58 protein-coding genes and 3 tRNA genes (1 of these 61 only partly in view) are annotated in these 52,449 nt (G+C 66.7%); 32 read left to right on the top strand and 29 right to left on the bottom strand.

All coding sequences use genetic code 11. The features are described from left to right. The 9 genes from thrS to ACTJJM_RS12375 form a co-directional block, all read left to right on the top strand. Positions 1-1,460: the 3' portion of a threonine--tRNA ligase gene (thrS, locus tag ACTJJM_RS12415; RefSeq protein WP_010486466.1), read on the top strand. The gene continues 442 nt to the left of window position 1, outside the view; 1,460 of the gene's 1,902 nt are visible here — the last part of the coding sequence; its start codon lies beyond the left edge, outside the window; its stop codon occupies positions 1,458-1,460. A gap of 48 nt (positions 1,461-1,508) precedes the next feature. Further along, positions 1,509-2,051, top strand: a complete 543-nt coding sequence (gene infC / locus ACTJJM_RS12410) for a translation initiation factor IF-3 (RefSeq protein ID WP_005410437.1) — start codon at positions 1,509-1,511, stop codon at positions 2,049-2,051. A 265-nt stretch (positions 2,052-2,316) separates the two neighbouring features. Continuing rightward, positions 2,317-2,514, top strand: a complete 198-nt coding sequence (gene rpmI / locus ACTJJM_RS12405) for a 50S ribosomal protein L35 (RefSeq protein WP_005410436.1) — start codon at positions 2,317-2,319, stop codon at positions 2,512-2,514. Between the two features lie 11 nt (positions 2,515-2,525). Further along, the gene (rplT, locus tag ACTJJM_RS12400) at positions 2,526-2,885 is read left to right on the top strand and encodes a 50S ribosomal protein L20 (RefSeq protein ID WP_005410435.1); all 360 of its coding nucleotides are present in this window, start codon (positions 2,526-2,528) and stop codon (positions 2,883-2,885) included. A 193-nt stretch (positions 2,886-3,078) separates the two neighbouring features. Beyond that, a complete protein-coding gene (locus ACTJJM_RS12395) occupies positions 3,079-4,074 on the top strand; it encodes a phenylalanine--tRNA ligase subunit alpha (protein ID WP_005417865.1) in 996 nt (331 codons plus the stop codon). A 121-nt stretch (positions 4,075-4,195) separates the two neighbouring features. Beyond that, complete coding sequence (pheT, locus tag ACTJJM_RS12390; protein ID WP_440865660.1) at positions 4,196-6,577, top strand: phenylalanine--tRNA ligase subunit beta; 2,382 nt, start codon at positions 4,196-4,198, stop codon at positions 6,575-6,577. 27 nt (positions 6,578-6,604) lie between these two features. Then, positions 6,605-6,904 (top strand): integration host factor subunit alpha, encoded by a 300-nt coding sequence (locus tag ACTJJM_RS12385; protein ID WP_005410432.1) that lies wholly within the window; start codon positions 6,605-6,607, stop codon positions 6,902-6,904. Beyond that, a complete protein-coding gene (locus ACTJJM_RS12380) occupies positions 6,885-7,241 on the top strand; it encodes a MerR family transcriptional regulator (RefSeq protein WP_005410431.1) in 357 nt (118 codons plus the stop codon). Before ACTJJM_RS12385 ends, ACTJJM_RS12380 begins: the two co-directional genes overlap by 20 nt. Positions 7,242-7,309: 68 nt before the next feature. Next, positions 7,310-7,386 (top strand) — tRNA-Pro (locus tag ACTJJM_RS12375). A 68-nt stretch (positions 7,387-7,454) separates the two neighbouring features. On the opposite strand, the gene ACTJJM_RS12370 is transcribed toward ACTJJM_RS12375, so the two are convergent. The 3 genes from ACTJJM_RS12370 to ACTJJM_RS12360 form a co-directional block, all read right to left on the bottom strand. After that, the gene (locus ACTJJM_RS12370; protein ID WP_019336887.1) at positions 7,455-7,895 is read right to left on the bottom strand and encodes a GNAT family N-acetyltransferase; all 441 of its coding nucleotides are present in this window, start codon (positions 7,893-7,895) and stop codon (positions 7,455-7,457) included. Further along, positions 7,892-8,245 carry a DUF6713 family protein gene (locus tag ACTJJM_RS12365; protein WP_010486477.1) on the bottom strand — a complete coding sequence of 118 codons (354 nt, stop codon included), beginning with the start codon at positions 8,243-8,245 and terminating at the stop codon, positions 7,892-7,894. Before ACTJJM_RS12365 ends, ACTJJM_RS12370 begins: the two co-directional genes overlap by 4 nt. Before the next feature lie 86 nt (positions 8,246-8,331). Next, the gene (locus ACTJJM_RS12360; protein ID WP_440865657.1) at positions 8,332-8,841 is read right to left on the bottom strand and encodes a DUF3011 domain-containing protein; all 510 of its coding nucleotides are present in this window, start codon (positions 8,839-8,841) and stop codon (positions 8,332-8,334) included. 242 nt (positions 8,842-9,083) lie between these two features. Here ACTJJM_RS12360 and ACTJJM_RS12355 point away from each other — a divergent pair, with 242 nt between their 5' ends. After that, positions 9,084-9,479 (top strand): hypothetical protein, encoded by a 396-nt coding sequence (locus ACTJJM_RS12355; RefSeq protein ID WP_012511691.1) that lies wholly within the window; start codon positions 9,084-9,086, stop codon positions 9,477-9,479. Between the two features lie 24 nt (positions 9,480-9,503). On the opposite strand, the gene ACTJJM_RS12350 is transcribed toward ACTJJM_RS12355, so the two are convergent. After that, positions 9,504-10,196, bottom strand: a complete 693-nt coding sequence (locus tag ACTJJM_RS12350) for an aspartate/glutamate racemase family protein (RefSeq protein ID WP_440865655.1) — start codon at positions 10,194-10,196, stop codon at positions 9,504-9,506. A gap of 85 nt (positions 10,197-10,281) precedes the next feature. Between ACTJJM_RS12350 and ACTJJM_RS12345 the strand changes: the two genes are divergently transcribed. From ACTJJM_RS12345 to ACTJJM_RS12325, 5 genes are all read left to right on the top strand, one after another. After that, positions 10,282-10,593, top strand: coding sequence for an ArsR/SmtB family transcription factor (locus ACTJJM_RS12345; RefSeq protein WP_010486485.1), 312 nt, complete (start codon positions 10,282-10,284; stop codon positions 10,591-10,593). Beyond that, entirely contained in the window at positions 10,593-10,943 is a 351-nt protein-coding gene (locus tag ACTJJM_RS12340) for a polyketide cyclase (protein ID WP_440865653.1), read from the top strand. Before ACTJJM_RS12345 ends, ACTJJM_RS12340 begins: the two co-directional genes overlap by 1 nt. A 37-nt stretch (positions 10,944-10,980) precedes the next feature. After that, the gene (locus ACTJJM_RS12335; protein WP_126560782.1) at positions 10,981-11,589 is read left to right on the top strand and encodes an ATP-dependent Clp protease proteolytic subunit; all 609 of its coding nucleotides are present in this window, start codon (positions 10,981-10,983) and stop codon (positions 11,587-11,589) included. Between the two features lie 98 nt (positions 11,590-11,687). Next, positions 11,688-12,329, top strand: a complete 642-nt coding sequence (locus tag ACTJJM_RS12330; protein ID WP_019336882.1) for a LysE family translocator — start codon at positions 11,688-11,690, stop codon at positions 12,327-12,329. Positions 12,330-12,423: 94 nt separating this feature from the next. After that, on the top strand, positions 12,424-12,597 hold the full coding sequence (locus ACTJJM_RS12325) for a DUF1328 domain-containing protein (protein WP_006380555.1): 174 nt from the start codon (positions 12,424-12,426) through the stop codon (positions 12,595-12,597). Between the two features lie 22 nt (positions 12,598-12,619). On the opposite strand, the gene ACTJJM_RS12320 is transcribed toward ACTJJM_RS12325, so the two are convergent. The 4 genes from ACTJJM_RS12320 to ACTJJM_RS12305 form a co-directional block, all read right to left on the bottom strand. Continuing rightward, positions 12,620-12,952, bottom strand: coding sequence for an SMR family transporter (locus tag ACTJJM_RS12320; protein ID WP_043401898.1), 333 nt, complete (start codon positions 12,950-12,952; stop codon positions 12,620-12,622). A gap of 13 nt (positions 12,953-12,965) precedes the next feature. Continuing rightward, positions 12,966-13,538, bottom strand: a complete 573-nt coding sequence (locus ACTJJM_RS12315) for a TetR/AcrR family transcriptional regulator (protein WP_019336880.1) — start codon at positions 13,536-13,538, stop codon at positions 12,966-12,968. 88 nt (positions 13,539-13,626) lie between these two features. Then, complete coding sequence (locus ACTJJM_RS12310; RefSeq protein ID WP_005410421.1) at positions 13,627-13,860, bottom strand: DUF1653 domain-containing protein; 234 nt, start codon at positions 13,858-13,860, stop codon at positions 13,627-13,629. Positions 13,861-13,872: 12 nt separating this feature from the next. Next, positions 13,873-14,145: a hypothetical protein gene (locus ACTJJM_RS12305; protein ID WP_019336879.1), complete on the bottom strand. Its 273-nt coding sequence runs from the start codon at positions 14,143-14,145 to the stop codon at positions 13,873-13,875. Between the two features lie 402 nt (positions 14,146-14,547). On the opposite strand from ACTJJM_RS12305, the gene ACTJJM_RS12300 reads away from it, so the two are divergent. The 3 genes from ACTJJM_RS12300 (at position 14,548) to ACTJJM_RS12290 (ending at position 15,820) form a co-directional block, all read left to right on the top strand. Then, complete coding sequence (locus ACTJJM_RS12300; RefSeq protein ID WP_010486505.1) at positions 14,548-14,754, top strand: hypothetical protein; 207 nt, start codon at positions 14,548-14,550, stop codon at positions 14,752-14,754. 131 nt (positions 14,755-14,885) lie between these two features. After that, complete coding sequence (locus tag ACTJJM_RS12295; RefSeq protein ID WP_010486507.1) at positions 14,886-15,449, top strand: DUF3011 domain-containing protein; 564 nt, start codon at positions 14,886-14,888, stop codon at positions 15,447-15,449. A 167-nt stretch (positions 15,450-15,616) separates the two neighbouring features. Further along, positions 15,617-15,820, top strand: a complete 204-nt coding sequence (locus tag ACTJJM_RS12290; RefSeq protein WP_005417823.1) for a hypothetical protein — start codon at positions 15,617-15,619, stop codon at positions 15,818-15,820. A 100-nt stretch (positions 15,821-15,920) separates the two neighbouring features. Here ACTJJM_RS12290 and dxs read toward each other — a convergent pair whose 3' ends face one another. From dxs to ACTJJM_RS12255, 7 genes are all read right to left on the bottom strand, one after another. Then, a complete protein-coding gene (dxs, locus tag ACTJJM_RS12285) occupies positions 15,921-17,828 on the bottom strand; it encodes a 1-deoxy-D-xylulose-5-phosphate synthase (RefSeq protein WP_010486509.1) in 1,908 nt (635 codons plus the stop codon). A 105-nt stretch (positions 17,829-17,933) separates the two neighbouring features. Further along, positions 17,934-18,599 carry an HNH endonuclease gene (locus ACTJJM_RS12280; protein WP_019336875.1) on the bottom strand — a complete coding sequence of 222 codons (666 nt, stop codon included), beginning with the start codon at positions 18,597-18,599 and terminating at the stop codon, positions 17,934-17,936. Positions 18,600-18,929: 330 nt separating this feature from the next. Then, positions 18,930-20,720, bottom strand: a complete 1,791-nt coding sequence (locus ACTJJM_RS12275; RefSeq protein ID WP_440865649.1) for an acyl-CoA dehydrogenase C-terminal domain-containing protein — start codon at positions 20,718-20,720, stop codon at positions 18,930-18,932. 65 nt (positions 20,721-20,785) lie between these two features. Beyond that, the gene (locus ACTJJM_RS12270; protein ID WP_010486516.1) at positions 20,786-21,262 is read right to left on the bottom strand and encodes an LEA type 2 family protein; all 477 of its coding nucleotides are present in this window, start codon (positions 21,260-21,262) and stop codon (positions 20,786-20,788) included. A gap of 162 nt (positions 21,263-21,424) precedes the next feature. Continuing rightward, positions 21,425-21,976: a lipocalin family protein gene (locus ACTJJM_RS12265; protein ID WP_440865647.1), complete on the bottom strand. Its 552-nt coding sequence runs from the start codon at positions 21,974-21,976 to the stop codon at positions 21,425-21,427. 160 nt (positions 21,977-22,136) lie between these two features. Beyond that, positions 22,137-22,212: transfer RNA gene (locus ACTJJM_RS12260), tRNA-Phe, on the bottom strand. 87 nt (positions 22,213-22,299) lie between these two features. Then, positions 22,300-22,548, bottom strand: a complete 249-nt coding sequence (locus tag ACTJJM_RS12255; RefSeq protein ID WP_440865645.1) for a hypothetical protein — start codon at positions 22,546-22,548, stop codon at positions 22,300-22,302. On the opposite strand from ACTJJM_RS12255, the gene ACTJJM_RS12250 reads away from it, so the two are divergent. Beyond that, on the top strand, positions 22,547-23,572 hold the full coding sequence (locus ACTJJM_RS12250) for an NADP-dependent oxidoreductase (RefSeq protein WP_043400849.1): 1,026 nt from the start codon (positions 22,547-22,549) through the stop codon (positions 23,570-23,572). The two genes, ACTJJM_RS12255 and ACTJJM_RS12250, sit on opposite strands and share 2 nt — an antisense overlap. 73 nt (positions 23,573-23,645) lie before the next feature. Here the strand turns inward: ACTJJM_RS12250 and ACTJJM_RS12245 are convergent, their stop codons facing one another. Further along, positions 23,646-24,488 carry a bifunctional transcriptional activator/DNA repair enzyme AdaA gene (locus tag ACTJJM_RS12245; RefSeq protein ID WP_134958398.1) on the bottom strand — a complete coding sequence of 281 codons (843 nt, stop codon included), beginning with the start codon at positions 24,486-24,488 and terminating at the stop codon, positions 23,646-23,648. Positions 24,489-24,620: 132 nt separating this feature from the next. Here ACTJJM_RS12245 and ACTJJM_RS12240 point away from each other — a divergent pair, with 132 nt between their 5' ends. Then, on the top strand, positions 24,621-25,382 hold the full coding sequence (locus ACTJJM_RS12240; protein WP_043400854.1) for an SDR family oxidoreductase: 762 nt from the start codon (positions 24,621-24,623) through the stop codon (positions 25,380-25,382). 6 nt (positions 25,383-25,388) lie between these two features. Here ACTJJM_RS12240 and ACTJJM_RS12235 read toward each other — a convergent pair whose 3' ends face one another. Then, positions 25,389-25,874, bottom strand: coding sequence for a hypothetical protein (locus tag ACTJJM_RS12235; RefSeq protein WP_049455706.1), 486 nt, complete (start codon positions 25,872-25,874; stop codon positions 25,389-25,391). Between the two features lie 160 nt (positions 25,875-26,034). On the opposite strand from ACTJJM_RS12235, the gene ACTJJM_RS12230 reads away from it, so the two are divergent. Next, entirely contained in the window at positions 26,035-26,205 is a 171-nt protein-coding gene (locus tag ACTJJM_RS12230; RefSeq protein ID WP_171955226.1) for a hypothetical protein, read from the top strand. A 63-nt stretch (positions 26,206-26,268) separates the two neighbouring features. Here ACTJJM_RS12230 and ACTJJM_RS12225 read toward each other — a convergent pair. From ACTJJM_RS12225 to ACTJJM_RS12210, 4 genes are all read right to left on the bottom strand, one after another. Beyond that, positions 26,269-26,344 (bottom strand) — tRNA-Ala (locus tag ACTJJM_RS12225). A gap of 99 nt (positions 26,345-26,443) precedes the next feature. Beyond that, positions 26,444-27,370 (bottom strand): alpha/beta hydrolase, encoded by a 927-nt coding sequence (locus ACTJJM_RS12220; RefSeq protein WP_440865641.1) that lies wholly within the window; start codon positions 27,368-27,370, stop codon positions 26,444-26,446. Further along, positions 27,360-28,253: an alpha/beta fold hydrolase gene (locus ACTJJM_RS12215; protein ID WP_010486561.1), complete on the bottom strand. Its 894-nt coding sequence runs from the start codon at positions 28,251-28,253 to the stop codon at positions 27,360-27,362. The genes ACTJJM_RS12220 and ACTJJM_RS12215 overlap by 11 nt, the downstream gene beginning before the upstream one ends. A 21-nt stretch (positions 28,254-28,274) precedes the next feature. Continuing rightward, the gene (locus ACTJJM_RS12210) at positions 28,275-29,330 is read right to left on the bottom strand and encodes a sugar phosphate isomerase/epimerase family protein (protein ID WP_049409138.1); all 1,056 of its coding nucleotides are present in this window, start codon (positions 29,328-29,330) and stop codon (positions 28,275-28,277) included. 101 nt (positions 29,331-29,431) lie between these two features. On the opposite strand from ACTJJM_RS12210, the gene ACTJJM_RS12205 reads away from it, so the two are divergent. Both ACTJJM_RS12205 and ACTJJM_RS12200 read left to right on the top strand, forming a co-directional pair. Continuing rightward, positions 29,432-30,013, top strand: a complete 582-nt coding sequence (locus ACTJJM_RS12205; RefSeq protein ID WP_010486565.1) for a TetR/AcrR family transcriptional regulator — start codon at positions 29,432-29,434, stop codon at positions 30,011-30,013. A 180-nt stretch (positions 30,014-30,193) separates the two neighbouring features. After that, a complete protein-coding gene (locus tag ACTJJM_RS12200) occupies positions 30,194-32,524 on the top strand; it encodes a TonB-dependent receptor (RefSeq protein ID WP_440865638.1) in 2,331 nt (776 codons plus the stop codon). Between the two features lie 75 nt (positions 32,525-32,599). On the opposite strand, the gene ACTJJM_RS12195 is transcribed toward ACTJJM_RS12200, so the two are convergent. Further along, positions 32,600-33,673 carry a hypothetical protein gene (locus ACTJJM_RS12195; RefSeq protein ID WP_053443323.1) on the bottom strand — a complete coding sequence of 358 codons (1,074 nt, stop codon included), beginning with the start codon at positions 33,671-33,673 and terminating at the stop codon, positions 32,600-32,602. Positions 33,674-33,763: 90 nt separating this feature from the next. Further along, positions 33,764-34,843, bottom strand: a complete 1,080-nt coding sequence (gene rnd / locus ACTJJM_RS12190; RefSeq protein WP_191863328.1) for a ribonuclease D — start codon at positions 34,841-34,843, stop codon at positions 33,764-33,766. A gap of 84 nt (positions 34,844-34,927) precedes the next feature. Here rnd and ACTJJM_RS12185 point away from each other — a divergent pair, with 84 nt between their 5' ends. Both ACTJJM_RS12185 and ACTJJM_RS12180 read left to right on the top strand, forming a co-directional pair. Then, a complete protein-coding gene (locus tag ACTJJM_RS12185) occupies positions 34,928-36,814 on the top strand; it encodes a formylglycine-generating enzyme family protein (RefSeq protein ID WP_171955222.1) in 1,887 nt (628 codons plus the stop codon). Between the two features lie 89 nt (positions 36,815-36,903). Then, positions 36,904-37,800, top strand: a complete 897-nt coding sequence (locus ACTJJM_RS12180) for a M48 family metallopeptidase (RefSeq protein WP_019336850.1) — start codon at positions 36,904-36,906, stop codon at positions 37,798-37,800. A 540-nt stretch (positions 37,801-38,340) separates the two neighbouring features. On the opposite strand, the gene xseA is transcribed toward ACTJJM_RS12180, so the two are convergent. Beyond that, the gene (xseA, locus tag ACTJJM_RS12175; protein ID WP_313412180.1) at positions 38,341-39,672 is read right to left on the bottom strand and encodes an exodeoxyribonuclease VII large subunit; all 1,332 of its coding nucleotides are present in this window, start codon (positions 39,670-39,672) and stop codon (positions 38,341-38,343) included. A gap of 44 nt (positions 39,673-39,716) precedes the next feature. Then, entirely contained in the window at positions 39,717-40,787 is a 1,071-nt protein-coding gene (queG, locus tag ACTJJM_RS12170; RefSeq protein ID WP_227200080.1) for a tRNA epoxyqueuosine(34) reductase QueG, read from the bottom strand. 23 nt (positions 40,788-40,810) lie between these two features. On the opposite strand from queG, the gene ACTJJM_RS12165 reads away from it, so the two are divergent. The 6 genes from ACTJJM_RS12165 (at position 40,811) to ACTJJM_RS12140 (ending at position 48,432) form a co-directional block, all read left to right on the top strand. Further along, on the top strand, positions 40,811-42,295 hold the full coding sequence (locus ACTJJM_RS12165) for an NAD(P)H-hydrate dehydratase (RefSeq protein WP_171955220.1): 1,485 nt from the start codon (positions 40,811-40,813) through the stop codon (positions 42,293-42,295). Next, a complete protein-coding gene (gene tsaE, locus ACTJJM_RS12160; protein WP_057503870.1) occupies positions 42,292-42,774 on the top strand; it encodes a tRNA (adenosine(37)-N6)-threonylcarbamoyltransferase complex ATPase subunit type 1 TsaE in 483 nt (160 codons plus the stop codon). The genes ACTJJM_RS12165 and tsaE overlap by 4 nt, the downstream gene beginning before the upstream one ends. 82 nt (positions 42,775-42,856) lie before the next feature. Then, a complete protein-coding gene (locus ACTJJM_RS12155; protein ID WP_241877452.1) occupies positions 42,857-44,425 on the top strand; it encodes an N-acetylmuramoyl-L-alanine amidase in 1,569 nt (522 codons plus the stop codon). 203 nt (positions 44,426-44,628) lie between these two features. After that, the gene (gene mutL / locus ACTJJM_RS12150; RefSeq protein WP_440865632.1) at positions 44,629-46,536 is read left to right on the top strand and encodes a DNA mismatch repair endonuclease MutL; all 1,908 of its coding nucleotides are present in this window, start codon (positions 44,629-44,631) and stop codon (positions 46,534-46,536) included. A gap of 11 nt (positions 46,537-46,547) precedes the next feature. Further along, complete coding sequence (locus tag ACTJJM_RS12145; RefSeq protein ID WP_043400900.1) at positions 46,548-47,477, top strand: DUF1684 domain-containing protein; 930 nt, start codon at positions 46,548-46,550, stop codon at positions 47,475-47,477. Between the two features lies 1 nt (position 47,478). Then, the gene (locus ACTJJM_RS12140) at positions 47,479-48,432 is read left to right on the top strand and encodes a TraB/GumN family protein (protein ID WP_019336844.1); all 954 of its coding nucleotides are present in this window, start codon (positions 47,479-47,481) and stop codon (positions 48,430-48,432) included. Between the two features lie 73 nt (positions 48,433-48,505). On the opposite strand, the gene phaR is transcribed toward ACTJJM_RS12140, so the two are convergent. From phaR to gluQRS, 3 genes are all read right to left on the bottom strand, one after another. Then, positions 48,506-49,045, bottom strand: a complete 540-nt coding sequence (gene phaR / locus ACTJJM_RS12135; RefSeq protein ID WP_010486594.1) for a polyhydroxyalkanoate synthesis repressor PhaR — start codon at positions 49,043-49,045, stop codon at positions 48,506-48,508. 183 nt (positions 49,046-49,228) lie between these two features. After that, entirely contained in the window at positions 49,229-49,969 is a 741-nt protein-coding gene (gene phbB, locus ACTJJM_RS12130; protein ID WP_010486596.1) for an acetoacetyl-CoA reductase, read from the bottom strand. 17 nt (positions 49,970-49,986) lie between these two features. Next, positions 49,987-50,907, bottom strand: coding sequence for a tRNA glutamyl-Q(34) synthetase GluQRS (gene gluQRS / locus ACTJJM_RS12125; protein ID WP_071306038.1), 921 nt, complete (start codon positions 50,905-50,907; stop codon positions 49,987-49,989). Positions 50,908-51,000: 93 nt separating this feature from the next. On the opposite strand from gluQRS, the gene htpX reads away from it, so the two are divergent. Beyond that, positions 51,001-51,867 carry a protease HtpX gene (htpX, locus tag ACTJJM_RS12120; RefSeq protein ID WP_043400907.1) on the top strand — a complete coding sequence of 289 codons (867 nt, stop codon included), beginning with the start codon at positions 51,001-51,003 and terminating at the stop codon, positions 51,865-51,867. 349 nt (positions 51,868-52,216) lie between these two features. Here the strand turns inward: htpX and ACTJJM_RS12115 are convergent. After that, on the bottom strand, positions 52,217-52,449 hold a 233-nt coding region (locus ACTJJM_RS12115; RefSeq protein WP_440865628.1), incomplete at its 5' end, for a hypothetical protein.

Below are 52,449 nucleotides of genomic sequence, written 5' to 3'. Positions count from 1 at the left end.
TCAAGGCCCGTGGTGAGGACTACAAGCTGCGCCTGATCGAGGACATGTCCGACGACATCCAGGCGATGGGCATGTACTACCATCAGGAATACGTGGACATGTGCCGTGGCCCGCACGTGCCGAACACGCGCTTCCTGAAGGCCTTCAAGCTGACCCGCATCTCCGGCGCCTACTGGCGTGGCGACGCGCAGAACGAACAGCTGCAGCGCATCTACGGCACCGCCTGGGCGGACAAGAAGCAGCTTGAGGCGTACATCAAGCGCATCGAGGAAGCCGAGATGCGCGACCACCGCCGCATCGGCAAGCAGCAGGACCTGTTCCACCTGCAGGAAGAAGCACCGGGCCTGGTGTTCTGGCACCCGAAGGGCTGGGCGCTGTGGCAGGTGGTCGAGCAGTACATGCGCAAGGTCTACCGCAACAGCGGCTACGGCGAAGTGCGCTGCCCGCAGATTCTGGACGTGAGCCTGTGGAAGAAGTCCGGCCACTGGGACAACTACCAGGACAACATGTTCTTCACCGAATCGGAGAAGCGCACCTACGCGGTCAAGCCGATGAACTGCCCGGGCCACATCCAGGTGTTCAACCAGGGCCTGCACAGTTACCGCGACCTGCCGATCCGCTACGGTGAGTTCGGTTCCTGCCACCGCAACGAGCCGTCCGGCGCGCTGCACGGCATCCTGCGCGTGCGTGGCTTCACCCAGGACGACGGCCACGTGTTCTGCACGGAAAACCAGATCGAGTCGGAAGTGACGGCCTTCCATCAGCAGGCGCTGGCGGTCTACCAGCACTTCGGCTTCGACGACATCCAGATCAAGATCGCCCTGCGTCCGGAATCGCGCCTGGGTGACGATGCGACCTGGGACAAAGCGGAGGGCGCGCTGCGCTCGGCGCTGACCGCCTGTGGCGTGGAATGGCAGGAGCTGCCGGGCGAGGGTGCCTTCTATGGCCCGAAGATCGAGTACCACCTGAAGGACGCCATCGGCCGTACCTGGCAGCTGGGCACCATGCAGGTCGACTTCATGATGCCGGGCCGCCTGGGCGCCGAGTACGTGGACGAGAACAGCCAGAAGAAGCACCCGGTCATGCTGCACCGGGCCATCGTCGGCTCGATGGAGCGCTTCCTGGGCATCCTGATCGAGCACCATGCCGGCCAGTTCCCGGCCTGGCTGGCCCCGACCCAGGTGGTGGTGGCCAACATCACCGACGCCCAGGCCGACTACGTCTCGGGCGTGACCAAAACCCTTGCGGAGCAAGGCTTCCGCGTCAGCTCGGATTTGCGTAACGAGAAGATCGGCTATAAAATCCGCGAGCATACGTTGCAGCGCGTGCCCTACCTGCTGGTCATTGGTGACCGCGAGAAGGAAAATGGGGCTGTGGCGGTGCGTACGCGTTCTGGCGAAGATCTGGGCAGCATGAGCCTGCAGGCCTTCATCGAGCGGCTCCACGCCGAGGGCGCGTAAGCAAAGGTCCGGTCCGGGCGCACAGGCACCCGGACCGGTTCGATACCCTTGGGAGAACGTAATATCAGCACCCCTGACAACAAACAGAACCGCAAGAATCAGGAAATCCGTGTGCCGCGCGTCCGCGTGATCGGCAGTGACGGAGAAATGATCGGCGTGTTGTCGCGCGACGAAGCGCTGTCCATGGCCGAAGATGAAGGCCTGGACCTGGTCGAAATCCAGCCGCAGGCCGATCCGCCGGTCTGCAAGATCATGGACTTCGGCAAGTTCAAGTTCGAAGCGCAGAAGAAGGCCAGCGAGGCCAAGAAGAAGACCAAGCAGGTCGAGATCAAGGAAGTGAAGTTCCGTCCGGTCACGGACGAGGGCGACTACCAGATCAAGCTGCGCAAGATGCGCGGGTTCCTTGAGGATGGTGACAAGATCAAGGTCAACATCCGCTTCCGTGGCCGTGAAATGAGCCACCAGGAACTGGGCCGCGAAATGGCCAACCGGATCGAGACCGATCTGGGCGAGGACATCGTCATTGAATCCCGTCCGCGCCTGGAAGGGCGTCAGATGGTCATGATGATCGCGCCGAAGAAGAAGACCTGAGGCCTGACGGGCCGCCCTCCGGGGCGCCTGGCTGAACGGTTCAGGGTGAAGGGGCGCCATCGGCGCCCCTTCGCTTTTGCGGCATGCCGGTGAATTGCCGTGAAAGGGTTGCAGGGGCTGGTGGCAGGGCGGTTTTGCCTGTATCATGCCCGGCTCGACCCACCCAGGACGGGTCGTACGCCGATCATGGCAGGACGGAAAGAGCGGCCCAGGCCGCCGCCAGATCAGTCAGAAACCAGGGTCATATCCCATCAAGGACATTGCAATGCCCAAGATCAAGACCAACCGGGCAGCGGCCAAGCGTTTCCGCAAGACCGCCTCGGGCAAGTACAAGTGCGGCCACGCCAACCGTAGCCACATCCTCACGAAGAAAGCGACCAAGCGTAAGCGTAATCTGCGTCAGACGGGCCATGTCCGTGCAGAAGACGCAGGCCGTCTGGACCGCATGCTCCCTTACCTCTGAGGAACTGAAAAATGGCACGAGTTAAGCGTGGCGTACAGGCGCGTCGCCGCCACAAGAAGATTCTGGATCTCGCCAAGGGCTATTACAACGCCCGTCGCAAGGTCTTCCGCGTCGCCAAGCAGGCGGTCATCAAGGCTCAGCAGTACGCCTACATCGGCCGTAAGCAGAAGAAGCGCAACTTCCGTTCGCTGTGGATCACCCGTATCAATGCGGCTGCCCGCATCAACGGCCTGAGCTACAGCCGCTTCATGAACGGTCTGCTGAAGGCCGGCATCACCCTGGATCGCAAGGTCCTGGCTGACATCGCCGTGCACGACGCAGCCGGTTTTGCTGCGCTGGCCGAAAAGGCCAAGGGCGCGCTGGCGGCATAAGTCCTTCCCGATGCCGTAACCGTTCACTCGGAACGGTGTCAGGTCAAGGCAATGCATGGGGAAGGGCGCAAGTCCTTCCCCATTCTTTTTTGGGTCCCGGCGAGGCCACGATGGCAGCGCGGGGACGGCGGTGGCGACAGGGGTCGGCCCTTCGCGCATCGCGATGGCAGATCGACTGGAGTTCCGGCCCCCCATGAGCGACATCCAATCCCTCACCACCCAGGCGCTGGCCGATGTGGCCGCCGCACAGAGCCCCGACGTGCTGGAACAGCTGCGCGTGGCCCTGCTTGGCAAGAGTGGCAGCATCACCTCGCAGCTCAAGCAGCTCGGTGCCCTGCCGGCCGACGAGCGCAAGGCCGCCGGTGAAGCGATCAACCAGGCCCGTGACGCGCTGACCCGCGCGCTGGGTGAGCGCAAGGCGCTGCTGGAAGACGCGGCACTGGATGCGCGCCTGGCCGCCGAAGCCATCGACATCACCCTGCCGGGTCGCAACGGCGACCGTGCCGGCCTGCACCCGATCACCCGCACCCTGGAGCGCATCACCGGCATCTTCGGCCGGCTGGGCTACGAGCTGTCGGAAGGGCCGGAGATCGAGGATGACTGGCACAACTTCGAGGCGCTGAACTTCCCGCCGCACCACCCGGCGCGCGCCATGCACGACACCTTCTACTTCGGCGACGGACGCCTGCTGCGCACGCATACCTCCGGTGTGCAGGTGCGCTACATGGGCGACCACGCGCCGCCGCTGCGCATGATCGCCGCCGGCAAGGTGTACCGCAGCGACAGCGACCAGACCCACTCGCCGATGTTCCACCAGGTCGAAGGCCTGCTGGTGGACGAGCATTCGACCTTCGCCGACCTGAAGGGCACGCTGGCCGAGTTCGTGCGCGCGTTCTTCGAGCGCGACTTCGAGATGCGTTTCCGTCCCAGCTACTTCCCGTTCGTTGAACCGGGTGCGGAAGTGGACATCGCCTGGCAGCAGCCCGATGGCAGCACCCGCTGGCTGGAAGTGCTCGGCTGCGGCATGGTCCATCCGAACGTGCTGCGCAATGTCGGCATCGATCCGGAGCGCTACACCGGCTTTGCCTTCGGCATGGGCGTGGAGCGTTTCGCGATGCTGCGCTACGGCGTCAACGACCTGCGCGCGTTCTTCGAGAACGACGTGCGGTTCCTGAAGCAGTTCGCGTAAGCCGCAACCGTGTAGAGCCGAGCCATGCTCGGCTGCTTTTCTGGATGGACGCCTCCTTGCGCATGCGCTGGGCGACCACAAAAACCGCAACGGGAGGCACACCTCCCACCAGGGTGACACCATGAAATTCTCCGAAAACTGGCTGCGCAGCCACGTCCCGACCTCCGCCTCGCGCGATGAGCTCAGCGCGGTGCTGACCGCCATCGGCCTGGAAGTGGAAGAGGTGACCGCGCTTGGCGAAGGCCTCGAGCACGTGGTCGTGGCGCGCATCGTCGAAGCGGTGCGCCATCCCGAAGCCGATCGCCTGCAGGTGTGCAAGGTCGATGCCGGGCAGGGCGAGCTGCTGCAGATCGTGTGCGGCGCACCGAACGCGCGCCCGGGCCTGGTCGCGCCGCTGGCGATGGTCGGCGCGCAGATCGGCGAGCTGAAGATCAAGCTGGCCAAGCTGCGCGGCGTCGAGTCCAACGGCATGCTGTGCTCGGCCAAGGAGCTGGGCCTGGACAACGATGCCTCCGGCCTGCTGGAACTGCCGGACGACGCACCGGTCGGCCAGTCCCTGGTCGAGTATCTGGGGCTGCCGGACGCCAGCATCGAGATCAAGCTGACCCCGAACCGTGCCGACTGCTTCAGCCTGCGCGGCATCGCTTACGACGTCGCCGCCGCCACCCGCAGTGAAGTGCTGGACTTCGCGGCCGACGCCATTGCGCCGGTCGGCAGCCGCGAACTGTCGATCCAGCTCGACGCCGGCGCCGAAGCACCGCGTTACCTGGGCCGCGTCATCGAAGGCGTCAACGCCGCTGCCAAGACCCCGCTGTGGATGGCTGAGCGCCTGCGCCGCAGCGGTGTGCGTCCGGTCTCGCTGCTGGTCGACATCACCCAGTACGTGATGCTGGAGCTGGGCCAGCCGATGCATGCCTACGACCTCGGTACCCTGCAGGGCAGCATCGCCGTGCGCCGTTCGCGCGCGGGCGAGAGCCTGAAGCTGCTGGACGGCCGCGATGCCGCACTGGACGACAGCTTCCTGGTGGTTACCGATGCTGACCGTGCGGTCGGTCTGGCCGGCCTGATGGGCGGCTTCGATACCCGCGTCACCGACGCGACCACCGCCGTGTTCCTGGAAGCTGCGCACTTCGCGCCGGCCGCGATCATGGGCCGTGGCCGCAAGCTCGGCCTGCACACTGATGCCGGCCACCGCTTCGAGCGTGGCGTCGACCCGGCATTGCCGCGCACCGCCATCGAATACGCCACCCGCCTGGTGCTGGACCTCGCCGGCGGTACCCCGGCGCCGGTCACCGAGGCCGTGCGTGCCGATGACCTGCCGCAGCCGGCGACGATCGTACTGCGCCGTGCTCGCATCAGCCGCGTGCTGGGCATCACCATCGACGACGCCGAAGTCGAGCGCATCCTGCGCGCGCTGGGCATGGACGTGGCTGCGACGGCCGAGGGCTGGCAGGTCGTCGCGCCGAGCCGTCGCTTCGACATCGCCATCGAAGAAGACCTGATCGAAGAACTGGCCCGCATCCACGGTTACGAGCAGATCCCGACCACGCTGCCGGGCGGTGCCTCGCGCGTGGCGATGCCGAGCGAGACCCAGCTGGACGCGCTGAGCGTTCGTCGCCAGCTGATCGCCCGCGACCAGCAGGAAACCGTCAACTTTGCCTTCGTCGACGACGCGCTGCTGACCCAGTGGCAGCTGCGCGATGGCCTGGTACCGCTGGCCAACCCACTGTCGGCCGAACTGGCGGTGATGCGCCCGTCGCTGCTGCCGGGCCTGGTCGCCACGCTGGGCCGCAATGCCGCGCGCCAGTTGGGTCGCGTGCGCCTGTTCGAGCTCGGCCGGGTGTTCACCCAGCAGGCCGGAGATGGCCAGCCGGCGCCGCTGGAAACCCCGCGCGTGGCCGCTGCGGTCTGCGGTGATGCGCAGGCGGTGCAGTGGGGCCTGCCGACCCGCAAGGTCGACTTCCACGATCTGAAGGGCGACCTGGAATCGCTGGCCGCTGCCAGTGGCGCGCAGCTGGAGTTCCGCCCGTCGGCCCGTCCTTACGGCCACCCGGCGCGCTCGGCCGAGGTGTTCCGCGATGGCGTGGCGATGGGCTGGATCGGCCAGGTCCATCCGCGCCTGGTCAAGGCGATGGCCATCGAATCCGACGTCTACGCCTTCGAACTGGATCTGGAACCGCTGACCGCCCGCCGCCTGCCCCGTGCCGGCGAGCTGTCGCGCTTCCCAGCGGTGCGTCGCGACCTGGCGTTCCTGGTGCCTGAACAGGTGGCCTGGGCCGATCTGGCGGCGACCGTCCGCCAGGCCGCCGGCCCGCTGCTGCGCGACCTGAACCTGTTCGACCGCTACGTCGGCCAGGGCGTCGAGCCGGGATTCAAGAGTCTCGCTATGGGCTTGATTTTGCAGGACAAGTCGCGCACTCTGACGGACCGCGACGTGGATGCGGTGGTGGCCGAGGCGGTCACTGCCATCGAGCGTGAACATCACGCCCGGATCCGCGGCTGAGCGGGCAGCACTCGGGGGTAGCAGGCAATGGCATTGACCAAGGCGGAGATGGCGGAAAAGCTGTTCGACGAAGTCGGTCTGAACAAGCGGGAAGCCAAGGAATTCGTCGACGCGTTTTTCGATGTGCTGCGTGAAGCATTGGAACAGGGACGTCAGGTGAAGCTGTCGGGCTTCGGTAATTTCGATCTGCGGCGCAAGAACCAGCGCCCGGGTCGCAACCCCAAGACCGGCGAGGAAATTCCGATTTCCGCCCGTACGGTGGTCACCTTCCGTCCGGGCCAGAAGCTCAAGGAGAGGGTGGAAGCTTATGCTGGATCCGGGCAGTAACCGCGAACTACCGCCGATCCCGGCCAAGCGCTACTTCACCATCGGTGAAGTCAGCGAGCTGTGCGACGTCAAGCCGCACGTCCTGCGCTACTGGGAAACCGAGTTTCCCAGCCTTGAGCCGGCCAAGCGCCGAGGCAACCGCCGCTACTACCAGCGCCATGACGTGCTGATGGTGCGGCAGATCCGCAGCCTGCTGTACGAACAGGGCTACACCATCGGTGGTGCACGCCTGCGTCTGGACGGCCCCGATGCCCGCGAGGAATCGGCGCTGAGCAACCAGATCATCAAGCAGGTACGCATGGAACTGGAAGAAGTGCTGCAGTTGTTGCGCCGCTGATCCCATTTCCATCGTAATCCGCTATACTTCACGGCCCGCCGCACTGGCGGGCACATCGCAGCATCAGTCGGGGCGTAGCGCAGCCTGGTAGCGCATCTGCCTGGGGGGCAGAGGGTCGTCGGTTCGAATCCGGCCGTCCCGACCACTGTGATGAATCAAGAAGCCTGCGCAGCAATGCGTGGGCTTTTTTGTGCGCGCTGCTGATGCCGATGATCAGTCTTCAGCGAAGCGGTAGATCAGCTCCGGGTCGCCGTCATCCAATCCGTGCACGATGCCGCTGTCGATGAAGCCCGACGCAACGAGCAGGCGCTGCATGCCGATGTTGGAGGCATTGGTCGAGGTGAACAGCTTGCCGCGACCGCGCCGTGCGATCGCGTGTCGCAGCAGTGCGGTACCAATGCCGTGGCCGCGGCGTTCGCGCGCCACCATCAGCATCTCGACGAAGGCCTCGCCGAAGAAGTGGTGATGCATGACCAGGTAGCCGACGACCCTGCCGTCCTGCTCGGCGACATACACGCCGCCGTGTGCCAGCCAGTTGCCAATCTGCATGATCCGCTCTGGATCAATGGCTGCCACGCTGTCGAGCGCGATCAAGGCATCCGCGTCCTGGGGGCTGCCGTTACGCAGGCGCGGAGAACGGGACGTCCGGCTCATCGCGGGCGGAGCTGCAGCAACAGACCGCCACCCGATACAAAACAGGCGAGCAGGACGATGATCGACAGCGGCAGGTGGAATTCATTGCGACCGAGCAGGGCAAACGCCAGGTGGATCAGCGCCGTGCCAATGCCGAGCGCGCCACAAACCAGTGCATAGCCGCGCGCCGTGGATGTACCCAGCAGGGCATGGCGATAACCCCAAAGCACGGCGCCGACTGCGAACAGGTTGAACAGCAGGAAGCCCTGGATGCCGCCGGGCACATGGAACATGGTCCATTCCTGCCAGAACGCAGCGTCGATCTGATGCAGGATCAACGCCAGCAGCGTCGCCAGATACCATCGTTCCATGTCGTGCTCCCTACCATGCAGGCCATAGTCTATCGACTCCGCCTTGCACGCACGCCTACTCGTTGCAGCCAGCGCGTGGCAGGCAGTCAATACACCCGGAACTCGGCACGGCAGCCGTCGCTGACCCACACGCCGCGACGGTCCCAGCCCCAGTTGCGGTCCTCGATGCAGGTCGTCACCGATTTCTGCTTGACCAGCCGTACCTCGTGACGAACGCGAATCCGGCACTCCTTGTCCTTGTTCTCGTAGGACTCGCAGACCAGGCGTTCACCCTCGTTGTCGCGGTCACGGCCGCGGCCACGTCCCGGCCAGCGCCCGTATCCATCGGCGACGAACTCGGCTCGGCAGCCGTCGGTCACCCATAACGTGCGGCGGCTCTGGCCCCAGTTCTGGTTCTCCACGCAGCGGGTGACCGACAGTTGCCTGGCCAGGCGCATCGGGCCCTCGATGGGGCATTGCTCGGTCTTGTTGAACTGGGATTCGCAGCGCAGCGCTGGAATGTGATCAGTGTCGTAGTCCTGGGCGGCCACGGCGGTGGCGGCCAGCAGCAGGACAAGGCCGGCGCCGGTGATCGGCAGCAGCGGGCGAAGGGTCATAGGGAGCCTCGAGCGTGGATTCGGGTGGCAAGAATGACCCAGCACGGGGCCGTCGGAACGCATCGTTCCGGAAGTGGCTCAGTAAGGATTTAGTAGTGCGCACGGGCCCATGCAGAGGCTTACATCCCGTATCATCGCTGCACATCCGATCGCATCGGTTTACACCTTCTTACATGTCTTCCACGCCTGTCGGCGCAGCCTGTGGCTGCCGTCACTGGTGTGCGGGCGGCCTGTGGGGGAGGATGCGCGGACCACGACGACCACAGGGGGTTGCGTTGATCAGCAGTACCGTCATTCATCGCTCGGCCGACGCAGGCGGCGCCGAGGTGCGGGTCCTGGACACCACGTTCAAGGGCAAGCATGTGTTCATTGCCTGGGGTCTGCGCGGGCCGGAACTGACCCGCAGCGCGGACCCGGCTGCGACCGTGGCCGCACGCAAGGCGCTGCACGCGGTTGCCGGCCACAGCGAAGGGCCGCGCAGCCCGGAAGTGTTCATCGCCAACCAGTCGGCGGTGGCGATCACGGTCTATCGCCTGCTTACCGAAGCGCGCTCCGGCGATGCCATCTTCTTCCTGTGCGATTCCCAGGCGGTGGTCGAGTGGCTGATCACCGCGCTGGAAGTGCAGGGCGCGGACTGATTCCGCGTTCCGGCGCGCATTGATTCACGCCAGCGCCGCATCCACGGCGGCCCGCGCATGCAGTGCAGTGGTATCGAACAGCGGCACTGTGCTGTCCTCCGGCCGTACCAGCAGCATGATCTCGGTACAGCCGAGGATGATGGCCTCGGCGCCGCGCGCGACCAGTCTCTCGATCACGCCGGCGTAGACCTGTCGTGAGTGCTCGCTGACCACGCCGGCAATCAGCTCCTGGTAGATGATGTCGTGCACGCTGCGCCGGTCATCGGCATCGGGCACCAGCACTTCCAGATCGAAGCGATCCTGCAGCCGGCCGCGGTAGAAGTCCTGCTCCATGGTGAAGGCGGTGCCGAGCAGGCCCACCTTGCGTGCGCCTGCCTGCACGATGGCCTGGGCGGTGGGGTCGACGATATGCAGCAGCGGCAGTGGGCAGGCCGCCTCGATGCGGTCGGCCAGCGTGTGCATGGTGTTGGTGCAGACCAGCAGCAGATCGGCACCACCGGCCTGCAGGCGTCGTGCGGCGTCGACCATGTGGTCGCCCAGTGCATCCCAGTCGCCGTCGTGCTGCAGCTGCTTGATCGGGGCGAAGTCCACCGACCACAGCAGCAGCTGCGCGGAGTGCGCGCCACCGAGGCGCTGCCGTACGTCCTCGTTGATGAGCCGGAAGTACTGGGCCGAGCTTTCCCAGCTCATGCCGCCGATCAGGCCAAGGGTCTTCATGCATTGCTCCAGGGAAGAGGCTGTCATTGCAGCACAGCAGATCGGAGGGTTGCATTAAACATTAGTGGATACTAATGTATTGATCATGATCGAGAACGCCCTGTTCAAGGCGCTGGCCGACCCCACCCGCCGCCATATCTTCGAAAAGCTGGCCGAGGGCGGGCAGCATGCCAGCGCGCTGCGCGAGGGCATGGCGATCAGCCAGTCTGCGATGTCCCAGCACCTGGCAGTGCTGCGCGATGCCGGACTGGTGCATGAGCAGCGCCAAGGCCGCTTCGTCCACTACGAGGTCGATCCGCGCGGGCTGGCCCACATCGGCCGCTGGTTGCAGCGCTACCGGGCCTACTGGCCGGCGCGGATGTCCGCACTGCAGAACCTGCTGGAGGAGATGGACTGATGGACGACGTTCTGAACGAAGCGGCTCCCGCCTTGGTGATGGAGCAACGGCTGCCAGCGCCACCGGGACGGGTCTGGCGCGCACTGTGCGATCCGGCGCTGCGTGAGCGCTGGTTGCCTGCAGCCGATCTTGCCGACCCGCAGCCCTGCCTGTGCGAGGAGGGACGGGAGCTGGGCTTCCGCTTGCGCGATGCGCAGCCCCCACATCTGCACAGTCTGGTGTGTTTCCGGCTGCGCGCGGATGGGGGTGGAGGGACGGTGCTGACCATCGTGCATCGGCTCACTGACCGGCGTTCTCTGATCCCGCCGGCTTCCAACGATGAGCATCGCACGGTGATGCGCGCGGCTTGAACCAGCGCTTGGATCGAACGCTATAGGGAGCAGGCACATGCGGGACAGGATGCAGCTGGTACCGATGGTGGTGGAACGCAGCGAGCGCGGCGAGCGTTCCTATGACATCTACTCGCGGCTGCTGCGCGAGCGCATCATCTTTCTCAACGGCGAAGTCGATGACACCGTGTCGGCGCTGGTCTGCGCGCAGCTGCTGTTCCTGGAATCGGAAAACCCGGAGAAGCCGATCCATCTGTACATCAACTCGCCAGGCGGAGTCATTTCCAGCGGCTTGGCGATGTACGACACCATGCAATACATCTCGGCCCCGGTGCATACGCTGTGCATGGGCACCGCGCGGTCGATGGGGTCGTTCCTGCTGATGGCCGGCGAGCCCGGTCACCGCGCGGCGTTGGCCAATGCCAGCCTGCACGTGCACCAGCCGCTGGGCGGGGTGCAGGGCCAGGCTTCGGACATCTTCATCCACGCCGAGGAAATGCAGCGCACCAAGCAGCGCATCACCCGGCTGTATGCGCAGCATTGCGGACGCAGTGTCGAGGAGGTCGAGCAGACCCTGGACCGCGATCATTTCATGAGTGCCGAGCAGGCATGCGAATGGGGCCTGATCGACCAGGTACTGGTACGGCGCGACGCGCACGCGGCCTGAGCCTGCCTCTGTAACCACCACATCCACGCTGTGCTGTATGTGCCGCGCGTTGCAGACGCACTCTATGCTGGTACGGTCTTCTGAAGTGGATGTGCGCCATGGCCCTGCATACCTGGTGGTGGTTCCTGGCCACGGTGTTTGTTCTGTGTGGCACGCCGGGGCCGAACATGCTGCATATCCTCGGCCGCAGCGTCGGACTCGGCTTCCGCGGCAGCGTGCCGGCGATGGCCGGCTGCCTGCTGGCGATGCTGCTGGTGCTGGCCGCGTCCGCTGCTGGCCTGAGCGCATTGCTTCATTCCTCGCCGATGCTGTTCGAAGTGCTGCGCTATCTGGGTGTGGCCTACCTGGCCTGGCTGGGCCTGAAGGCATGGCGCGATAGTTGCCGTCCCGCGCCTGCGGTGACGGTGGATGCCGCACTGCCGATGACGCCGACGCTTGGTGCCTGGACCGTGTTCCGTGGTGGCCTTCTGGTGGGCCTGAGCAATCCCAAACTGCTGCTGTTCGCGGCGGCGTTCCTGCCGCAGTTCGTCGATCCGTCACGCGGCCAGGCACTGCAGTACAGCGTGCTGGTGGCCACCTTCGCCGCCTGCGAACTGTTCTGGTACGTGATGTATGCAGCCGGTGGCCATGGCCTGCGCCGCTGGCTGGCCAAGCCGTTTGCACGACGCTGGTTCGAGCGGCTGGTGGGCAGCGTGTTCCTGGCGTTTGCCGTCGCGCTGCTGCGCTTCCGTCCGCGCTGATTCACGCCGCGCACGCGGCCTGTTCACGACTGCCGCATCGGCCACGGCCTAGCCTGATCATCCAGTAGGCAGTCCCTGTGGGGAAAGGTTTGACATGATCAAGTGGGCCATCATCTTCGCCATCATCGGCGTCATTGCGGGCGTGCTCGGCTTCGGTGGCATTGCCGGTGCCGCGGTCGGCATCGCCAAGTTCCTGTTCTGGGCCGGCATCATCATCGCCGTGGTGCTGTTCCTGCTCGGCATGACCGTAGCGAAGAAGGTCAGCTAGCGTTGATCGCGCAGCAGCGTGCTCAATGTGCGCTGCTGCGCGAGAACAGATTGATCACCAGTACACCGGCGCAGATCAGGCCGATGCCGATCAACGCGGGTGCATCCAGGCGCTGCTTGAACACTGCCAGCCCGATCAGCGAGATCAGCACGATGCCGACGCCGGACCAGATCGCGTAGGCGATGCCGGTCGGAATCGACTTCATGGTCATCGACAACAGGTAGAAGCACAGCCCGTAGCCGACCAGCGCGCCCAGCGTCGGCGCCAGCCGGCTCATGCCGTCGGACGCCTTCAGCAGTGATGTCGCAATCACTTCCAGCACGATGGCGGCAGCAAGGTAGAGGTAGGGATTCATTGCGCGCTCCAGTTCACTGCGGGTCGCACAGTTTCAGGGCCTGCTCGGCCATGGCCAATGCGTTGGCACGTTCCTCCTCGTCCAGCGGACGCCCATAGGCCGTGGCCCAGTAGCCATCGGCAGCGCAGCGCGCCGCGTACAGTCGGGGATCGTTGGCTTCGCCGGCGAATTCGGCCAGCATCGCACGCTTCCAGGTGCGCCAATGCGCGAGCAGGGCCGGTTCCATCAGGTTGCCGAGGGTCAGGCCGATGTCGTTGTCCTGCTCCTGCTGCAGCAGATGCTCGAAATTGGCCTGCACATAGGCGCGGCTGAAACGGCCATGGCCTTCGGGATTCTCCTGCAGCAGGGCGCGTACCCGCGCTTCGAACTCGCCGATGAGCGCTCCGACGGCTTCATCCACCAGTGCCTGCTTGCTGCTGAAATGATGGAACAACGCACCCTTGCTGACACCAGCGGCCTGCGCGACGTCCTGCACGGTCAGCGCGGCCAGGCCGTTACGGCCGATCACTTCAATGGTGGCCTGCAGCAGTGACTGGCGCACGCTGTCGGGCGCCTTGCGGCGCGAACGGGAGGGGGATGCGGACATGGTGGGAAGAAACCGACTGGACGGTACGATTGTAGCGCAGGCCCGCTGTGTTGCCGCGCGCTGCCGGCCTGGACCGGCAGCGGAACCGTCATGCGTCGACGCGGGCGAAACGTGGTTGCGGTCCGTGCTCGCCGGGCACCTGCTCGACGAACATGGCGTACGGGCGTACCCACAGGCCGCCTTCGCCATACAACGCGCGGTACAGCACCATCGGCTGCAGGGTCTCGCTGCTGCGGACGATGTCCAGCACTTCGTACTCGCCGCCCTTGAAGTGGCGGTAGCGGCCCGGGGCCAGGGTGGGGAGCGGACTCAGCTCAGCCATGGTGGGCACGACTCACTTGCGCGCCGGGCTGGCAGGCTTTGCGCAATAGGCGTTGATGGCTTCGGCGGTGTTGGCCAGGCCCTGTGCCTGCGCCAATTCCCACGGGCGTTCGCAACGCTGGCTGTGCTCGCACCACTGGTAGCCGGCCGAACCGATGCAGCCATGCGCATCGCGATCACCGCCGACCACCGGCGTGGCTGTCGCTTCGGCGTGCGTGGGTGCCTTGTCCGGGCTGGCGCAGGCGACCAGGACCAGTAGCGCGGGAATCAGAAGAAGGGATTTCATCGGCGGAGCTCCGTGCCTAAAGCAACAGTGTCGGCCGCAGGAAAAATGGCAGCAAGTGCTCAGTGCAGGGCGGCGCGGATCAGTTCCTCGATCAGCACCAGATAGCTGGCCACGAAGTAGAACTTCAGCAACGTCGAACGCTGCTGCGAGAAGAAGGTGCGCATGTGGAAGGGGCCCCTGTTGGTGACGGTAGTGTGAAGCTCTGTCAACTCCGTGACAAGGGTCACGAAAGGGATTCACTAAACGGCCTCAGGGATGTGAGGGCGGGGCGGTCTGACAGTCCGGCGCGGCATTTTCGTACAAATCTGATAGGCCATCCCGGAGGTGCTCGCTAGCCTGATGGTGTACCGGCACTCAGAGCCTTCCGCTGCCGGCGTGCCTTCATTCCGCAGGAGTCTTCCAATGGTCATTACCGTTCAATGCAACGCCCGGCACTGGTCCGTACTGGATCCGCAGGCGCATGACGCCACCCGTTATGCACGGGGCGCCGAGGCTTTCGATGTCGCTGCGGCGCGGGCCCTGGAGCACCACCGCCGTACCGGCCAGCGCAGCACGGTACGGGTCGAGGCGCTCGGCAATTCGGTGGACGCACTCCACGTCGGAAGTTGACACCACCGGCTGAGGCGCAGTCAGCCACGGTTGAGTTGTTTGAATGGGGAAAAACCGCCGTGGGGCGCCCCCCTGTGCGCCGCGCCACGAATCCCCGATGCTTGCGCCATCGTATTCATCCGGAGATCCCGATGGGCAAGGCACTCACCTGGCGCACCCTGGCCTGCACCCTGCTGCCAATGCTGGCGGCCGCGGGCGGCGCGCAGGCGCAGAGCTATGGTTACGGTTATGACGACGATCGCTACGGCGGTCGTGATGGCGGCGGCATCGTACGCTGCGAATCGATCAAGAACCGCAGCAATGAATGCCGCCTGGAAGGCCGTGCCCGGATGATCCGCCAGTTGTCGGGCTCGCCGTGCGTGGAAGGCGAGACCTGGGGACAATCGCGCTATGGTGTCTGGGTTACCCAGGGCTGTCGTGCCGAGTTCGTTGGTGAGTACCGCCGCGGCGGTGGCTGGGGTGGTGGCCATGGCAACGGCTGGGGCAATGGTGGCAATGGCTGGGGTGGGGGTGAGGTGATCACCTGCCATTCCAACGGTCATCGCCAGGAGTACTGCGATGCGCGCATCCGTCGTGGTGTGCGCCTGGTCCGCCAGGATTCACGCAGCGCCTGCATCGAGGGCCAGACCTGGGGCTGGGACCGCCGTGGCATCTGGGTCAGCGACGGTTGCCGGGCGCAGTTCCAGGTGAATTGAGCACGCGCCTCGAAAATCAGAATAATCTGATACAGCTCACATTTTGAACGTCGTATCTTCTGCGATCAGGGCACCTCTGCGTGCCCCTGATCCGCCGCGATGAAGTCTGCCGTAACCGGCACGCCCGTCCCGCCACCGTCGATACGCTGCCTCAAGGAGTGAGCTGCATGTTGATCCGCCTGCAATGCGAGCAACGCCAATGGCGCGTGCTGCACCCGGACCGGCCGGAACCGATCGAGTTCCGCGATGGTGCCCGGGCCTACGATTTCGCTGAAACCCTTGCACGCCTCCACTTCGTCGACACCGGGCAGCGCGCTGCGGTGCGGGTGGAGGCCAGCGGCGCGTTCGTGGAAGCGGTCAGCTACGGCTGAGAGCTGGGGCTCCCTGATCTGTCCCCACGCATGGCGTGGATCGACCCCTGTTCCGCAGTGGATCCACGCCATACGTGGATCCACTGGGTGGTGACCGGTCTCAGCCTGCCGCGCTGAGCGGCGGGGTCCCGGCAGCCAGCTGCGGCCAGCGCTTGAGTACCGCCGCGCGGATGCCTGCGGCGTCGATGCCGGCTTCGGCCAGCAGGTCCTCGCGGCTGGCGTGGTGCTGGTAGCTGTCGGGCAGGCCCAGGTGCAGGATCGGGCGCAGCACGCCTTCGGCATTGAGCAGCTCACCGACGCCGGAGCCGGCGCCACCGGCCACCACGTTGTCTTCGATCGTCACCAGCCCCTCGTGCTGGGCGGCGACAGCCAGCACCAGCTCGCGGTCCAGCGGCTTGATGAAGCGCATGTTGACCACGCTCAGGCCCAGTTCGCGGCCAACCTGTTCGGCGGCGGCCACGGTGCTGCCGAAGGCGAGCAGGGCGATACGACTGCCCTGCAGGCGCAACTCGCCCTTGCCGATCGGCAGGGTGGACAGGTCGGTGCCGGCAGCCACGCCGGTGCCGGTGCCGCGCGGATAGCGCACGGCGGCTGGGCCCGGGTGCTGCAGGCCGGTGCTGAGCATCTGCCGGCACTCGGCCTCATTGGATGGCGCCATCACCACCATGTTCGGAACGCAGCGCAGGAAGCTCAGGTCGAGGTTGCCGGCATGGGTCGCACCGTCCGGGCCGACCACACCGGCGCGGTCAATGGCGAACAGAACATCCAGGTCCTGGATGGCCACGTCATGTACCAGCTGGTCGTACGCGCGCTGCAGGAAGGTCGAATAGATCGCCACCACCGGCTTGCCCCCCTGGGTCGCCATGCCGGCGGCCAGCGTGACCGCGTGCTGTTCGGCAATCGCCACGTCGAAGTAGCGCTGCGGGTATTCCTTGCTGAAACGCACCAGGCCGGAGCCTTCGCGCATCGCCGGGGTGATGCCGTACAGGCGCGGCTCGGCGGCGGCGGCATCGCACAGCCAGTCGCTGAACACGTCGGTATAGGTGGGCTTCTTGGCGCCAGCCTTGGCCACCAGGCCCTTGTCCGGATCGAACGGACCCACCGCGTGGTAGCCGATCTGATCGCCTTCGGCCGGCTCGTAGCCCTTGCCCTTTGTCGTCATCACGTGCAGCAGCTTCGGGCCCTTGGAGGCGCGCAGCGTCTTCAGGGTGGACAACAGGGCCGGCATGTCGTGGCCGTCGATCGGGCCGGTGTAGTGGAAACCCATTTCCTCGAACATCGTGGACGGCACGAACATGCCCTTCCAGTGTTCTTCCCAGCGCTTCACGAAGCGCGCAGGGTTGTTCTTCTTGTCGCCGAGGATCTTCTTGCCGCCTTCGCGCAGTGCATTGAGCGTGCGGCTACCGGTAGCACGGCCGAGCATCTTGGTCAGGCCGCCGACCGCCTCGGAGATCGACATGTTGTTGTCGTTGAGGATCACCAGCAGATTCGGTTCCGGCTCCATGCCGCCGGCGTGCATCAGCGCTTCGAAGGCCATGCCGGCGGTCATCGCACCGTCACCGATCACCGCAACGACCTGGCGGTTGTCGCCTTCGGACTGGCGAGCGATGGCCATGCCGAGCGCGGCCGAGATCGAGGTCGACGAATGGCCGACGCCGAAGGTGTCGTACTCGCTCTCTTCACGCTTCGGGAACGGTGCCACGCCGTCCTTCTGCTTGACGGTGTGGATCTCGTCGCGGCGACCGGTCAGGATCTTGTGTGGGTAGGTCTGGTGACCGACGTCCCAGACCAGCTGGTCCTGCGGGGTCTGGTACAGGTAGTGCAGGGCCACGGTGAGTTCGATCACGCCCAGACCGGCGGCGAAGTGGCCGCCGCTCTTGCCCACCGACTCGATGAGGTAGGCACGCAGTTCGTCGGCGACCGCCCTCAATTCGGATTCGTCGAACGTGCGCAGGTCATCCGGTGTCTGGATGCGCGCGAGGCGGGGATAGCGGGCAGAGTCGATCATCATGTTCGCACTTGTTCTGAACGCCCATTTTCGCCCTCAAACGGGGGTGGGGCAAGCAAACGCCGCCGCCCGTGACAGGACGGTGAGGGTTGCATTTTCGGCGATTCAGGTGCTCAGTTTTGAGCGCTTCGGCAATTGCGCCTTCAGGAAGGCCATCTGGTCGGCCAGGATGTTGCGGTTGGACAGGATCAGATGCTCGATCCAGCTGGGCCGGTAGGGCACCGCCAGCAACGGCATTCCGGCCTGCTGCGGGGTGCGGTCGCTCTTGCGCGAGTTGCAGTGGAAGCAGGCGGTGACCACGTTTTCCCAGCAGTCCAGGCCGCCCTTGGACAGTGGCATGACGTGGTCGCGGGTGAGCGTGGGGCGGTTGAACTGCTGGCCGCAGTACATGCACAGGTGGGCGTCGCGGGCGAACAGGGCCGGGTTGGTCAGGTTCGGCGTCGGGTCGATCGCGCGGGAGCGGGCGTGGCCGCGGGCGGCGATGATCGGGTGCAGGTCCATGCCGCTCTGCAGGCCGCTGAAGCGATTGGTGCCGCCGTGGATGTGCAGGCAGGGATCGCCGAGTGTCCAGGCGACGGCTTCGCGGGCGTAGAGGCACGCCGCATCCTGCCAGGTGATCCAGTCCAGTACGCGTCCGTGGGCATCAAGCGAGAGCAGCCGGACGGAACCGGGTCGATGCAGCGTCGTGGCGTTGGGCGATGCTTCGGCGCCCGGAGCAGAAAACGGAGCTCCGGCTTCGATCAGACCCAAGCGTGTAGTGTCTGTCTCCATCGGGAGAACAGCTTATACCTGAATCATTGCGATTTGGGTATCGCCCTGTGGGCGAAACCCAAATCGCAAGATTCAGGTCCGCGCATTCCTCCTATCCCCCGCACCTGTCGGTGCGCCCCCCTTAACAAAGGGGGGCTCTTCTCCAGAGGGATTTCGGTGGTTTTCATCCACGCGTGGCGTGGATCTACGCAGATCGCGGGGAACTGTCAGAGGCGGGGCGGCGTGTCCTGCCAGCCCACACCGCCCCGCCATCCACCGGGATGCAGCTGTTGCTTTTGCGGTTGCCGGCCAGCGGCCGGCGCAACCGCGGGTGCCGGGCGGCAGCCCGGCTCAGGCGCCGAAGCGCTCGTCGTCCATCGCCATCAGCGGGGCGGCGCCGGCCTGGATGGCGGCGGCATGGCTGAGCGTGCGCGGCAGCACGCGGGCGAAGTAGAACCGCGCGGTCTCGCGCTTGCCCTGGGCGAAGGCGGCGCCGTGCGCGCTGGCATCGGCGGCGGCCACGCTGCGGGCCCACCAGTAGGCCAGAACCACGTACCCCGAATAGAACAGGTAGTCGTAGCTGGCCGCACCCAGTTCGTCCGGGTTGGCGGCCGCGCGCTGCAGCACGTCCAGGGTCAGCTTGCCCCATTCGGTGGCCTTTGCGCGCAGCGGGCCGATGAACTCGGCCAGCGCTTCGTTGCCCTCGTGTTCCTTGGCGAAGGCTTCGATCTCGGCCAGCATCAGCTTCAGGCCGGCGCCCTGGCTGGACGCGGTCTTGCGGCCGATCAGGTCCAGTGCCTGGATGCCGGTGGTGCCTTCATAGAGCGTGGTGATGCGGGCGTCGCGCGCAAGCTGCTCCATGCCGTGCTCGCGGATGTAGCCGTGGCCACCGAAGCACTGCAGGGCGTTGTAGGTGTTCTCGATACCCCACTCGGTCTGGCAGGCCTTGGAGATCGGGGTGAGGAAGCTCACCAGGGTGTCGGCGCGCTCGCGCTCGGCGGCGTCCTCGGCATGGTGGGCGACATCGATCAGGGTGGCAGCGTGCAGGGCCAGCAGGCGGCTGCCCTCGACCAGCGACTTCACCGTCATCAGCATGCGACGCACATCCGGGTGGACCAGGATCGGGTCGGCCGGCTTGTCGGGGAACTTGGCGCCGCTGAGGGCGCGCGACTGCAGGCGCTCACGGCTGTACTTCAGCGCGTTCTGGTAGGCGCGCTCGGACAGGCCAATGCCCTGCAGGCCCACACCCAGACGCGCGGTGTTCATCATGGTGAACATCGCCTGCAGGCCCTTGTGCGGCTGGCCGACCAGGTAACCCTGCGCACCATCGAAGTTCATCACGCAGGTGACCGAACCCTTGATGCCCATCTTGTGCTCGATCGAGCCGCAGCGCAGTGCATTGCGCTCGCCGACGTTGCCATCGCGGTCAACCTTGAACTTGGGGGTGACGAACAGCGAGATGCCCTTGGCGCCCGGAGGGGCGTCAGGCAGCTTGGCCAGCACCAGGTGCACGATGTTGCCGGTCAGGTCGTGCTCGCCGGCGGTGATGAAGATCTTGGTGCCGGTGATCGCGTAGCTGCCATCGGCATTCGGCTCGGCCTTGGTCTTGAGCAGGCCCAGGTCGGTGCCGCAGTGCGGTTCGGTCAGGCACATGGTGCCGGTCCAGCGGCCTTCGATCAGCGGCTTGAGGAAGGCCTCGTGCTGCCAGGCTTCGCCGTGCTGCTTCAGCGCTTCGATGGCGCCGTGCGAGAGCAGCGGGAAGTTGCCCCACGCCAGGTTGGCGGCGTTGATCATTTCGTTGAGCGGCACGCCCAGGGTGTGCGGCAGGCCCTGGCCGCCCAGTTCCGGCGAGGCGGTCAGGCCGGTCCAGCCGCCATCGACGAACTGGTCGTAGGCCTGCTTGAAGCCGGGCGGGGTGGTCACTTCACCGGTGGCCTGGTCGAGCACGCAGCCGATCTCGTCGCCGACGCTGTTGAGCGGGGCCAGCACGGTGGCGCTGAAGCGGCCGGCTTCTTCCAGCACGGCATCGACCACGTCGGCGGTGGCGTCGGTGAAGCCCAGGCGGGCGAACAGGGGTTCGACCTTGAGCACGTCGTGCAGGGCGAAACGGAGGTCGGAAAGCGGGGCGGTGTAGCTGCTCATCGGTACGTCTCGATTTGATCAGGGACAGGGGGAGCGGCGCCGGGCGCCGCGGCGGAAAGCGGGAGTCAGCGCAGCACGCCCGGCAGGCCCGGGGCCTGGTTGAGGGTGCTGCGGCTGCTGATGTCGAAGCTGCGCTGCTTCTTTTCCTGCGGCGTGGCCGCCACCGTTCCCTTCAGGCCGTAAGCCAGGGTGCGGTTGCTGGCCAATGCGTCGGCCACCACCAGGCGTGCGGCCGAGCTGGGCACCAGGTCGACATTGATGACATCGGCCGAGGTGCCGCCGATGGAGATGCCCGGCTTGGCCTGCAGGGTGCCGGCGTCGCTGTCGCCCACGGTCAGCGCCAGCGCGACGTCATCGAAGGTCATGGGCATGGAGCTGTAGTTCTGCAGGCGCAGGGCCACGGTCCAGTTGCCGTCGGCGCGCACGGTCAGCTGCTGCAGGCTGGCCGCCGGTTCCGAAACACGCTTGACGATGCCGTTGTTGCAGGCAACAAGGGCGAGGGTGCACAGGACGATCAAGGCGATACGGAAGCGGTGGAGCATGGGCGCAGGTCCTCTGGAGGGGTGCGTTGGATAAGCATACTACGGCGTATGGTCGTTTGGATCGCCTGTGGCGACCCGTCGCAGAGGGTAGCGCGTGAAGATGGCGGCCGGGCGTGCGCAGCGCCGGATGGCGCACGCGTGGTGCGCTGGATGCCGGGCGGTTCAGTCGGCGGGCGTATCGCGAATCGGGGCCATCAGGCGCAGTGGGCCGAGGTCGTAGCCCATGGCTTCGGCTTTTTCTTTCAGCTGTTCGAACCGGGCGCGATCCATTTCCGGCAGGCGCGAGAGAATCCACAGGTACTTGCGGTCCGGTTCACCGACCAACGCCCACTGATAGTCCGGATCCAGTGCCAGGACCCAGTAGTCGGCCCAGACCAGCGGCACCCAGCTCAGCCAGTCCGGCACGAAGCGCACCTGCAGCTGGCCGGGATGGCCGGCAACCGGGCGTGCTACGCCTTCAGCAATCACACGTTCTCCGTCGCCGTTGCGGCAGGCGTTGGTGACACTGATGCGGCCATCGCGGCGCAGCCCGTAGTTGGCGGTGATCTCGCCGACGCACTGCTTCTGGAACGACACCGGAAGATGCGCGATCTCGTGCCACTGGCCGGCATGGCGATCGATGTCCAGCATGTCGACCGCGCGCACCGGCTCGGCGGCGATCACCGGCAGGGCGGCCAGCAGCAGGCAGGCGAGCAGGGCGGGGCGCAGATGCATCGACAGGCTCCAGGCAGGAGTCTGGAGCGTAGGTGCCGCGGCGCGCGGCGGTGTAAATGTTTCGTCAACCGGACGGCGGTGGGCTGGCATGTATCGAGGCCAGGGGGGAATCGCAGATCGCAGACAAAAAAAGACCTGCATTTCTGCAGGTCTCTGAAGATGGTGGCCGAAGACGGAATCGAACCGCCGACACGGGGATTTTCAATCCCCTGCTCTACCAACTGAGCTACTCGGCCACATGTTTCGTTGCAGCGAGGTCGCTGCCAAGGACGCATATATTACGGAGGTCGGCTGCCTTCGGCAAGCGTTTTGCCAAGATTTCTTCACATTGCCGTCTGCGCGCTCGCAAGTGCTTGATCCTCCTTCGTGGGGCGGGGCGTGGTCAGTCGATCATCGTCTGCGGTGGAAATCAGCAGATCGCCGCGATCATCAAAGCTGCAAGGGCAAGGGCTGCGCCGGACCCGCGCCGCGCCGGTCCATGGAACGCTGTTTTCGTGGCCGCCATCGGGGATGGCTGCGGCGTAGTGTCGGCACTCCTTTCCTGATGCTGGCAACAGCAGAGACCTGGCCATGTCCGATTCCTCGACCACCTCCCGCATCGTGCTTGCGTCGCGTCCGCAGGGGGCGCCAAGTGCAGCCAATTTCCGCCTGGAACAAGTTGCGTTGCCGTCATTGGCCGCTGGCGAGGTGCTGCTGCGCAACCGCTACCTGTCGCTGGACCCGTACATGCGGGGACGCATGGACGAGGGCCCGTCGTACGCCGCGCCGGTGGCGGTGGGCGCGGTGATGGAAGGGCAGACCGTGGCCGAGGTGTTGCAGTCGAACGCCGAGGGCGTAGCCACAGGTGAGCTGGTGCTGGCACCGGGTGGCTGGCAGACCCACGCGGTGCTGCCGGCCAAGGCACTGGGGCGCCGGCTGGATCCGGCCGGGCTGCCGCTGAGTACGGCGCTGGGGGTATATGGCATGCCCGGCTTCACCGCCTATTCCAGCCTGCATGAAATCGCCCGTTTGAAGGCGGGCGAGACGTTGGTGGTGGCTGCCGCGACCGGGCCGGTGGGTGCGACCGTGGCGCAGCTGGCCAAGCTGCAGGGCGCGCGCGTGGTCGCCATCGCCGGTGGCGAAGCCAAGCGCGCTTACCTGCAGACGTTGGGGGTGGACGTGGCGCTGGATCATCGCGCCGCTGATTTCGCCGCGCAGCTGCGCGCAGCGGTTCCTGCGGGTATCGACGTGTATTTCGAGAACGTGGGCGGGCACGTGCTGGATGCAGTGCTGCCGCTGCTCAACGACTTCGCCCGCGTTCCGGTGTGCGGCACCATCGCCACCTACAACGAGCGCGGCGTCGAGCAGCCCGGTCCGGACCGGTTGCCCGCACTGTTCAGCCAGATTCTGCGCCAGCGCCTGACCGTGCGCGGTTTCATCGTGCACGACTTCAACCACCTGTGGCCGGACTTCGAACGCGAGATGCCGCAGTGGCTGCGCGATGGCCGCATCCAGTACCGCGAGGATGTGGTGGAAGGGCTGGAGAATGCGCCGGAGGCGTTCTTCGGGCTGCTGAAGGGGCACAACTTCGGCAAGCTGGTGGTGAAGCTGGATTGAGGGCTTGGCGGTGTGCCGACCAAGGTCGGCACCTACCGGAAGCTGGGCGTGCCGACCAAGGTCGGCACCCACGTCAGACAGTCGAGGCCTTTTCCCGGCGCAGCAGTTCGCGCTTGCGCGCTACACCCCACGCATAGCCGGACAGGTCCCCATCGCGACGTACGACGCGGTGGCAGGGAACTGCCACCGCCAGCGGGTTGCTTGCGCATGCACGTGCTACGGCACGGCTCGAGCGGGGCGCGCCGATACGTGCGGCGACATCCGCATACGACGCGGTCTGCCCGCGCGGAATCTGCTGCAGCGCCTGCCATACCCGTTGCTGGAACGCGGTGCCGCGGATGTCCAGCGGCAGCGTGGCGCCCCGCGTGGGATCCTCGACCAGGCCCACCACCTGTGCCACCAGTTGTTCATAGCCCTGGTCGGCGCCGACCAGTTCGGCCTGGCGGAAGCGTTGCTGCAATGATTGCAGCAGCGTCTCCGGATCGTCGCCGAGCAGGATCGCGACCACGCCGGTGGCACTGCTGGCCACCAGCACGCTGCCCAGTGAACTTTCGGCAAGCGCGAAGTGGATGACTTCGCCACGCCCCCCTGCGCGCCATTGCTTGGGAGTCATGCCCAGCAACTTCGGTGCGTTCTCGTAGAAGCGTCCGCTGGAGCCGAAGCCGGCATCGTGGAAAGCGTCGGTGATGCGTTCCTGTTGTTCCAGCCCGGTGCGCAGGCGGTCGGCGCGCAGCGCGGCAGCGTACTGCTTCGGGGTCAACCCGGTTGCTTCCTTGAAAAGGCGATGCAGGCGGGTTGGGCTGCAACCCGCGATCCCGGCCAGTTCCTGCAGCGAGGGTTCGTCGTGGCTGGCTTGAAGGTGGCGGCAGACCCGTTCGACGCGGGCATCGAGGGCGGTGGTGGCGGTACTGTCCATGGCCGGATTCTGGCACGCGCCGGTGCTGCGGAAACTCCGTTTCCTGCACCGATGGGCCAGGCCCGGAAACGGAGTGTTGGCAGGGGAGAGGCGCGGCATCGTGGCGGCCACTTCACAACCGGTACCACGACCATGCGCCTGAACAACAAGATCGCTCTCATCACCGGTGCCAGCGCCGGCATCGGCCGCGCCAGCGCCCTGCGCTTCGCTGCCGAAGGGGCAAAGCTGGTGCTCAACGCACGGCGGCCGGAGCCGCTGCAGGCGCTGGCCGAGCAGATTCGCGCCGCCGGTGGCGAAGCCGTGGTACATGCCGCCGACGTGGCCGACCCGGGTACGGCGCAGGCGCTGGTCGATCTGGCCCAGCAGTCATTCGGCGGCCTGGATATCGCCCTCAACAATGCCGGCATGCTTGGCCCGGGCGTGCCGGCGGCGGAGTTCCCGGTGGACGCCTGGCGCGAAGTGATGGCGACCAATCTGGATGCCGCCTTCCATGCGGCACGCGCGCAGTTGCCGGCACTGCTGGCGCGCGGCGGCGGCTCGCTGGTGTTCGTCGGTACCTTCGTCGGCCACACCGTGGGATTCCCGGGCATGGCGGCCTATGCGTCGAGCAAGGCCGGGTTGATCGGCCTGAGCCAAGTGATCGCTGCCGAATACGGCGCGCGCGGCGTGCGCAGCAACGTGCTGCTGCCCGGTGGCACCGATACCGAGATGGGGCGGCAGGCCGCACCCACCGGCGATGCCCGCGACTTCGTGCGCTCGCTGCACGCACTGAAGCGCATGGCCGAGCCGGAGGAGATCGCCAACGCGGCGCTGTTCCTGGCTAGCGATGAAAGCAGTTTCGTTACCGGAACCGCGATGCGTGTGGAGGGTGGGGTGTCGATCACACGTACCTGAGCGGGGTCAGGAGCGTGGCGCGTAGCGGATACCGCTGCTGGCCATGAAGCCTTTCGGATCGAAACGGGCCCAGGCTTCGCCCCAGCCGAACCGGGCGTGGCCGCCGGCCAGCTTGCGACCCAACGCCGCACCCAGGGTGCGGCGCATGAAGGCGACTTCGGCATCGATCGCGGCCTGGGTCGGCCAGCCGTCTTCCAACGTTGCACCGGGTAGATCGACGCCCATTGTCACCATGTCGAGCTGTTGCCCGTGGAAGCACAGGCTGATGCCAGCGGGCGCACCGCCCAGGCTGAGCTGGTGCAGGCTGAGCCAGTGATAGCCGGTGCCGACATCGCGCTCTCCTCGCATCAGCGTGGCAAAGTCGATGCGCGCCTCCTCCAGTGACAGGGTGGGGCAGATCAACGTCGGCAGGTTGCCGAGCTGGATGCTGCCCTTGGTTGCATCGAGGAGCATCGGCAACGCGTGGGCTGCGTGCTGGGCAGAAGAGGGCATGGCATACCGGTGGGCGTGGTGCCCCGGATTCTGGCTGCGCGGGGCCGTGGCGGCAAGCCAGTGCCTGCACATGACGTTGGCGCAGGACTGACCTGCAGCTTACCCGGCAACCTCTAGCGTGGTGGGCAACGTGGGCCCGCCGCCGGCGTGGGAGATTTCAATGAACGAGCGAGGCAAGGATCAGGACCCGAAGCAGGGCATCCAGGAAAGCCGCCAGGACAGGAAGCAGGACGATGTGGCCAAGCAGCGGCCGGGGCAGCGCGATCAACAGGTGCGCGATAGGCACTCGCGCAGTCCACGTCGCAAGGATGGCGGTGAGGAGCCGGCCTGAGCCCCGGGTGCTGAAAAGAAAAAACCCGCAGATCGCGGAGATCTACGGGTTCTTTCCGAATAGTGGTGGAGCCAAGGAGGATCGAACTCCTGACCTCGTCATTGCGAACGACGCGCTCTCCCAGCTGAGCTATGGCCCCACGGCAGGCTTTCAGTGTAGCGCCGCCCGGCGGGCTTGCCAAGCGCCGGGCCGGACCGGAACAGCGGCAGCCGTGCAGCCACCACCGTCTCACACTGATTCAGGCCAGGGCCTGGCGTAGCAGGGCGCCCGCGCGCTGTACCGCCACGCCGGTAGAAACAGCCACCCCCTGCAGGTGGATGCAGGCATGGATCATCCCGGGCAGTTGCTCCAGCGTGCAGGCGATACCCTCGGCCTGCAGGCGATGCGCGTACTGCTCGGCTTCGTCGCGCAGCGGGTCGTGCTCGCAGCTGAGTACGGAGGCTGGCGCCAGCCCCTGCAGGTCTGTTGCCTGCACGGGCGAGGCCAGTGACGGCGGCTGATCCAGATTACCCAGATAGGCCTGCCAGCAGCGCTGCATCAGTTCGGCGCTGAGGTAGTAGCCCGTGGCGTAGTCGCGGTAGGAATCGCTGCCCATGCCGGCATCCAGCGCCGGGTACAGCAGCAACTGGTGGCACGGTTGCGGCAGGCCGAGATCGCGCAGCAGCAGGCAGCAGGCGGCGGCCAGATTGCCACCGGCGCTGTCGCCGCCGATCGCCAATCGCTGCGGGTCCAGCCCGAGGCGCTCGGCGTTGTCCTGCAGCCACGACCAGGCATCGGCAACGTCGTGCAGCGGCACCGGGAACGGGTGTTCCGGCGCCAACCGGTAGCCCACGGCCACAATCACGCAGCCACTGGCATTGGCCAGCGCACGGCAGGGACCGTCATAGACCGCCAACGAGCACTGGAACCAGCCGCCGCCGTGGGCGAACAGCAGGGCCGGCGCTGGTCCGTCGGGCAAACCTTCCGGTGTGTAGAGGCGGACGTCCAGCGCCTGCCCGTCGCGTGCGATCACCGTGTGTTCGATCACATGCGCAACCGGCTGCGGCGCACCCTGCAACTGTGGCAGCGCGCTCTCGCTGATCGCCCGCAGTTCGCGCAGCTCCTCCGGCAGCGGATGCGCCGCGACGGCGTCGACAAACTGCTGCAGCGCCGGTTCAAGCTGCATGGCGCACCTCCTGCAGGAACGGCAGCAGCTGCGCCAGGAACGCCTGCGGCGCTTCTTCCATGATGAAGTGGCCGCAGCCCGGCACGATGCTGCCGCGCACGTTGTCGGCGTGCGGTTGCAGGGTCAGCATCGGCGCATCGGCGGTGGCGTGCTCGGCGCCGATGGCCAGCACCGGCATCGCCAGCCGGCGCTGTGCACGTTCCTTGTTCTGGCGGATGGTTTCCGGGATCGCGCGGTACCAGGCGAAGCCGGCCCGCAGTGCGCCGGGGCGGCTGTAGGCGGCGATGTAGGTGTCGGCAGCCACCGCGTCACGGCGGTACGACCAGCGGTCGAACATGAACTCCAGGTAGGCGCGTTCGCGGCCACTGATCAGTGCTTCGGGCAGGTCCGCGACCTGGTTGAACATGAAGTGCCAGAGGAAGATGTTGTCGGCCGGGGCAGCGAAGATGCCCGGTTCCGGCGCCAGGCCGGGAATCACCGCTTCGGTAACCGCCAGCTGGCGCACCGCCTGCGGCTGGTCGCTGGCCAGTGCATAGGCAATCCACATGCCGATGTCATGTCCGACTACCTGGTAGCGCTCGTGGCCCAGCGCCTGCATGGTCTGGTGCAGGACGGCGGCGGCACTGCCGGTGTCGTAGCCGTGGCTGGGGCGATCGGATTCGCCGATGCCCGGCGGATCGACCGCGATGGCTTCGAAGCCGGCTTCGGCCAGGGCGTGCAGCACATGGCGCCAGGCGTACCAGGTCTGCGGCCAGCCGGGAATCAGCAATACGGGTTCACCGTGACCCGCGGACACGCAATGCACGCGCTGGCCGTCGATGCGCAGGTAATGGTGGCGCAGGGGAGCGTCGCCGGCAGCGCCAGCGGAAAGAGAAGTGGTCATGAGGGAGTGCTCCGTTGGGGCTCAGGCGATGCCGAGCATCTGCTGCATCTGCGCGGTGCTGATCGGTGCACCGGCGAAGTCGTCGAAGATCTTGTCGGTGACCGGAATGATGTGGTCGTGGATGAATGCAGCGCCTTCGCGCGCGCCGGCTTCCTGGTCCTTCAGGCAGCACTCCCATTCCAGCGTCGCCCAGCCCTGGTAGTCGTACTGGGCCAGCTTGGAGAAGATCGACTTGAAGTCGACCTGGCCGTCGCCCAGCGAGCGGAAGCGGCCGGCGCGCTCGGTCCAGTCGGCGTAGCCGCCATAGATGCCCTGGCGGCCGCTGGGGCGGAACTCCGCATCCTTGACGTGGAACATGCGGATCAGCGGGTGGTAGATGTCGAGGTACTGCAGGTAGTCGAGCTGCTGCAGCACGAAGTGGCTGGGATCAAACAGGATGCGGCAGCGCTCGTGCTGGCCGACGCGCTCGAAGAAGCGCTCGAAGCTGGTGCCGTCGTGCAGGTCTTCGCTGGGATGGATCTCGTAGCAGAGGTTGATGCCATTGTCCTCGCAGCTGTCGAGAATCGGCCGCCAGCGGCGGGCCAGTTCATCGAAGGCGGCATCGATCAGGCCAGGCGGGCGCTGCGGGAACGGGAACAGGTAGGGCCAGGCGAACGAGCCGGAGAAGGTGCCCATGTCCTGCAACCCAAGACGGCGCGAGGCGCGAGCGGCCAGGTGCAGCTGCTGCTGTGCCCATTCCGTGCGGGCCTGCGGATTGCCGCGCAGTGCTTCCGGCGCGAAGCCATCGCAGAGTTCATCGTAGGCCGGATGCACGGCCACCAGCTGGCCGAGGATGTGGGTGGTCAGCTCACTGACCTGCAGGCCGTGCTCGGCCAGGGTGCCACGGATGTCGTCGCAGTAGTCCTGGCTGTCGGCGGCGGTGGCCAGGTCGAACAGGCGTGCATCCCACGCGGGAATCTGCAGCGCCTTGAAACCGTGGCCGGCGGCCCACGCGGCAATGCTGGCAAGTGAGTTGAACGGGGCCTGGTCGCCGGCGAACTGCGCCAGGTGCAGGCTGGGGCCCTTGAGGGTCTGCATGTGTCGCTCCAATTATTTGTCGGTCGACAAAGAATAGACGCGACTCTCGCGATGGTCAACACCCGCGTTACACTGCGCGCCTCACTGGAGCAGGCAGGCAGATGGCAGGGCGACCGCGCGAATTCGACAGGGACCAGGCGTTGCGCAAGGCGATGCTGCTGTTCTGGCAGCACGGCTATGAAGGCACGTCGATGTCGGCACTGGTCGAAGCACTGGGCATTGCCTCTGCACGCATCTACGCCGCGTTCGGCAGCAAGGAGCAGTTGTTCCGCGAAGCCGTGGCGCTGTACGAAGAAGGCGAGGGCGGTTTCGCGCCGCGCGCGCTGGAGCAGGCAACATTGCGTGAGGCGATCGGTTCGATGCTGCGCGAGGCGGTGATGACCTACACCCGTCGCGGGCGCCCGCATGGTTGCCTGGTGGTGTCCTCGGCCAGCAGCGTGTCGCCCGATGGCGAAGGCGTGCGGGACTGGCTGGCCAGTCATCGTCGCCAGCGCACGGCGGCGATCATCGCGCGGCTGCAGCAGGCGCAGGCCGAGGGGGAGCTGGCCGACGACGCGGCGGTGCAGGCGCTGGGCGACCACTTCGCCACGGTGCTGCATGGCATCTCGGTGCAGGCGCGTGACGGCATCAGCCGCGAGCGCCTGCTGGCGATGGTCGATGTCGCGTTGACCCCGCTGCCCTGAGTCAAGCCTTCAGGGCGTGCGGAATGCCCTGTAACTGTGCCGAAAGCGCTTGTTTCGCCGGGTTTGGGTGCTGCGCAACGAAATCGTAACAATTTGGGGGATAATGGCCGCTTGCGCAGTTTTCCTCCTTTTTGCCGCCCGGCCCGCGCAGGCCGCTCGGACGCCTCCTCAGAGCATTGCATGCCCTCCCATACCGATTCCCGCCGCCTGTCGGGTCTGTCGTCTTCCCTTGTTTCCTTCCGCCGCCACCCGCTGGCACTGGCCTGTGCCGGTCTGGCCCTGGTCGGCAGCTTCGGCGCCGCCGCGCAGGACAGCGCGCCGACCCCGACCGGCCTGGACACGATCACCGTGACCGCCGAACACCGTGAGCAGAACCTGCAGGAAGTGCCGGTTTCGGTCGGCGTGGTGCAGGGCGAGCGCATGCGCGACTTCACCGCTGGCGGCGACGACACCCTGCTGGCGCTGTCCGGCCGCGTGCCGAGCCTGTATGCGGAAACCACCACCGGCCGTATCTTCCCGCGCTTCTACATCCGCGGCCTGGGCAACATCGACTTCTACCTGGGTGCCTCGCAGCCGGTCTCGATCATCCAGGACGACGTGGTGCTGGAACACGTGGTGCTGAAGTCCAACCCGGTCTTTGACGTGGACCAGGTGGAAGTGCTGCGCGGCCCGCAGGGCTCGCTGTTCGGCCGCAACACCACCGCCGGCATCGTCAAGTTCGACACCCTGAAGCCGACCCAGGACTATACCGGCCGCGTCAGCGCCAGCTACGCCACCTACAACAGCGTGTCGATCGACGGCGGCTTCGGCGGCCCGATCAACGACATCGCCTCGTTCCGCGTGTCGGCCCTGTACCAGCACCGCGACGACTACGTCGACAACACCTACAGGGGCCCGAGCGCCGACGGCACGGTCAGCCCGAAGAAGAACGCCATGGGCGGCTTCGATGACCGCAACGTGCGCGCGCAGCTGCTGCTGACCCCGAGCGACCAGTTCTCGATCCTGGCCTCGGCCCATGCTCGTGATTACGAAGGTACCTCGACCCTCTTCCTGCGCGGTGCGCTGACCAAGGGCTCGAACAAGACCGACGTGCCGCGCGACAAGGTTGCCTACGATGAAGCCGACAACAATCCGCAGGCCTACAAGACCTACGGCGGCTCGGTGAAGGCACGTTACGACTTCGGCGCGATCGACTTCACCTCGATCACCGCCTACGAAACCACCTCCGGCTACAGCCGTGGCGACACCGACGGCGGCGCTGCGGTGAACTTCCCGGTGAACGGCGTGCCGAACGGCTACGGCCAGTCGATGGGCCGCATCCGCGACCTGGACCAGTGGACCCAGGAATTCCGCCTGGCCAGCCATGACGACAGCGCGCTGCAGTGGCAGGCCGGTGCGTTCTACTTCAACGGCAGCGACACCACCGACTTCTACCAGCGCGCCTGGTTCCTGCAGGGCGCGGCACGCAACCCGAACAACTGGGTGCGCCTGCGCAACAAGAACACCTCGTGGGCCGGTTTCGGCCAGCTGAGCTACGCCTTCACCGACAAGTTCACCGTCACCGCCGGCCTGCGCCAGACCAGGGACGAGAAGCACACCCGCCTGCTGAAGACCGCCGACACCGCTGCCGGCGTGGTCACCTACAAGGGCCGCACCGACGTCAAGATGTCCGACACCACCCCGAGCTGGGATCTGAGCGCGATGTATCAGATCACGCCGGACGTGAGCGTCTACGCCAAGATCGCGCGTGGCTTCCGTGGCCCGACCATCCAGGGTCGTTCGGCAGTGTTCAATGCCGACTTCACTACCGCCGATTCCGAGACCATCCTGTCCTGGGAAGCGGGCGTGAAGAGCAGCCTGTGGGACAACCGCCTGCGCCTGAACGCCACCGCGTTCACCTACACCGTCAATGACATCCAGCTCAACGGCAACGATTCGGACGGCAACGGCGTGCTGTTCAACGCCGACAAGGCCAAGGCCTACGGTTTCGAAGCGGACATGGAGCTGCGCCCGATCCCGAACCTGACCCTGAGCGCCGGCCTGAGCCTGCTGCACAGCGAGATCAAGGACAAGCGCGTCTACGCGCAGGTCTGCGGCCTCAATGGCCAGGTGGTCTGCACCGTCGGCGACCCAACCATCAAGGTCGGTGCCAACACCTTCGCGCAGATCGACGGCAACCCGCTGCCGAACGCGCCGAAGTACAACGTGAACCTGGCCGCCCGCTACGACTTCCCGGTCAGCGACGCCGGCACCATGTTCGTCTCCACCGACTGGAACAAGCAGGGTTACACCAGCTTCGTGCTGTACGACAGCAAGGAGTTCAACTCCAAGGGTGACTTCGAAGGTGGCCTGAAGATCGGCTACTCGGGCAACTACGGTGCCTACGAAGTTGCGCTGTTCGCGCGCAACATCACCAACGAGAAGAACCTCAAGGGTGTGATCGAGAACTACATGGCGGCGGTCTACAACGAACCGCGTACCGTGGGTGTCTCGCTGAATATGAACTGGTAAGCCTTACCCCGTCGTGTACCGGAAACGGCGCTCATCGAGCGCCGTTTTTCGTTGCTGGCCAGGCATCATCCGTGCTCAAGGCGTGGCGCTGACGCCCTTGCCCAGCGCTGCATCGGACGGCGCACTGGGGCCCAGCACCTGCAGCTGCATCGCCTCCATCCGCTCCAGTACCTTGCGCTGCTTGCCGTTGAGGCCGCGCGAGGTGATTGCGATGTGCTTGCGTGCAGCGTCCAGCGGCGCGGGTTGGTAGTGCACCGTGAAGCGGCGCAGGGCGCATCCCGTCAGCTTGTCGACCGGTGCGCAGTCGTTGGCGTTGAAATCGATATCGCCGTCGGCGGCAACAATGAAGGGGCTGAGCAGGATCTGCCCTTCGCGGGCAGTGAAGGCCAGTGGCGCGTGGGCCTTGGCGATGACCGCCTGGATGCGTACGGCAGGGATGTCTTCAGGGACGATCCTGTCATCCCAGTAGCCTTCGGTCGGGCGCGAGGTTTCGTAGTTCTGGGTGCCCCATGCCACGCAGTTGCCGGAGGCCACATGCACCGAGATGCAGACCTGCTGGGAGTGCTGATCGGTCAGGACGCCGGGTGGTACCCAGACCTTCTTCCAGGAATAGAAACGGTAATCGACGTCGGCCAGGCGGGTGGCGCCGATGTCCTTCGATACTTCGTCCGTGGTCCCCAGCGGCTTCAGCTTGGCCACGCGGGTGTTCAGGCGGTAGTTCTCCGCACCGTTCAGCAGATAGGTGCCCGGCGGAATCAGATGCACCTCGAACACGTCCATCAACACCGTCCGCTGCGGGCCGGTTTCCAGTTCGTTGGTGTTGAACAGCTGCACATAGCCCTGGGAGGGAATATCCTTGTGCTGGAAGGACACCCGCGTCGAGAACCCGGGTAGGTCGGTCGAGCGGTTGCCCAGATGAAAGCCGGGGACCGGAGAGCCGACACCTGGCCCGCCGTTGTGCACGACATACGGGGCCGGCACCAGCACGGCAACCAGACCGTCGCGGGTGGCACCGTCAATGATGTCCACCAGCTTGGCTGTGTTCTCCTTTTCCTGTGCATAGGAAAGCGGTGCGGCCTGCCCAGAGCATGCCAGGCCCAACGTGGTTAGCAGCAGTGCGCAGGCGGTCGCGATCTTGAGGGTCTGCATCGACGTCTCCTTGTCAGTACCGCCAAACCCTAGCACGGCCCCTGCAGGCTTGAGGTGCACGGCGCCGGCGTGGTCCGGCGCCTTGTGCCATCAACGTGCGGGCAGCAGCGCCTGCAGCCGCGACTCCAGTTCCTGCTGGCGCCAGCCGGCCAGTGCGGCTGGCCATTGGCGGCGTTCCAGATAGCTTTCCAGATGCTTGCGCGATGCCAGCACGCCATCCGGCAGGCCCAGCTCGCGGCTGCGTTCAGTCACCGCGTCCTGCAGCTTCTTCACTACCTGCTTGTTGCTGTCGTTGGCGGGCAGTGCCAGCGGTGCCTCGGCCTCATCGGCCAGCGGCGTGGACAGTGCCTGCCAGACCGCGCCTGCAAGCTTGCGCGGCGCCTTCGGGAACTGCTCGAACAGCCTGCCCAGTGCAGTCTCGTCGGCCGGTGGCGTGCGCGCCAGGGTGGCGGCCAGTTCGTTGTCCAGGATCCAGCTTCGCGGGCGGTCGCTGCTGCGTGCCTGCACATCACGCCAGCGCAGCAGGCGCAGCAGGCGGTGCTGTGCGGCCGCGTCGAGGAACTGCGCCGAGCGCATCGCCAGATGCGGCCAGCGGTCCTCGTCGTTGGCGACGCTGGCCAGCAGACGCTCGCCATCGTCGTGCAGCCACTGCTGGCGGCCAAGCGCCTGCAGCTTGGCATCAATGGCGTCATGCAGCGCGAACAGGTGCTCGACATCGTCGGCGGCGTACTGCAGCTGCGACTCCGAAAGCGGGCGGCGCATCCAGTCCGAACGGGTTTCGCCCTTGGCCAGGGCGACGCCGGTGATTTCCGCCACCAGCTTCTGGTAGCCCATGCCGCCGCCGATGCCGGCCAGCGCGGCACCGATCTGGGTGTCGAACAGTGGTCGCGGCAGCACGCCGCACGCCCACTTGAAGGCGACCAGGTCTTCGCTGGCGCTGTGCATCACCTTGGTGATGGATTCATCGGCCAGCCACGGTGCCAGCGCCTCGGTCATGCCGGGAATCAGCGGGTCGATCAGCAGAATGTCCTGCCCGACCGCCATCTGCACCAGGGCCAGCTGCGGCCAGAAGGTGCGTTCACGGATGAATTCGGTGTCCAGGCCGATGCGGGTCGGGCGCTGCTGGAAGTACGCATCCAGCTCGGCGGGGGTGGTGATCCAGGTTGCCACGGTTCAGGGCCTACTACTCGGGTTTGCTCAGGCAGGGGAGAATAGCCTAACGTCGGTGCGCGTCCGTGCCGAAGGAGGCTCCGCTTGCGTTTTCCGTTGTCGTCCGCGCTGTGCACCGCCCTGGCCATGGCCTTGGCAGGCTGCACGCCGTCGCCCCCCACGGCAGCGGACCGGAGTGCCGGGGAGGAGGCGCGCCCGTCCGCGAACGCAGACAGCGACGAGCGCCCGCAGGCCGGGCAGGGCAGCGTGACCATCGCCGGTGAGGATGCCGCCGAGGACGTACAGCAGTGGACGCCGCCGCGGGTGGACCGCCAGGGCCGCAGCCTGGCCCAGTTGCGCCGCGCGGCCGGGCAGGCCTTCACTGAGGGCCGGCTGTATGAGGATGCCGATGCCGCCATTCCGCTGTGGCTGGCAGTACAGGAAGAGGACCCGGATGACCGCCAGGCCCGCCAGGGCCTGCAGCGTGCCCGCCAGCGCCTGCAGCAGCAGGCGGATGCGTTGCTGGTGCGGCCGCTGAAGCAGCGCGAGGCGCTGGCCGAGGCCAGCCGCCAGGCGCTGGTGCTGCTGACCCTGGCGCCCAAGGACGAGAAGGTACGCGCACTGCAGGGTCGGGTGGAGCTTGCCCAGCGGGTGGTCGCTTACAACCGCGCCGGTGAAGAGGACCTGCGCGCGGACCGGATCGGCGAGGACGGGGATGGCGCCATCGGCAACTTCCGCGAGGCGCTGGCACTGGACGAGAACAACAGCCGTGCACGGCAGGGACTGGCCGCGGCCGAAAGCGGGTTGATCCGTCGTGCCGAGGACGCTGCTCGCACGCGCGATTTCGCCAGCGCGGGCACCTGGCTGGCCGAAGCCAGCAAGGTGCGCGACTCGTCGCCGACCATTGCCGACGCGTTCGAGCGCATCGAGCAGATCCGTGCGGCGGCATTGCTGCAGTTGCGCGATGACGGCCTGCGCGACCTGTCCACGCCGCAGGGCCTGAAGCCGGCACGCGAGAAACTGGCCGAGGCCCTGCGCATCGCCCTGCCGGGAGACGCGGTGGTGGCCCAGCTGCGTGAGCGCATCGACCTGGCCACCCACTACGGCAGCTTCCGCCCGGGACAGGTGTTCAGCGACGCCATGCGTGATGGCGGACGCGGTCCGCAGATGGTGGTGGTGCCGCATGGCGGTTTCCAGATGGGCGCCGGTGATGCCGAACCGGGTTCGAGCGATGCTGAGCGACCATCGCACTATGTGCGCTTTGATCGAGGCTTCGCGATGGCGATCACCGAGGTCACGGTCAGCGATTTCCAGCGCTACGTGAAGGCCACCAACGCGCGCCCCCGGGCGACGCGGCGTGGCCATTCGGTGGTCTATGACGAACGCAGCGGCAATTTCATCCGCCGCAGCGGCGTGGACTGGCGCTCGGATTACGACGGTGGCCGCGCGATGGCCAATTCGCCGGTGATGCACGTCAGCATCCGCGATGCCGAAAATTATGCGGCGTGGTTGTCCGAGCAGACCGGGCGCAGCTACCGGTTGCCCAGTGAAGCAGAGTTCGAGTACGCGCTGCGCGGCGGCAACAGTGGTCGCTACCCCTGGGGCGATGCGGGCACGCCGCCGCCGGGCAGCGGCAATTTCACCGGCAGCAAGGATGTGTCGCCGTCCGGGCGGCATTGGCACAACGCCTTCATCGGCTATGGCGATGGCTGGTGGGGGCCGGCACCGGTAGGGAGTTTCCAGGCCAATGCCTTCGGCCTGCACGATATGGGCGGCAATCTCAGCGAATGGGTGGCCGATTGCTGGCATGCCAGCTACCGGCGCGCGCCCGCCGATGGCGCCGCCTGGTTCAACCCGGGCTGTCGCGCACGGGTGATCCGGGGGGGCAACTGGGCCAATGCGCCGGAGCAGACCCGCGCCGCCTGGCGGCAATCCCAGGACTCGGATACCACCAACGCGCGCATCGGCTTCCGCCTGGTACGCGGTATCTGATCGGCAGCCGGCTTCACCCGTTGCTGGCATCGGCGCACTAAGATTGCGCCGTGCCCGCCGGCCGGCGGGGCCTGCTGGAAGCCGACCCGATGCGCAACGATCCCTTTTCCCGCCCGCCACAAGGCTCGCAGCGCCGCGGCCTGTTCGGCAACATCCGCTGGTGGGTACTGCTGCTGGCCGCCGGCTACGCGGTCTTCTACTGGTTTTCCAACCGCACGGTGGATCCCTATACCGGCGAGAAGGTGATGATCGACAGCAGCCTGGACGCGCGCCAGGAGACTGCTTTGGGGCTGCAGGCCTACCAGCAGATCCTGTCGCAGGAACGGCCGATGGACCCCAATGCACCGATCGCGCGTGATGTGCGTGACATCGCCCAGCGCCTGATCGCCAAGGTCGATGTGGTGGAGACCGCGCTGGCCCAGGAGCATGGCGTGCAGCCGGCGCACTTCGCGCGGGATTTCCAGTGGGAAGTGAACGTGATTCCGTCCGACCAGGCCAATGCGTTCTGCCTGCCGGGCGGCAAGATGGCGGTCTACACCGGGCTGGTGCCGGTGGCGCGCACCCGCGATGCGATGGCGGTGGTGATGGGCCACGAGATCGCGCATGCGCTGCTGCGCCATGGTGCACAGCGCATGGCCCAGCAGAAGCTGACCCAGATCGGGCAGGTGGCCGGCGCCGCCAGTGGCATGGATGCGCAGCAGCAACAGATGATGATGTCAGCGATGGGCTACGGTTACCTGTTGCCGTATGCACGCAGCCACGAGACACAGGCCGACGAAGTGGGCCTGATGCTGGCGGCGGCGGCGTGCTTCGACCCACGCGAGGCGGTGCCGCTGTGGCAGCGCATGGGCCAGGCCAGTGGTGGCCAGTCACCACCGGAGTTTTCCTCGACCCACCCGAACCCGGGCACCCGCATCCAGAACCTGCAGGCGCTGATGCCGAAGGCACTCGAGTACCGGCAGAAGTTCTGCGAGCAGGCAAAGTAGAGGGTGTTCGGCAGGGCTTGCAGCCCTGCACCTGCCGAAGCCAGAGCAACAGCAACCGCCGAAGCAAAGGCTGGCTATCCGTGGGATGGCGGGGTGGGTCCGGTTGCGGGAGACGCCGTAAACCCGTCCATGGGGGCTTGGCCGCGGCATCCATGCCGCGGACACTCCCGCAACCGGACCCACCCCGCCTTCGACAGATTTCTGCGACCTGCTGTAGATCCACGCCATGCGCGGATGCTTTTCGATCTCGATTCGAAATATTCGATTCCGATGGAGATTCATCCACACATGCGTGGATCTACCGTGTCGACCAAGGTCGACACCTACCAACAGCCACCGGAATCTGTCAGAGGTGGGGCGGTGTCGGAGTGCGGGGTGTCAGCCGCATGGATGCGGCTGCCAAGCCTACAAGGACGTACTTGCGGCGTCCCCGCACTCCGCCATCGCCCCGCCATCCCACGGAATGCCTGCTTTTGACGTTGACGTTGCCTTGGCTTGAAGCCTCTGTGGGTGCAGGGCGCAGCCCTGCCGAACAACCCTCTACTTGACCTGCACGTCGATCACGCCGTCGCCGACGCGCGCCTGCAGCGCATCGCCAGGCTGCACCTGATCGACCTTCCGCACCAGAGTGCCGTCGTCGCTGCGGGTGAGGATGCTGTAGCCGCGGGCCACGGTCGCCAGCGGGCTGACCGCTTCCAGCGAACGCGCCAGCCCGCGCAGGTGCAGTGCATCGCGTTCCAGCAGGCGCTGCATTGCAGCCTGCGGACGCCCACGCAGGGCGGCGAGGCGGCGCTGAATCGCGTCGAGCTGGCGCTGCGGATGGTGCCCGCGCAACACCGCCGCTGCATGGCGCAGGCGTGCGGCACGGCGTTCCTGCTGCTGATTGAACGCTGCATGCAGGCGCCGGCCCAGGTCCAGCTGGCGGCGACGCAGCAGATCCAGCCTGGCCTGCGGGCTCTGCGCGTTGAGGCGCAGCAGCGCACGGTCGGCACGCTGCATCGCCTGCTGCATCGTGTGCCGCTGCAGCTGCACCATGCGTGCCGCCGTGCGGCGCAGGCGCAACGCCAGTTCGCGCTGGTCCGGCACCAGCAGTTCGGCGGCCACCGACGGTGTCGGCGCGCGCAGGTCGGCGGCGAAGTCGCTCAAGCTGAAGTCGGTTTCGTGGCCCACCGCCGACACCACCGGGGTGCGGCTGGCGGCGATCGCACGGGCCAGTGCTTCATCGTTGAAGGCCCACAGGTCTTCCAGTGAACCGCCGCCGCGGGTCAGCAGGATCACGTCGTAGCGACCACTGGCATCGGCGGCCTGCAGCAGGCGGGTGATCTGTGCAGCGGCGCTGCTGCCCTGCACCAGGGTCGGCAGCAAGTCCACTTCAAGCAGCGGGAAGCGGCGGGCCAGCACGCTCAGCACGTCGCGCACGGCGGCGCCGGTGGGCGAGGTGATCACTGCCAGGCGCTGCACGTGCGCGGGCAGCGGCCGCTTGCGCGCCGGGTCGAACAGGCCCTCGGCCTCCAGGCGTGCCTTCAGCTCTTCGAAGGCGCGGCGCAATGCGCCTTCGCCGGCTTCCTCCATGTGGTCCAGCACCATCTGGTACTCGCCACGAGCGTCATACAGGGTCACCTTGCCACGCACCAGCACGCGCATGCCTTCGCGCGGCACGAACTTCAGGTACTGCGCCTTCATCCGGAACATCGCCGCGCGCAGCTGCGCGCGTGCGTCCTTCAGGGTGAAATACAGGTGCCCGGAGGAAGGACGGGCCACGCTGCCCAGCTCGGCCTCGACCCAGATCGCCGGGAAGCTGCCTTCCAGCAGGTCGCGGGCCAGGATGTTGAGCTGGCTGGGGGTGAGGATGTCGTTGTTGCGTGGCTGCATGGGAACGGCGTGCTGCGGGTGGAGCGGGTGCTCAGGATCGCACGTCAGCGCGCCGTGTGCTGGCCCAGTCCCCACTGCACGTGTTCACGCACCAGCGGCGAGGGATCGTCGATGCGGGTCTGCAGTGCAGCGAGCGCTTCGACCGAAGAGGGGGCATTGCCCAGCGCCACGGCGATGTTGCGCAGCCAGCGCTCGTGGCCGCTGCGCCGGATCGGGCTGCCTTCGGTGCGGCGCAGGAACTCGGCTTCATCCCAGGCGAACAGCTGGTCCAGCCGCGCGGTATCGAGGTTGTTGCGTGCGCGGAAGTCGGCTTCGTCGGTGCGCTTGGCGAACTTGTTCCAGGGGCACACCAGCTGGCAGTCGTCACAGCCGTAGATGCGGTTTCCGATCAACGGCCGCATGTCTTCGGGGATGGCACCGTTGTGCTCGATGGTCAGGTAGGAGATACAGCGCCGCGCATCCAGGCGCTGCGGGCCGGTGATGGCCTGGGTCGGGCAGACATCGATGCAGCGCGTGCAGGTACCGCAATGTGCAGTGGCCGGAGCATCGATCGGCAGCGGGATATCGATGTAGATCTCGCCGATGAAGAACCATGAGCCGCCATGACGGTCGATCAGGCAGGTGTGCTTGCCGATCCAGCCGAGACCGGCATTGCGCGCCAGTGCGCGTTCCAGCACGGGGGCCGAATCGACGAACACGCGGTAGCCCAGCGGTGCCACTTCATCGTTGATCTGCGTGGCCAGCTTCTGCAGGCGGTTGCGCATCAGCTTGTGGTAGTCGCGGCCCAGCGCGTAGCGGGCCACGTAGGCACGTCCCGGGTCGGCCAGGGTCGCCCAGGCTTCGGTGTCGTCCTTGTGGCTGTAGTCCATGCCTACCGAGATCACCCGTACGGTGCCGGGCAGCAGCTCCGCCGGGCGCGCGCGCAGGGTGCCGTGGCGCGCCATCCAGTCCATCGTGCCGTACAGGCCCTGGCCCAGCCAGTCGGCCAGGTGCGCTTCATCCTCGCCCAGCTCGATGCCGGCGATGCCGCAGCGCTGGAAGCCATGCGCACGGGCCAGTTCGCGGATGCGCTGCACGGCCTGGGCCGGATCGACAGGGGTGGGGGCAGGGGACATGTGCACCAGTATAAAATCCCTGCATGGCCAACCTCGCCGATCTGTTCGATTCTGCTGCCGCGCGTGCGCTTGATGCGCAGGCCTCGGCACTGGCTGCCGAGGGCGGCTGGGGCCTGATGGCGCAGGCCGGCCAGGCTGCCTGGCAGTGCCTGCTGCAGCACTGGCCGCAGGCGCGGCGGATCGGCGTGGTGGTCGGAGCGGGCAACAACGGTGGCGATGGCCATGTGCTGGCCCGCCACGCGCTGCAGGCCGGGCGTGAGGTGATGGTGATCGCCTTGCCGGGGAAGTCACCGTCAACCGTGCTGGCACAGCGTGCGGCATCGGAATTCAAGTCCGGCGGCGGCACCATCACCGATTTCGACGGCGCGCTGCCCGAGGCTGATATCTGGGTCGATGCCCTGTTCGGTCTGGGCTTCGATCGCGCGCCGGAAGGCGTGGCGCAGGCGCTGATTGTCGCGCTCAACGCGCAGGCGGTACCGGTATTGGCGCTGGACGTCCCCAGTGGCGTCGATGCCGATCGCGGTGCCGTACCGGGCGTGGCCGTGAAGGCCGCTTTGACCCTGCAGTTCATCGTGCCGCATCGCGGGCTGTATACCGGCGACGCGCTGGATCATTGCGGCCAGAAGGCGCTGGCGCCGCTGCAGCTGCCCGCGGCCGCACGGCAGGGCGTGTCACCCGCCGCGGAGCACTGGACCCAGGCCCGCTTGCCGGCACTGCTGCCGCCGCGCCGCGCCAACACCCACAAGGGCGAATCCGGGCACGTGCTGTGCGTCGGCGGCAACCATGGCAGCGGCGGCGCCATCGCCATGGCGGCCGAGGCCGCTTTGCGTGCGGGCGCGGGATTGCTGAGCCTGGGTACCCGCCGCGATCACGTCGGTCCGTTGCTGGCGCGCCTGCCGGAGGCGATGACCCATGCGCTGGAAGACGGCGATGTGCTGCCGGCGCTGCTGGACAAGGCCAGGGTGGTCGCGATTGGCCCCGGTCTGGGCCAGGACGAATGGGCGCTTGCACTGTTTGCGCGGGTGCTGGCCAGCGCCAAACCGCTGGTGGTCGACGCCGATGCGCTGAACCTGCTGGCGCAGGATCCGCGCGCGCTACCGGACGCCATCCTTACGCCACATCCGGGCGAGGCCGCGCGCCTGCTCGGCTGCAGTACCGCTGACATCCAGGCTGATCGCTACCGCTGTGCGCAGGCGTTGGCCGAACGCTTCCACGCCGTGGTGGTGCTGAAGGGCGCAGGCAGCATCGTGACGGCCCCCGGGCAGGCGCCACGGCTGATCGGTGCAGGCAATCCCGGCATGGCCGTGGGAGGCATGGGCGACCTACTCACCGGCATCATTGCCAGCCTGCGCGCGCAGGGGCTGGCCGCCTTCGACGCTGCCGCCGCTGGTGCACTGCTGCATGCGCTCGCGGGCGACGCCGCGGCCGCCGATGGCGTGCGCGGCCTGCTTCCTACTGATCTGCTGTCGCCGTTGCGGCGACTGGCCAACCCGGAACTCTCTCGATGATCGATTTCTTCCTTGCCGACAGCGATGCCACTGAACTGCTCGGGCAATGGCTGGCGGCCACCCGGCCGCCGCAGGCGCTGGTCGAACTGCGCGGCGACCTGGGCGCCGGCAAATCCACCACCGCCCGCGCACTGCTGCGCGCGCTGGGCGTGCAGGGCGCTATCCGCAGCCCCACCTACACCCTGGTCGAGCGCTATCCGCTGGCCAGTGGCGGTGAGGCGTGGCACTTGGACCTGTACCGCATCGGCCAGGCCGGTGAGCTGGATTTCCTCGGCCTGGACGAGGGCAGCGCGGTGCTGTGGCTGGTGGAATGGCCGGAACGCGGCGCCGGCGCGCTACCGCCGACCGACCTGGTGGTGGCGCTGGAGATCGAGGGGCAGGGGCGTCGCGCGCGTCTCACTGGAGTAAGCGACGTCGGACATGAATGGCTGAAGCGGCTTCCCAAGGGGGGCGACTTGCAGGCCATTTCTGTCGGCTGACGAGAACAAAGACCGGCAGGTTACGGATTATTAAGGAAAAAGGTGTTGCATTCCGTTCAGCGCGGTGATTGAATCCTGAGCCATGCGCCCGGGGAACCGACTCATCGCTATCTGTGCCGCCGTCGGACTGGGTCTGGCGAGCGTCAGTGCGTGGGCCGGTGAAGTCCGCCAGGTCCTGCTGAATACCGGCGCTACCGGCACCCGTGCCGAAATCTCGCTGGTCGGCAGTGGCGGCTACAAGACGCTTTCTCTGGCCGGTCCGAACCGCCTGGTGGTCGATTTCCCCGACTCCAGCGCCATACGCAACCTGAAAATGCCGGCTGCGCAGGGCGTGGTTACGGCGGTGCGTACCGGACAGCCGGTGCCGGGCACCTTCCGTGTCGTTTTCGACCTTGCTGAATCGGTGGCGCCGTTCCGCCCACAGATGCAGCGCGAGGGCAATGAATCCAAGCTGGTGATCGAATGGCCGGGCGATGGCCCGGCCGTGGCCGCCAGCCGTCCTGCAGTGACGCCGGCGGTGCAGCCACAGGCACCGGTCAACACGCCTGCACCGACGCCGACGCCGGCGGAGAGCGCGCAGTCGCGTTCCGATGCTGCGCGTGCCACCGCGCTGCTGACTGCCCAGGTTCGCCAGCAGGCCAGTGCCACTGCCGCCGCGCCGGCCACGCCCACCCCGGCGCCGTCCACTGCACCGGCCCAGGTCGCGGCGGCCGGTACCGTGGCCAGCAGCTCGCCTTCTTCGTCGCCGGCCGCGATCCTGGCTGGACAGCGCACCGCAGCGGTGGTGACCACGCCGCCGGCTACGGTGCCCGCACCGGCACCGACGACGGTGGAACCGCCGCGTCCGGCCATGCCCAGCGATGCGTCGCGCATCCGCATGCAGGCTGGCATGCGTCATCTGGTGGTGGCCATCGATCCGGGTCACGGCGGCCAGGATCCGGGCGCGATCGGCCCGACCGGCAAGCGCGAAAAGGATGTGACCCTGGCGGTGGCGCGTGAACTGGCCCGCCAGGTCAATGCGACGCCGGGCCTGAAGGCCTACCTCACCCGCGACAGCGACGTGTTCATCCCGCTGCCGATGCGCGCACAGAAGGCGCGTGCGAACAAGGCCGACATCTTCATTTCGATCCATGCCGACGCGGCCGAAAACCGTTCGGCCACCGGTTCGTCGGTGTACGTGCTGTCGACCAAGGGCGCCTCTTCGCAGCGCGCCCGCTGGCTGGCGGACAAGGAAAACGCGGCCGACCTGGTCGGTGGCGTGCGCCTGCAGCAGACCGAAGGCACGCTTGCCAACGTGCTGCTGGATCTGGCCCAGAGCGGCTACATGAAGGCGTCCGAGGACGCGGCCGGCCACGTGCTGGGCGGCCTGAAGCGGATCGGCAACAACCACAAGCCGAACATCGAGCGCGCCAACTTCGCGGTGCTGCGCACCTCGGACATGCCGGCGATGCTGGTGGAAACCGCGTTCATCTCCAACCCGGATGAAGAGCGCCGCCTGATCGACCCGGCCTACCAGCGCAAGATCGCCGGTGCCGTGCTGGACGGTGTGCACACCTTCTTCAGCCGCCAGCCGCCACCGGGCACGTTGTATGCCGCCCGCGCCCAGGCCGAGATCGACGCAGCCGGCACCATGGCCGGCGGCAGCAAGTAACCCGCCGAAGGCGGGTTACTGCTTTCTGTAGAGTCGAGCCGCGCCCCATGACCGATGGGCGCCTTTCTGATGAACGCAACGCCATGCGCGCGGACCCTGCCGCTGGGCACGCGGGATGATTCATGCTCGACTGGGCCTTGCCGGTAGCCCGTCAGTCGAGCATGGCTCGACTCTACCCTCGGCCGCTCCGTTATCATCCCCGCATGACGTCTGCTACCCATCCGCGCCCGATCCGGCCGTTGCCGGAGATCCTCATCAACCAGATCGCCGCCGGCGAAGTGGTCGAACGTCCCGCGTCGGTAGTCAAGGAGCTGGTCGAGAACGCGATCGACGCCGGTGCCAGCCGCGTTGATATCGATCTTGAAGAGGGCGGTGTACGCCTGATCCGCATCCGCGACAACGGCAGTGGCATCGCACCGGAACAGCTGCCGCTGGCGGTATCGCGCCATGCCACCAGCAAGATCGCCGATCTGGACGACCTCGAATCGGTGGCCACGCTCGGCTTCCGGGGTGAAGCGCTGCCGTCGATCGCCTCGGTCAGCCGTTTCACCCTTTCCTCGCGTCGCGCACATGATGAACACGGTTCGGCGCTGCAGATCGAAGGCGGCAAGATCGGCGAAGTGACCCCGCGCGCGCATGCGCCGGGCACCACTGTAGAAGTGCGCGAGCTGTTCTACAACGTACCGGCGCGGCGCAAGTTCCTGCGCGCCGAGCGCACCGAGCTGGGCCATATCGAAGAATGGCTGCGTTCGCTGGCGCTGGCGCGGCCGGATGTCGAGCTGCGCGTGTCGCACAACGGCAAGGCGTCGCGCCGCTACAAGCCGGGCGATCTGTATTCCGATGCGCGATTGGCTGAAACGCTGGGCGAGGATTTCGCCAACCAGGCCGTGCGCGTCGACCACAGTGGTGCCGGCCTGCGCCTGCACGGCTGGATCGCGCAACCGCATTATTCGCGCGCCAGCGCCGACCAGCAGTACCTGTACGTCAACGGCCGTTCGGTGCGCGACCGCAGCGTCGCCCATGCGGTGAAGATGGCTTACGGCGACGTGCTGTACCACGGTCGCCAGCCGGCCTATGTGCTGTTCCTTGAGCTCGACCCGACCCGCGTTGATGTCAACGTGCACCCGGCCAAGCACGAGGTGCGTTTCCGTGATTCGCGGCTGGTGCATGATTTTGTCTACCGCACGCTGAAGGATGCGCTGGCCGATACCCGTGCCGGCATGTCGGCGCAGGACATCGGTGCCGGCTCCGCGCATCCGGCGGATGCAGGTGCGGCATCGATGGTCTCCAGTGCGGGCGCCTCCGGTTTCGGTCTGGTCCGCGCTGCCGCACCGGGTGCCGGTTCGAGTGGCGGCGGTGGTGGATTCTCTGGCTGGCGCCCGCAGCAACCGCTGGGGCTGCAGGTGGCCGATGCTCCGGCTGCCTATGCCGCGCTGTATGCCGCACCAGCCGGCGCCGAGCGCGGTGCTGCGCTGCCGCCAATGCCGACCGAGAACGGACTGCCGGTCACCAGTGCCGACGCAGGCGTGCCGCCGCTGGGCTACGCGATCGCGCAGCTGCATGGCATCTACATCCTGGCCGAGAATGCAGAAGGCTTGATCGTGGTCGATATGCATGCCGCGCACGAGCGCATCGGTTACGAGCGCCTGAAGAACGCGCACGACGGTATCGGCCTGCAGTCGCAGCCGCTGCTGGTGCCGATCACGCTGGCAGTGGGCGAGCGTGAGGCCGACACTGCCGAAAGCGAAGCCGACACACTGGCGGCGCTCGGCTTCGAGGTGACCCGCGCCGGCCCCGGATCCCTGCATGTGCGGAGCATTCCAGCGCTGTTGGCGCATGCCGAACCGGAAGGGCTGCTGCGCGACGTGCTGACCGACCTGCGCGAACACGGCCAGAGCCGGCGCGTGGCCAGTGCGCGCGATGAACTGCTGTCGACCATGGCGTGCCATGGTGCGGTGCGCGCCAACCGGCGCCTGACCATGCCGGAGATGAACGCGCTGCTGCGTGACATGGAAATCACCGAGCGGTCTGGCCAGTGCAACCACGGCCGACCGACCTGGGCCCGTTTTTCGCTGGCGGAGATCGACCGCTGGTTCCTGCGCGGACGTTGAGGGGAGCATCGATGCGTTATCGGGGAGTGGGCGGCCTGCTGGCCGCTCTGGTATTGGTTGCCTGCAGCCCGGCGACACCGCCGGCGCCGAAGGTCACTGAAGATCCGGCCTACGCGGCCACGCAGCAGCAGTGGCGGGTAGCGCGCTACCAGGATCTGACCCGGCCGGACGGTTGGACAGCGCTGGTCGGCCTGCACTGGCTGCAGAACAAATCGCACTTCGTCGGCAGCGGCGCGACCAATGGCATCCGCCTGGCGGTTGGGCCGGACAAGCTGGGCCTGCTGCGCCGCGAAGGCAGCCAATGGTGGTTCACACCTGAGGCCGGCGTTGACGTCAGCCATGACGGGCAGCCGGTGCGCGGCCGCATCCGTGTCGACACCGACAAGGATCCGCAGCCGACGCTGCTGGCCTTCGATGGTGGCAAGGGGCAGCTCAGCATCATCCGCCGCGGCCCGCGCGATGCGCTGCGGGTCAAGCATGCCGATGCGCCGGCACGCCGAGATTTTGCAGGACTGGAGTACTGGCCGGGTGGTCCTGACTGGCAGGTGCAGGCGCGCTTCATCGCGCACTCGCCGGGCAAAACCCTGCCGATCGTCGATATCACTGGCCTGACCACCGAGATGCCCAACGCAGGCGCGGTCGAGTTCCAGCGTGATGGCCGCAGTTGGCGGCTGGAGGCGATTGGTGCGCCCGGTCAACCGCTGTTCCTGATCTTTGCCGACCGCACCAGTGGCCGCGGCAGCTATCCGGCCGGGCGTTACCTGGATACCGATGCGCCGGCAGCCGATGGCACGGTACGCATCGATTTCAACCATGCCTACAACCCGCCGTGTGCGTTCACCGCCTACGCGACCTGCCCGTTGGCGCCGCCGGAAAACCGGCTGGACCTGCGCGTGGAAGCGGGCGAGAAGGCTTACCACCTGCCTGAAGGAGAAGGCTGATATGCCGATCAGATCCCTGTTGCGTACCGCCGTTGTACTGGCGGCCTGTGCGCTGGCACCGCTGGTTGCAGCGCGTACCGCGCAAGCCGACATCGCTGGCGCAGCGGTGGCCAAGCCGCCGGTGCCGTTGCTGTGGAAAGTGACTGGGCCGGGCGACTCGCGCCTCTACCTGCTCGGTTCCTTCCACCTGCTGAAGCCGCAGGACTACCCGTTGTCGCCCGATGTCGAACAGGCGTTCGAGGCCTCGCAGCGGGTCGTGTTCGAACTGTCGCCGGAAGACATGCAGTCGCCACAGCTGGCCAGCCGCATGGTGCAGGCAGCGGTCCGCACCGATGGCAGCGAGCTCAAGCGTGACCTGGATGCTGCGACCTGGCAGAAGCTGCAGGTGTTCGCCACCGAGAACAAGCTGCCGCTGGCGCAGATGCAGGGCATGAAGCCGTGGTTTGTCGGCCTGAGCATTTCGGTCGGGCAGATGCAGAAGCTGGGCCTGGACCCCGCACTGGGCCTGGATCGTCACTTCATGGAGCGTGCGCAGAAGACCGGGCGCAAGACCGCGGGACTGGAAGACATCGATACCCAGATCGGCATGCTCGACGGAATGACGCTGCAGGAACAGCGGCAGATGCTGGCCGAAGCGCTGGACCAGGCTGGCAAGGCCGACGAGCAGGCACGCCAGCTGCATGATGCCTGGCGCCGGGGTGACGAGCGCCTGTTGTGGACCAGGATGGCGGCGGAAATGCGCCAGCAGTATCCACAGCTTTACCAGCGCATCAATACCGGCCGCAATGACGCCTGGGTGCCGAAGCTGCTGCCGTACCTGCAGGCCGGGCAGGGCGGCACGCTGGTGGTGGTGGGCACGCTGCACCTGCTGGGCAACGACGGCGTGGTCGAGAAGCTGAAGGCGAAGGGTTACAAGGTCGAGCGTGTATGCACGGGGTGCAAGGCGAAACGCTGATGTATCGCCGACGCGATTCAAACAAAACGGCGCGCCAGGGGCGCGCCGTTTTCGTATCAACCGTTGCTGCAGCTCAGCGGCGGGTCTTGCCGCCGGTGCCGGCGCCCGGTTCGTTCGGTTTGTTGCCGGTACCTGCCCCGGTTCCCGTTCCGGTGCCGCCCGGGCGCGGGCCACCGAAGCCCGTGCCCATGTTGCGCTGGAATTCCTGCCACAGCTCCAGGTTGCGCTCGGTCAGCTGGTTCATCATCGCCCATGGGGTCTGCCCCAGCAGGTTGCCCATCTGCTGGCGGAACTGCTGCTGCTGGTCGAGGAAGACCTGCATGCTGCGCTCCAGGTAATTGCCCATGAAGCCCTGCAGGGAGTCGCCGTAGAAGCGGATCAACTGGCTCAGCAGCTGGGTGGACAGCATCGGTTCGCCGTCCTGTTCCTGGTCGGCGATGATCTGCAGCAGGACTGATCGCGTGAGGTCGTCTCCGCTCTTGGCGTCGCGGACTTCGAAGTCTTCACCGTCCAGGATCAGCTGGCGCACGTCCTCGATGGTGATGTAGCTGGAGATCTCGGTGTCGTAGAGACGGCGGTTCGGATACTTCTTGATGATGCGGGTCGCAGCCATGAAGCGGTACTCGTCACAGTAGACGCGCAGCATGGCGCAGTGCAGCAGCCGTTGCAACCGCCTCAGCCCCCGCCAGGCTTGGCTTTCGGCGACGATCATGTTGCGCAACAAGGGTTTGCGTGCTGCGCAGCATGACTCTTGGCATGGGCCGGCGGCGATCGCCGCGAGGGTCCCCTGCGCGGCTTACCAACCCATATGGTGGCCGCCGTTGATGTCCAGGTTGCTACCGGTGATCCACGAGGCTTCGTCGGCAACCAGGAACGAGACGCCGTAGGCGATTTCCTCCGGCTTGCCGAGGCGTCCGGTGGGGATATCGGCGATGATCTTGGCGCGCACTTCCTCCGGAACCGCCATCACCATGTCGGTGGCGACGTAGCCGGGCGAAATGGTGTTGACGGTAATGCCGAAGCCGGCGTTCTCGCGCGCCAGCGAGATGGTGAAACCGTGCATGCCGGCCTTGGCCGCCGCGTAGTTGGCCTGGCCGTACTGGCCCTTCAGGCCGTTGATCGAGCTGATCTGGATGACCCGGCCCCAGCCGCGGCGGCGCATGCCCTCGATGACCGGACGGGTGACGTTGAACACCGAATTGAGGTTGGTATTGATCACATCGTGCCACTGGTCCGCGCGCATGCGATGGAACGTGGTATCGCGGGTGATGCCGGCGTTGTTGACCAGGATCTCGACCGGGCCCAGCGCGGCTTCGACCGCACGCACCAGCGCTTCGGCGCTGCCCGGATCGGAGACATCGCCCGGGAAGATCGACACGCTGTAGCCGCGTTCGGTCATCGCCTGCTGCCAGGCGCGGGCCTTGGCCTCGTCGCGGTAGTTGGTGGCGACCCGGTGGCCCTGGTCGGCCAGGCGTTGGCAGATGGCGGTACCGATGCCGCCGGTTCCGCCGGTGACCAGTGCGACGCGAGATGTCATGGAGTGCTGTCCGGGTATCAGGTGGGGGAAGGGTGATTCTGCAACATCGGCGCGGAAAGTGCGCCGGCTGGCAGCAGGATGTCGGTACGTGGCAGCCGCGCTGGGTCGAAGGCATTCCGAGCGGCCGCCAGCAGCGTGTCCAGATCGTGCGCAGGTTCCAGCGCTTCAGGTGCCTGGCCGAGCAGTTGCCATAGCTGGCGCAGCACGGGCAGCGGGCGCGAACTGTCCACTGGCAGCGCCGCCAGCGACTTGGACAGCTTGTGGCCCGGGGCATCGAGCAGCAGCGGCAGGTGCCAGTAGCGCGGTACCGCCAGCCCCAAGGCCTGCTGCAGCAGGATCTGCCGTGCCGTGGAGTCGAGCAGGTCGGCACCGCGCACCACTTCGGTCACCCCCTGCGCGGCGTCATCGACCACCACCGCCAGCTGGTACGCCCAGCAGCCATCGGCGCGGCGCAGCACGAAGTCGCCGACCTCGGCATGCACGTCCTGCTGCTGCGGGCCGCGCAGGCCATCGTCGAAGTGCACGATGCTGCCCGGTGGCACGCGGAAACGGACGGCGGGGTCCGGTCGCGGTTGCCGGGCGACGCAGTGATGGTGGATGCCGCCGCTGGCGGCCAGGTCGCCGCGGCTGCAGTGGCAGACAAAGGCCTGGTCGCTGGCGAGCAGTACGTCCAGCGCAGCCTGGTAGGCCTCGCCGCGCGCGCTCTGCCAGAAGATCGGGCCATCGTGGACCAGCCCGAACGCCGTCAGTGCCTGCAGTTGTGACTCGGCGGCACCGGGCACGGTGCGCGGCGGGTCGACGTCTTCGATGCGCAGCCGCCACAGGCCGCCGTGATGGCGCGCGAGCAGCCAACTGCCGAAGGCGGCGAGCAGAGATCCGGGGTGGAGCAGGCCGGTCGGCGAGGGCGCGAAGCGGCCGCAGGGAATGGGGGAGGTCATGCTGGCTGAATCGTCGGTCAGGTTGGCGCTTGAATTCAAGCTGACCACACCGCAAATTGACCGGTATCGACCCCTTCCGAGCCGGATTTTCCCATGTTTACCCGCATTGCCCTGTTCCTGGCGACCAATTTCGCGGTCCTGATCCTCGCCAGCATCGTGATGTCGCTGTTGGGAACCGACCCGAGCAAGATGAGCGGCCTGCTGGTCATGGCCGCGATCTTTGGTTTTGGTGGCTCCCTCATCTCGCTGCTGCTGTCCAAGTGGATGGCCAAGCGCTCCACCGGTGCGGTGGTGATCACCGAGCCGCGCAACCAGACCGAACGCTGGCTGCTGGCCACGGTCGAGCGCCAGGCCAAGGCGGCCGGCATCGGCATGCCGGAGGTGGCGGTGTATGAAGGCCCGGAGATCAACGCCTTCGCCACCGGCGCCAACCGCAACAACGCGCTGGTGGCGGTGTCCACCGGCCTGCTGCACAACATGAGTGAAGATGAAGCCGAAGCGGTGTTGGGCCACGAGATCGCCCACGTCGCCAACGGTGACATGATCACCATGGCGCTGCTGCAGGGCGTGCTGAACACCTTCGTGATCGTGCTGGCCCGCGTGGTCGGCGGCATCATCGACAGCGCGCTGTCGGGCAACCGCGAAGGTGGCGGCCGCGGCTTCGCCTACTACATCATCGTGTTCGTGCTGGAGATGGTGTTCGGCCTGTTCGCCACGATGATCGCGATGTGGTTCTCGCGCCACCGCGAGTTCCGCGCCGATGCGGGTGGTGCCTCGCTGGCCGGCCGCCAGAAGATGATCGCCGCGCTGGAGCGCCTGCAGCTCAACCACGGCCAGAGCACGCTGCCGACCCAGATCGCGGCGTTCGGTATTGCCGGTTCGACGGCGAAGAAGCTGTTCATGAGCCACCCGCCGCTGGAAGAGCGCATCGCCGCGCTGCGGGCGTCGACGGTGGCGTAAGCTTCTGCTTTCAAGGTAGTGCAGGAACGCCTGGCCTCGCGCCGGGCGTTTTTGTTTGCGCGCCGACGCATTGGTGGCGCCGGGCCATGCCCGGCGTATCGTTTCCGCGCCTGCGGAGAGGTGTCACTTTCTTTGCTCGTGCAAAGAAAGTAACCAAAGAAACACGCCGCCAGGGCGCGAGCCGATGCTGCGCATCGGTACCCTGCGCTCCTCGGCCCGTCGAGGGACGGTGCGGGAACTCGCTGCGCTCAGACACCCGCACCTCTTCGCCCTCGCCGGACCTGCGGTGCTCGGCTCGCTCAGGGCGGACCCAAGGTCAAATGCCACAGCGGCACCCGGTTGATCCATGCTACGCGTGGATGCTGTTGCTCTTGCTCTTGACCTTCCAGTCCGCCTTGAGCGAGCCGAGCATCGCAGGGGAATCAGGGGCGAAGAGGCGCCAGTGTCTGAGCGCAGCGAGTTCGGCGCCGTCCCCTGATTCGCCGAGAAGCGCAGGGTACCGGCGCGTAGCGTCGGCTCGCGGCTGGCGGAGCGTTTCTTTGGTTACTTTCTTTGCGCGCAAAGAAAGTGACACCCCTCCGC

Source organism: Stenotrophomonas sp. 22692 (assembly GCF_052045015.1).
GTDB classification, from domain to species: domain Bacteria; phylum Pseudomonadota; class Gammaproteobacteria; order Xanthomonadales; family Xanthomonadaceae; genus Stenotrophomonas; species Stenotrophomonas geniculata.
Note: the sequence above shows the minus strand (reverse complement) of the source record. Positions and strands in the feature narration are given on the sequence as shown.

What these genes read in the sequence shown, in the direction of transcription:
- rpmI (WP_005410436.1), top strand. Translation starts at nt 2,317, where the DNA reads ATGCCCAAGATCAAGACCAACCGGGCAGCGGCCAAGCGTTTCCGCAAG.
- rplT (WP_005410435.1), top strand. Translation starts at nt 2,526, where the DNA reads ATGGCACGAGTTAAGCGTGGCGTACAGGCGCGTCGCCGCCACAAGAAG.
- ACTJJM_RS12395 (WP_005417865.1), top strand. Translation starts at nt 3,079, where the DNA reads ATGAGCGACATCCAATCCCTCACCACCCAGGCGCTGGCCGATGTGGCC.
- pheT (WP_440865660.1), top strand. Translation starts at nt 4,196, where the DNA reads ATGAAATTCTCCGAAAACTGGCTGCGCAGCCACGTCCCGACCTCCGCC.
- ACTJJM_RS12385 (WP_005410432.1), top strand. Translation starts at nt 6,605, where the DNA reads ATGGCATTGACCAAGGCGGAGATGGCGGAAAAGCTGTTCGACGAAGTC.
- ACTJJM_RS12380 (WP_005410431.1), top strand. Translation starts at nt 6,885, where the DNA reads ATGCTGGATCCGGGCAGTAACCGCGAACTACCGCCGATCCCGGCCAAG.
- ACTJJM_RS12370 (WP_019336887.1), bottom strand. Translation starts at nt 7,895, where the DNA reads ATGAGCCGGACGTCCCGTTCTCCGCGCCTGCGTAACGGCAGCCCCCAG.
- ACTJJM_RS12365 (WP_010486477.1), bottom strand. Translation starts at nt 8,245, where the DNA reads ATGGAACGATGGTATCTGGCGACGCTGCTGGCGTTGATCCTGCATCAG.
- ACTJJM_RS12360 (WP_440865657.1), bottom strand. Translation starts at nt 8,841, where the DNA reads ATGACCCTTCGCCCGCTGCTGCCGATCACCGGCGCCGGCCTTGTCCTG.
- ACTJJM_RS12355 (WP_012511691.1), top strand. Translation starts at nt 9,084, where the DNA reads ATGCGCGGACCACGACGACCACAGGGGGTTGCGTTGATCAGCAGTACC.
- ACTJJM_RS12350 (WP_440865655.1), bottom strand. Translation starts at nt 10,196, where the DNA reads ATGAAGACCCTTGGCCTGATCGGCGGCATGAGCTGGGAAAGCTCGGCC.
- ACTJJM_RS12345 (WP_010486485.1), top strand. Translation starts at nt 10,282, where the DNA reads ATGATCGAGAACGCCCTGTTCAAGGCGCTGGCCGACCCCACCCGCCGC.
- ACTJJM_RS12340 (WP_440865653.1), top strand. Translation starts at nt 10,593, where the DNA reads ATGGACGACGTTCTGAACGAAGCGGCTCCCGCCTTGGTGATGGAGCAA.
- ACTJJM_RS12335 (WP_126560782.1), top strand. Translation starts at nt 10,981, where the DNA reads ATGCGGGACAGGATGCAGCTGGTACCGATGGTGGTGGAACGCAGCGAG.
- ACTJJM_RS12330 (WP_019336882.1), top strand. Translation starts at nt 11,688, where the DNA reads ATGGCCCTGCATACCTGGTGGTGGTTCCTGGCCACGGTGTTTGTTCTG.
- ACTJJM_RS12325 (WP_006380555.1), top strand. Translation starts at nt 12,424, where the DNA reads ATGATCAAGTGGGCCATCATCTTCGCCATCATCGGCGTCATTGCGGGC.
- ACTJJM_RS12320 (WP_043401898.1), bottom strand. Translation starts at nt 12,952, where the DNA reads ATGAATCCCTACCTCTACCTTGCTGCCGCCATCGTGCTGGAAGTGATT.
- ACTJJM_RS12315 (WP_019336880.1), bottom strand. Translation starts at nt 13,538, where the DNA reads ATGTCCGCATCCCCCTCCCGTTCGCGCCGCAAGGCGCCCGACAGCGTG.
- ACTJJM_RS12310 (WP_005410421.1), bottom strand. Translation starts at nt 13,860, where the DNA reads ATGGCTGAGCTGAGTCCGCTCCCCACCCTGGCCCCGGGCCGCTACCGC.
- ACTJJM_RS12305 (WP_019336879.1), bottom strand. Translation starts at nt 14,145, where the DNA reads ATGAAATCCCTTCTTCTGATTCCCGCGCTACTGGTCCTGGTCGCCTGC.
- ACTJJM_RS12300 (WP_010486505.1), top strand. Translation starts at nt 14,548, where the DNA reads ATGGTCATTACCGTTCAATGCAACGCCCGGCACTGGTCCGTACTGGAT.
- ACTJJM_RS12295 (WP_010486507.1), top strand. Translation starts at nt 14,886, where the DNA reads ATGGGCAAGGCACTCACCTGGCGCACCCTGGCCTGCACCCTGCTGCCA.
- ACTJJM_RS12290 (WP_005417823.1), top strand. Translation starts at nt 15,617, where the DNA reads ATGTTGATCCGCCTGCAATGCGAGCAACGCCAATGGCGCGTGCTGCAC.
- dxs (WP_010486509.1), bottom strand. Translation starts at nt 17,828, where the DNA reads ATGATCGACTCTGCCCGCTATCCCCGCCTCGCGCGCATCCAGACACCG.
- ACTJJM_RS12280 (WP_019336875.1), bottom strand. Translation starts at nt 18,599, where the DNA reads ATGGAGACAGACACTACACGCTTGGGTCTGATCGAAGCCGGAGCTCCG.
- ACTJJM_RS12275 (WP_440865649.1), bottom strand. Translation starts at nt 20,720, where the DNA reads ATGAGCAGCTACACCGCCCCGCTTTCCGACCTCCGTTTCGCCCTGCAC.
- ACTJJM_RS12270 (WP_010486516.1), bottom strand. Translation starts at nt 21,262, where the DNA reads ATGCTCCACCGCTTCCGTATCGCCTTGATCGTCCTGTGCACCCTCGCC.
- ACTJJM_RS12265 (WP_440865647.1), bottom strand. Translation starts at nt 21,976, where the DNA reads ATGCATCTGCGCCCCGCCCTGCTCGCCTGCCTGCTGCTGGCCGCCCTG.
- ACTJJM_RS12250 (WP_043400849.1), top strand. Translation starts at nt 22,547, where the DNA reads ATGTCCGATTCCTCGACCACCTCCCGCATCGTGCTTGCGTCGCGTCCG.
- ACTJJM_RS12255 (WP_440865645.1), bottom strand. Translation starts at nt 22,548, where the DNA reads ATGGCCAGGTCTCTGCTGTTGCCAGCATCAGGAAAGGAGTGCCGACAC.
- ACTJJM_RS12245 (WP_134958398.1), bottom strand. Translation starts at nt 24,488, where the DNA reads ATGGACAGTACCGCCACCACCGCCCTCGATGCCCGCGTCGAACGGGTC.
- ACTJJM_RS12240 (WP_043400854.1), top strand. Translation starts at nt 24,621, where the DNA reads ATGCGCCTGAACAACAAGATCGCTCTCATCACCGGTGCCAGCGCCGGC.
- ACTJJM_RS12235 (WP_049455706.1), bottom strand. Translation starts at nt 25,874, where the DNA reads ATGCCCTCTTCTGCCCAGCACGCAGCCCACGCGTTGCCGATGCTCCTC.
- ACTJJM_RS12230 (WP_171955226.1), top strand. Translation starts at nt 26,035, where the DNA reads ATGAACGAGCGAGGCAAGGATCAGGACCCGAAGCAGGGCATCCAGGAA.
- ACTJJM_RS12220 (WP_440865641.1), bottom strand. Translation starts at nt 27,370, where the DNA reads ATGCAGCTTGAACCGGCGCTGCAGCAGTTTGTCGACGCCGTCGCGGCG.
- ACTJJM_RS12215 (WP_010486561.1), bottom strand. Translation starts at nt 28,253, where the DNA reads ATGACCACTTCTCTTTCCGCTGGCGCTGCCGGCGACGCTCCCCTGCGC.
- ACTJJM_RS12210 (WP_049409138.1), bottom strand. Translation starts at nt 29,330, where the DNA reads ATGCAGACCCTCAAGGGCCCCAGCCTGCACCTGGCGCAGTTCGCCGGC.
- ACTJJM_RS12205 (WP_010486565.1), top strand. Translation starts at nt 29,432, where the DNA reads ATGGCAGGGCGACCGCGCGAATTCGACAGGGACCAGGCGTTGCGCAAG.
- ACTJJM_RS12200 (WP_440865638.1), top strand. Translation starts at nt 30,194, where the DNA reads ATGCCCTCCCATACCGATTCCCGCCGCCTGTCGGGTCTGTCGTCTTCC.
- ACTJJM_RS12195 (WP_053443323.1), bottom strand. Translation starts at nt 33,673, where the DNA reads ATGCAGACCCTCAAGATCGCGACCGCCTGCGCACTGCTGCTAACCACG.
- ACTJJM_RS12180 (WP_019336850.1), top strand. Translation starts at nt 36,904, where the DNA reads ATGCGCAACGATCCCTTTTCCCGCCCGCCACAAGGCTCGCAGCGCCGC.
- xseA (WP_313412180.1), bottom strand. Translation starts at nt 39,672, where the DNA reads ATGCAGCCACGCAACAACGACATCCTCACCCCCAGCCAGCTCAACATC.
- queG (WP_227200080.1), bottom strand. Translation starts at nt 40,787, where the DNA reads ATGTCCCCTGCCCCCACCCCTGTCGATCCGGCCCAGGCCGTGCAGCGC.
- ACTJJM_RS12165 (WP_171955220.1), top strand. Translation starts at nt 40,811, where the DNA reads ATGGCCAACCTCGCCGATCTGTTCGATTCTGCTGCCGCGCGTGCGCTT.
- tsaE (WP_057503870.1), top strand. Translation starts at nt 42,292, where the DNA reads ATGATCGATTTCTTCCTTGCCGACAGCGATGCCACTGAACTGCTCGGG.
- ACTJJM_RS12155 (WP_241877452.1), top strand. Translation starts at nt 42,857, where the DNA reads ATGCGCCCGGGGAACCGACTCATCGCTATCTGTGCCGCCGTCGGACTG.
- mutL (WP_440865632.1), top strand. Translation starts at nt 44,629, where the DNA reads ATGACGTCTGCTACCCATCCGCGCCCGATCCGGCCGTTGCCGGAGATC.
- ACTJJM_RS12145 (WP_043400900.1), top strand. Translation starts at nt 46,548, where the DNA reads ATGCGTTATCGGGGAGTGGGCGGCCTGCTGGCCGCTCTGGTATTGGTT.
- ACTJJM_RS12140 (WP_019336844.1), top strand. Translation starts at nt 47,479, where the DNA reads ATGCCGATCAGATCCCTGTTGCGTACCGCCGTTGTACTGGCGGCCTGT.
- phaR (WP_010486594.1), bottom strand. Translation starts at nt 49,045, where the DNA reads ATGGCTGCGACCCGCATCATCAAGAAGTATCCGAACCGCCGTCTCTAC.
- phbB (WP_010486596.1), bottom strand. Translation starts at nt 49,969, where the DNA reads ATGACATCTCGCGTCGCACTGGTCACCGGCGGAACCGGCGGCATCGGT.
- gluQRS (WP_071306038.1), bottom strand. Translation starts at nt 50,907, where the DNA reads ATGACCTCCCCCATTCCCTGCGGCCGCTTCGCGCCCTCGCCGACCGGC.
- htpX (WP_043400907.1), top strand. Translation starts at nt 51,001, where the DNA reads ATGTTTACCCGCATTGCCCTGTTCCTGGCGACCAATTTCGCGGTCCTG.